The organism is Corynebacterium sp. HMSC14H10 (assembly GCF_001807105.1).
GTDB classification, from domain to species: Bacteria; Actinomycetota; Actinomycetes; order Mycobacteriales; family Mycobacteriaceae; genus Corynebacterium; species Corynebacterium jeikeium_D.
Genome location: NZ_KV787410.1, coordinates 153,190 through 196,540, shown reverse-complemented (window position 1 = coordinate 196,540; position 43,351 = coordinate 153,190). Strand labels below are relative to the sequence as shown.

Genomic DNA, 43,351 nt, shown 5'->3' with positions numbered 1-43,351 from the left:
ATCAGACACACTTTTTGTCACTTAACCCGCACTGCCCCGTTCACTCAATCGGTAGTGGCGGGGTTTTCTTATGCCCAAAAACAGATTCACCCAGGAGTTAACGCAGGATTCAGCAGGCAATACGTGGCTCTTTTTTGGCTCATTTTTGGTGCAAAATACCCGTGAAAGTACGTGAAAGTGCGTGAAAAAGAGTGAAAGATAATGAATACGCGGGCAACCAAAAACCCGCCCCCACCAGGCTAAAAGTCAGGTGAAGGCGGGTTTTAAAATCGTGCCCCCGGTGAGACTCGAACTCACAAAAACAAGCCCCCAAAAACACGCTGACCAGTATAGGGGCTAAGCGGCACCCCGTTTTTGGCTCACTTTTGGCTCACCTAAATTTAAGTGCGCAATCTCCATCGCATCCGCCACCGCATCCAAATCACCATCGAACAAATCAGCGTAAGTATCCAACGTCATCGCTGCCGACGCATGCCCCAACTGACGCTGCACAACCTTCACCGACGCCCCCGACGACACCAACAAACCCGCCGCCACATGCCGCATCCCATGCACCGTCACCACCGGAAAACTCGAATCCTCCGCCCGCACACGCTTCAACGCCCCATGAAAAAACGAACCATGCCCCGGCAACCTCAACGCATCACCATCCGCCCCAGGCCACACAAACTCCTCCGAACCGCGCCCCGACACAATCGGCTCCAGCAAATTACACACGAACCGCGGAATAGCCACACTCCGACTCTCATGACTCTTCAACGAACCAATCTCAACCCGCCCACCAACAGTCACCGCAGCACGCTCCAAATACGCACGCCGACCACTCAAATTCAAATCCCCAACCTGCAACCCAGCCAACTCCGACCATCGAACACCCGTCGTCGCCAAAAACCACACAATCGCCGGCTGACTCGACTCCTCCGCCAAAGTCCGCACCTGCTCCATCGTCAAATACACCTTCACCGGCTTAGGCTTCCTCGGCAACCGCACCCCCTTCGCCGGATTCACCGCCACACACCCATCATCAACCGCCAAATCAAACACCTGAGACAACGCATTATGAGCGCGCCGGGCTGATGTGGCGCCGAGGGGGAAGGTGGAGATCCATTCTTGGATTTCGGAGCGTCGGACGCTGCCGACGGTGCGGGCTCCCCAGGTGGGTTTGACGTGGTTTTTCCAGACGCTTTTGATGGAGCGTAACCCGGAAGGCTTCAGGTGGGTTTGCATGGCGAGCCAACGTTCGCCGAGGGTATCGATACGGGTGTCTTCTTTAGCGGGGTCTACCCAGGAGCCTTTTCGGCGTGCGGTGTTTTGGTCCTCAAACCACGCTTGGGCGGCGATTTTAGTGGGGAATCCACGTTTGCGGGTACGTCGGCCATCGGGGCGGGTCCATTGGACTTCCCAACGGCGGCCTTTTTTGGTGGTGTAGGGGGAGATGGTGGCCATGGGTGCTCCATCTTAGGAAGTCGTGGTTGATCTGCCTGATCGTATTTCTTTAATTTTCTGTTTGAACTCGGGCGAAGCAGCATCTAGGACTCGCTGTTGCAGTTGGCGGTTGCGTTCCTTCTTGCGCTGTTGCTTTGCCTCGTACGAGTTTCGTTTCTGCCAAAATGGGGTAGCGCTGCGTAGCTTGTCGGGGAAGCATTTATAGGCGTGATTATCAGAGTTTGTCCATATAATTGAATTGTTGGTGAATCGAAGGTTTTTCCACACGGTGTTGGCGAGGTCGACTGACCAGCTAAAATCTGACGGGCTAGCGAAGTGGTAGTGGGTTAGGCGTGATAGGAGTGCGCATGTCCAGTCCGCGAGTTGCACTGTGCCGTACATTTTGCTGTCGGCTTGGATTGGAACTTCAATGACGCTGTTGGTGTCGGGGATGGATCGAGAGTAAATGGCTTTGCCGAGCGTAGCGACTGCTCGTTCTCTGTTGTGAGCATCGGTGCCGTCCATGATTACGAGTAACTGTTCGTTTCTGCTCGTAGCGTATGAGCCGAGGCGCTGGATGGTCTGGAATAGGCAGTGATTCTCGCGTTCTTGAGACGATTCGTGGGTCTCACTTACGGGGCCGAGAGGCTTTTCCTGCCCGTAAAAGAATAGGTGCCCGCCTTGCTTCTGCATTTGGTAGTAAATGCGGTTCAGGGCAGGAGTGATTTCGGTCCCGTATAGTTCAATGTTTTTAGTGGTGAGCAGGCTTGCGCCTTTCTTTTCCCATCGCCGTGGGTGGACGCCTGCTTTTTCAATCTCCCAAGATAGGAGGTTTTCTTTAGTGAACTCAAAGAAGCCACCTAACTGCCGGACATTGGCTGCGGGGAGGATGTAGCCGGCATAGCCGAAGATGGGATGTTCACCATACTTTGGGTGGTTTGGCTTGATGAATGGGCCTTGATGACCGAATTCGTCGATATATGCGATGAGCATTTTTCCGCCTTTATGTACTCAACGGCCAGCGCTTAGAGCACTGGCCGTCGGAATTAGCGCGTAACACGTGTTTCAGTGCCGCCACTACTACGGAAAGTACAGAGTTTCTGAATGTTCCGCAAGTAGGGCGAATGTAGGGTGTGTCTACTTGGTATCGAAAAGCTGGATTACATCAGCTTTTTCCTTCTGTGGCACCTTCCGTCTCCTGGGATTTTTCTGGTCGTCCTAGTGCGTCTTTGGGTATCTCGGCTGTGCGTTCGACTGCGATTCTGACGGGTTCGTTAGTTCTCCAGCCACGTGAACTGGCGCATGGATAAACTCCCGATGTTTCAAATCGAAGTATATTATCCACCAGCAGGTTATAGTTTTCCCAAGTATGAAACATCTACTGCCGAGATGCCTTATTGCTTCATGAATCTCACAGCTCGTCGATGTCGATGCCGTTGTCTTCAGCGAGCTGTGGTGTGAACTTATCGCCAAGCTATTTATCTGTTTCTTGCAGGCGCTTGAGATTGCGTCGAAGGGACGATTGGAGTCCCTTGTAGTTCTCTGCCTGTGTTACGAGCGGGGCGATGTAGGCGTTAACTGCTGTCGCGTAGCGGCGAACTGTGGTGATATTCGGCCGCTTTGCTCCGAAGATTGCTTTCTCGAATCGTGTAACAGCAGACCTGTCGACGCCCATCGATTCGGCTACCTGCGCTTGTGACAGGCCTCGCTGCTTGCGAATAGCGATGAGTTGCTCGATGAGATCTACTTCCGCATCGGCTAGGTCGATGCCCAGCTGATCTTCTGGGGTAATCAAATCGTCCAAAAACATGCTATTCCCCCGTGTCTTCGCCTGCTCTTGGCTAGCAGCAGGCAGGTAGACATGTGGTGTATCGGCAAAGTAGTCACCCATACCTACGTTCCTCTCTGTTCATCGACACGTTGTTCAGCCCAGTCTTCGTCGCTGCTATCAACTCCGTGCCATGGGCTGTTAGGAGTAGTCGATTTTGGGGGCGGCGTAAACGCCAGTTGATGCCTCCATCGTCAAGGTTCCAGAGATTCGTTGTATTACGCCTTCGCACGATAGCGTCGTTCCATCTCTGAACCACTTCAGCAAATCATCGAGGTACACGTCTGATACGGTTCCGATTTTCACATCAACATGTGCATCTCGGCCGTTGCGCTTCGTTTTGAGCGTAATCGTGCTTCTGCCATCATCGTCTCGTGCTAGCGCTCTAATGGTTCCCTCGATGAATTCGGAAGAAGGGCATTCAGTAACGAAACATTCGGATGCTCTTGAAAGGAGTTCGTGTGCTTCACGTGGAACTACGATTCTTTCAGGGAGATTTTTAGCAGGTTCTACTTCTGCGTGTGAAGGCGCCCATTCGAAGGTTGTTTCTGAATCGCCAGACTGAGTTCCATGGACTAGCTCTTCAATACCGGAGAGGAGTTCCTTTGAAACTCCAACATCGATGAGCTCGCGCACTTCACTTGGAGTGGGTACTTTCTCAGGTTGGATGATGAGCTTGTCGACTAAGGCAATCGATTTTGCAACCGTTCGGGTGATGGAACGCTCGGGAGAAGGGACTGGGATTCCTTCTTCAGGTGCCATTGGTTCTGTGACAGGTACGTACACGGGGAGAATGTAGGAGCCGCGTTCGGTGTAACCAGCTCTTATGCTTTCAAACCTCCGGCGGCTTTCCTTGTCGAGGTTGCTGCCGATGTTGGCTCGCCTTTTCCGTGAGGTGAAAGCTGCAGACTGGAAGATTTTCCGTGTGCCTGACAGAAGTGTGCTAACTACTGACAGCGGTGCGCCGAACGTAATCTCGGGGTCTAATTCAATGTATTGGGAACGTATACGAGTGATATCGACGTTCCAGTGCTGAATCTGGGCATCAATGGTGCGGTAATCGGAGCCTAGTGCCGATGCGATGCGTTTGACTACGCCTTCATACGCAACGAGATCATCGCTGAGCTGAAAAGGAATCCCGACACGGATTGGTTCTTCAAGATTGCCATTAGGTGCCCAAAGCTCTCCCACGGAACCTTGTGACGCTGCTGTCCAACCGTGCTGCGTGAGCAGCGAATGGATGGTCGTGACGAGTGGGTCGTTATCCACCGTATCCTCCTTTCAATTCCTTGATTGCCCATTGCCTCAGAGTGTCCGCGTGAATCCGATTCGTGTTTGGAATCAGAAGACTTTTGGTTCCGTCTGCGAGATTTGAGACGTTATACCAGTAGGCTTTCCCTTTTAGAACTGTCTGTTGTGCCTGATGCTCTACCCAGCTGTCAACTGGATCGAGCACTAGAACAATCAGATAGACAGGGAGTGCGGACCGATTCCACTTCTCAACCCACTCTTGTTTTATGTGAAATCTTAGCCCTTTATCGGTCGGCTGGATTGCAGAAGTTGCTTTCAATTGCACGCGCAGAGGAGCCTCGAGGAGGTTGATAGCTCCATCGACTCCGTAAATATCCTCGTCGATTGAGGTCTCTTCACAAGGGAAGCCTGCATCGGCGCAAATCGCTCGGAAAAAGCTCGCGCTCAAGCGACTCTTTCTGAGATTGCTGTCTAGGAGAGTGAAATCTACCCCAGCCATTATGCACCCCTGATGCTGGGATTTGCCCCGCCTATCCCATACCCGGAATCAGCGTCAGGTGACGCCGCCGAATCACCCGCCTCGCCTGCGGCATCCGCATCTGGTGACTGTCCTGTATCGTCTCGTTGATTCGATAGCGCCCCGCTGCTGAAAAACATGTCGAGAATCTCGGCAGCATCCACCCGCCGGCCGACACATTCCCGCTCGATATGCTCCACGACCGAAGTGGGCAGCTCCTGCAGTGTGCCAAAGCGCTCTTCAATCATCGTGCTAGGCATTGGCCCGCCAGCCCTGTCGGGAAACGGAGCATGTCCCGGCTCTGCATACAGGCTTCGAATCATCACCCAGCGCCCATCACCACAGAATTCCCACACACGCGAACCGTCACCGAGCGTCACCGCCAAACGCAGAGCAGAAGACGCCACATCCTCCATCTCGTCCCACAGTCCAAACGCAAACCGCACCAGCCGACCACGCCGCCCGCTATCCAAAGCATCAACCGCACGTGGCAACTCATCAACCGCCTGATCTAAAACAACCCGCTGTGCATACACCGGCAACGAATCCAAATGACGAATCGACTCACGCAACTCACCTAAATCATCACCACTACCCGCGCCGGGCTGGGGTAGTGGTTGCTTAACGACGGGTGGCGTCTCAGGTGGCTGTTGTAACTCCGTTGGCTCGCCGCCATTGTGGATTGCGTCGAGGCTACCGGGCGCCCATTGCAGAGCGCGTTCGATCCCGGCCGCAGTCAAGGCTTTGACTTTGGTTGCTTCCGAGCGCTCAAGCTTGCCGACTGTTCGAACCGTTACCCCGGCGAGCTCTGCCACGTCTGACTGCGTCAGGTTGAGTGCCAGACGTCGCTGTTTCATTGCATTGCCGAGGAGTTTCATACCCCCATTGTGGCAGGAACTTTGAGGAATCAAAACCTGGAATATGGCGACTGTTTCCCCTGGGTGGCAGGAAAATCAAACTGGTAATTCCAGTAGTGTTGTTCCGATTTGAAGTGCATATTCATCAAGATTCCCCTCCGATTCCTGGTTTGTTCATTGTTAAATTCCTACAGATTCCTGTACGGTAAGAATCGAGGATAGGAACCAAGAGGAATTAGGAGGTGAGCAAATTGGGAAATGCAAATGCACCAGTAGCACAGCGGGACTGGGTACAGGTTGGCGCTGCTTTAGCGAGCTTCCGTGAACTCCGAGGATTGCGCCAGGCGGATTTTTCGAGGGAACTAGGCGTGTCAACACCGTACTTGCGCAACATCGAAGCGGGGCGGAAGAAGCTCACAAACGTGCTTCTAGCGCGTGCCGCGGAAATCCTCGCAGTCCCACAAATCGCAATTATGCGACCCCGGCCAGACCAAACCGTCTACCCGGACATCGACTACAAGGACCCATCCCACCGCCGCCGCATCACCTACAGCACCGAATACCAAGCCGCTTAACCAGCAAGGCAGCAAGACCAACCGCGCCGGGCAAAAAGAAAACCCGCCATCTTCAACTGGCAAGAAAAAGAAGGCGGGGAGACCACACGCTAAAGGAGGTCAGTATGAGCGACCGAGTCAAGCAACTTATTCGGCTTCTCAAACGGAGAATAGCCTTCAGGCCACTTCGCATTCACTGGAGTAGACGAGCTCACAAGAACGGTCGTTGTCCCGCTCTCGTGAGTTCCAAACTCCATGAACTCAAAACCTGCATCAGACAACAGCGCCGCGTTAATCAACGCGACCTGGTACTCGATAAATGCGCAAGGGGCGGTGTATGTGACAGGCCCAACAGTCAGAGTCGCCATGTTGTCGTCGTTGAAACTGCCGATAGCCTCCGCGAAATCTTCGTCAGAGATTTGCGAAAAAGACATCCTAATCACCTCCCATCCGGGGAAGCGTCCCCTAAGCGGAAATCATATCCAACTGGATAAACGCCGGGCACTGGGGAAGGTGCCGGGCAACAACCGTCAACAAGCGAAAGGAGGAGCTAATCATGGCCTGGAAAAGGGAAGATGATGCCGTCAAAGGGATTGACCCTACGAGCGTTGAGACGGATGTGTTTTGCCACATCAGGCTCAAGCACAAGTTCGTCATTGACATCGAACACGATGCAGCCGTCAGTTTCATCCATGACATGAAGAAGCTGCTCGACAAGGACTTCATCAGCCGGGATCTCGGCCCCACCGAAATGCGGCTTCGCGAACATTACGTGCGAATCCTTGGTGATGTGCTCACCGCTCTTAGTGACGACTCCGGGGACGAAGTTAGCCACATCGATTTCGAGATAACTCCCGTCATCAATGTCCGGTGCGCATATGGAGACCAGCATTCCCTCGTGAAGCCCATCGTTCAGTGCCTTGAAGACGCTGCCAAGAATCGAGTCTTTGACAGACAAACGGAACGGGACAAACGGGGAGAAGGACAAGAAACCCATGACAGCTCCTAACTAGTGCCTATCTAGAAAGTTTAAACGCCGGGCACTGGGGAAGGTGCCGGGCAACAACCGTCGACAAGCGAAAGGAGGAAATAGAGATGTGCGAGAACACACAGGAATGTCCCACCGCGCGAATGCTGCGAGTACCACAGTCGACGCGATGGGACAGCGATCTAGTCGACAGGATGTTCGCCGACCTGCCGTTCAAGCCGTGCGATACGTCGCTCCAATCCAGCAATCGTGTGGACGACTTGTCGAACAAGGGAGGCGAGTGCCAGTACGGATGCAGATTTAATCCTGGCTGGATTGGTGTTTCCGGAGAAGCGAATCGACGAAGGGAGTTGGCTCGAATTCGGAAGCAACACGGAATCTCGCAGATTTGCGCTCAGTGCGGCGACGAATTGGTGCCGGAGTCCACTGCACGAAGACGACTGCATTGCAAACGTCCTCGAAGCGCAATGATGTTTCGAATTCCAGAGAGTCTCCTGGACGCAGCAAAGGAGAAGTTGCGATTTTTTGCTCGCGGTACTCGGCATCTCGGTGAATCCACACGCTCACGCGGTGAGCATTGCCGTCGCCGAAGTTTCCGCAAGACCCGTAAATAATGAGCCGTTTCTCGTCTCTCGATGGATTGGAGAGTTCCCCGGTAAATGACCAGTCAACCAAGGGGCGATTCCACCAAGACCAAAGAGCAGCACCGCCTACGGAAGCGAAAGAGATGCCGGCTGCTACCCATGACGAGACTGTTCCGAAATCCATACATCAACACTAGTTGAGCTCTCAGAAACCACTGGGCAGGGGAGCTATCCGGAAACAACATCTACAAGCGAAAGGAGGAAGCAAACATGGCAAATTCGGAAAATGAAACCCCTGATGTTGCAGCACCAGGGGAGTCATCAAAAACTATCGCCGCGGCAACAAAGTGGGCTGCAGTCGCAAAAAATGCCGCTGATGCAGCACATAATTCTGCAGAACGCGCCCACGGCCACAGCAGGAAAGCAATCGATGTAGCTAGGGCTCTTCACCGAAAGTTTTCATAAAAACAGCTCTCGCCTCGTCGCGACTAGCTACCGCAGCTTCATATGCACTCACCGCATCCAGATATGAGCGTTCTGCGGATTCACAGGATCTCACGGTAGCGGCATACGCCTTTCTGACGGCTGGCAATTCAGCTTCAGGCGCTTGTGTGAGTAGCTCCTCGATATGAGCTTTCGCGCCTTGCGCTTGGTCCGCAGAGTGACGTGTAGCAAGTACTGAGCGCTTGCATAGGTCAGTGTTTTCGCAGCATTCACGGTATGAGCGCCGCGCTTGCTCTTTAAGAGCTTCGAAATCGTCCATTATTCACCTCCTTATCACAAAGAAGGAATATACCGACATGACTACGCAAACAGATGCCCAAATGAAGAGCCCAATCAGCGGAGTGAGGATTTACCGCTACGACACCCGCGATGATCTCCGAGTAGCGATGCACCTACCTCATGGAGCGAACGTAATCGATATCTCTATCGAGGAGGCGCAACGCGTCGCCGAAGACCTAACGCAACTCGTGCCCTAGCTGGCTGGCTGACTAACGAATCAATCCGCCCAGCACTGGGGAAGGCGCTGGGCAGGGCAACCGTCGGCAAGAGAAAGGAGGAAGCAGCGATGAAGTACATGGATTTAGCCAACGCTAGAGGCCAACTGCGTCAACGAATGTTGACCAGACTCCATGACAGTGGCCTAAGCCAGTACCTAGTCATCAACAATGAAGAGTTGCTCGAACAACTCGATGGTCTTACTGAGATACATTTCTGCGTTGGCCATTCGGTCATCGAGGCTCCAAACGCCATAGCTGAAGGGAATGCGCTGGACCCAGTCGGCTACATCGAATTGGAGACGCCAAGTGATATCTACTCCGTCATTCGAGTTGAGTTCGACGCCGCGGCGGAGCGCGATCCACGCGGCTTCCAACTCCTCATCACCCCGGATGAAAGCCTCGAACTGATTGCATACACCACAGCGCGAGGCGTCGATGGCCGGGCTGTTGGAATTGACCTGCAGCTCGATAATGCGCCACACGAGGCAATGCCCACGTCGATGGCGGTCAATTCGAGCGAGATCATGAATCCACCACAGCGCACTTCCGCTGAATCCTCCGGTGGCGTGATAGGGCTGCGTGCGTTCAATGGCTCGGCGAATCCTATCGGAAACCCCATAGGTATTGCACGAAGCGAAAGCGTCAGCAGATCTGCACAACGGGTAGGAAATCCGGCCGGCATTTGGCGGAGGGTCCAACTTGGTTTCTCGGACAACGATTTCGTACATCAGCCCATCGAGAGCGGCACGAAGTTGGTACAGCCACTCTCCGAAGATGAGGGACAGCTCGGTTGGCACAGGTGCGGTCGCATGGAGGCGAAAGGAACGGATATCGCCGTCGCCTACAACCCGGCGCTCAATCGGATTCGCCTTCAGATGTTCGGCACCAAGACTCCACAGCTCGTGGCGGTGCGAAGCCGCTCGCTCTACTCGAGCTACGAGGCGCCGGAATTCGTTTTCACTCATGGACAAATCGTAACGGCTGACACTAATCCAACTGTGTCAATAAAACCAGGGCAGTAAAGGGGAGCACACGTGGAATTAAAAGCAGCAATCGGGAGCACGAGAATCGACGCCACCGAAAGCGAAATCACAATCACCAATACGGACAACGACACGTCAGTGTCGATTCCTTACCGGGCAGTCGGCACTGTTGCCGAAGTGTTGGTGCTCGCAGATAGGTGTCGCACTCCGCTTACACATCCATATACAGCCAGACGAGTCCGTTGGTCGGACTACAGCAAATTGGCGAAATAAGAACAGCCCGAATGGTTACTCAGAGGTTCGATTCCTCTGCCGGGCACTGGCGCGTAGGCGATATGAGAATCGGTCGTCGCAAGCCAGCCACAATGCCGTGGGCCTTTCGCACGGCGGTTTGGCTGCGCGCCTCACAAACCAAATAAAAGGGCCCGCCCCCGCTAGCACCAGGGACAGGCCGAAAGTGTTGAAAGGAACACTGCCATGAAGCATACCGCAAGGAACGAGGTCACCATGCCAACGCAAGACCAAGTGATGTGGACACCCAAGGAAGTCGCCAAGCATTTCCGAGTACACGTGAACTATATCTACGCGCTCTTAAACGCAGGTCGTTTGCAGTACGTGGGTCCTCGCCGTCGACCAGGATCACGACGCCCGTACCTCATCCATGTCACCGAGGTTCATCGCATTGAGCGCGAGGGGCTTCCAGAAGCACCAAGGGGAGCAGCATAAATGAGTAATCCAAACGTTAAGTTCAGCCGCTCAATGTGGCGTGACGCCTACGATTTGCTGGACCACGTCAACACCAGGAACAAATTGCAATGGGCAATGTCGCTGATTCTTGCCGCATCCTCTTTTGTAATGGTCATCATTACCGGCTACGACAATTTCAATTTTGTGCCAATCATTTGGACAATCACAACAATTTTCTGGTTGTGCACGGCGGTCTTTATTTCAAAGTCTGTCAAAAACATTGAGCGTGTTCTTCAGATGAAAAAGAACAACAGTGGTGTCTCTGCGACCCGGTATTGGCCGGAGGCATGACATGAAACAGCTTCGTAGGGTTCGCTCACCGAAGAATCGGTGGGTGCTCGTAGTAGTTCCCGTGCCCCGAGGCGGTAGGAAGCCGGCCACGATCGATTTCGAGGTGTCGTTCGGTGATGTGATGTCAGAGATGCCTCGTAGTCTGAGGTTTCCGGCAACGCTGCCTCGGCGGTTAGGTCGGCATGGGGATGGGCAGCAGTTCATCACCAGAGGGGCCTTGGAGAACCTGGTCACTTTCAATAAGGATGACAAGCGCGTTATGCGCCAGCTTGAGGAGTTCATCGAGCACATCGCAAGTGAGGTGCAAGGTGAACCAGAAAGATAAGCCACGGTGCGCCCGCCGAATCTCAGACGGTCGCTGGCAGGTAGCAATGGCAGGGATTCCGCCGGCCGTGATCTGCAATTCGCTGCAAGACGCTTTGAAGACCGCGGTGGGCATTGAGGAAGTTCCGCCCGGCGATTATGAGGTGTGCCGGCTTGATGCTCGGGGACATGTTCTCGAGCTCATCGAACTGGGAATGTCAGTAGAACATATCGCTGAGTCAGCTCAGGTGGGCTGTCACGCAGTGGAAGCAATCATCTCCGGTACTTCATCCGTCGCTATGGCTGATGTTAATGCGATGGCGCAGGTTGAGTTTGAGCTCTCCGATGCGGAAGCTACCGCGCTAGATCTCCTGCACTTCACGTCATTAGGGGCCACCCTTCGGGAAGCGATTGCATGGTGCCGGAAAAGGGATGGCCTGTCGGCGCAGAAAGCGTGGGCTGCAGTTCCCGTCGTCAAGCAGCGTATGGAGGGGCTGAAATCAGCATGATGCGCCGACGATGGCTGATTTTCCAGATGAAGGTCGAAGCCCACGTGTTGCGGATAGTCCACCGCGGCGAAAAACACTAAGCAGCCGATAGCAGTCAAACATAAGGAGGAAAAATGCCACGCCAAAAGGTTTGTAGGTATTGCGGTTTCCCTATCCGGTGGGCGTGCACACCATTGGGGCATCGGCTTGCCCTTGATGCATCGTCTGACCCAGATGGGACCGTGCAGATCGTACATGGTGCTGCCGTGTTCCTCAGCGCGGAAGAAGCTCTGCGGAAACGGTCTCAGGGGTATTTGCTGTTCCAGCGGCATGTATGCGCCGGTGCTCATGGCAAACGGCGAGCGGGCATGCCTGAGCGGGAGAAACAACGCATGCAACAGCGGCGTGCTGCGCGTGAACGCAAGCGGCTCAATGAGATGACGAAAAACTATAAAGCGGCAGCTAGATGACATCAGATGAATCAGCTGCGCAGCGTTGGTGGGAGCAGCAACAAACGCGACGCCAAATTCAGATCTACCGATTCCTTGGCCCTCGCAAGCGCCCCACCCGCACTGAGATTCCAGGGCAATTAACCATTGATGGACAGGAGATTCCAAGAAATGACGACAGCAGCAGATGATGTAGACGTCGTTGATGCGACGCCGAAAGCACAGCAGCGTCGGCACTTCCGGTTCGTGGCGCCAGCCGTAGAGTTCTCGAACGCGTTGAAGGCAGTCCACCCAATCGCAGTGCCGGGCGATACCGCGGCGCAGTTCGATTCGATTCGCATTGATGTTCGCGAGGATTCGACGGTCACTGTCTCTGCGGCCAACCCGATGATGATGGGCGCCGCGGAAGTGCCCGGTGTCGACGTGATCGCCTCCGGTTCGGTGGATGTCGCGCCTCGAGTCGCGAAGGAGTTAGCCGAAGTTGCGATTCAGAAGGTAACGAACGCTGGGCCGGTTGAGGTCGAGGTTGCCGCTTCGGCGGACTTCATTGAGATAGCGCTTGTTTACGGTTTGCCATTTGAACCGCATAAGACGCGTCGCCCGGTGCAGTCGCCGAGGCAGCCGCTTGAAGGAGTCGCGAAGCATGTCTCCGAGGTGCTGCAGGAAGTGCACGCGAAGGAGCGGAGTTCCGCCATGGTCTCGCAGTCCGGCGTCCTTACTCGTGCGACACCGGCGCAGGAAGTCGCGTTGCAGAAGGCAGCGCGGGCTATTGGGGCTGTGGTGACTCGCTTCCCTTCGACGGCCGAAGCGAAGTTTGTGGCCACGGCTCCGCAGCTCGCGGTCGTGTGGGTCTGTAATCCGGACGGGTCGAATCCTGCGGACGGTGACGAGGAGAAGTTGGACGGCGTCGACGAGCAGCAGAACACCGGGTCGCCTGTTGCGCGACGTGTTGTTGTCGCGCGGCCGTTGGGAGGACTGTCGTAGTCATGACGCTCCAGGTGAAGAAGACGGGAAGTAGCTTTTTGCCGTGGGTTGTTGAGGACGATACCGGTGGCATCGCGTGGTGTGGCTCGTGGGAAGACGCTGTTAGGACTGCGAACGAGTACGCCCGCGAGGTGGAGGTCCAGCTCGTGCGGCCGGACAAGCTGTTCATTGAGCATTGCTACTCATGGAATGTTGGGCGTTACGGCCGTGATATCGCACAGTTCGGCGATGTTGAAGCATCTCGGAGTATGTCCGCCTGTGGTAGCCCCCAGGTTCGCCTGGGGGACATTGAGTTCGCCTCAGTCGACGAGGCTCGTCGGACGGCAGCGCAGTTGCTGTCTGCATGTCAGTGGGCGCAACGGCCGGCAGTAACGGGGAAGGTTTCTTGATGGGTGACAGCGGCGTAAGCAATAACAAGGCCGTCAGGCAGTTCTGTGTGGTGGCGTCAACAGATGGCGGATACACATGGAATTCATTGCGCGTCGCTGGGGTGACATGGATGAGCGCAGAACAGGCACAAGATGTGCACCAGGCGTGCAGTCTGCGGGCCCGCACATATGGCTTGCCTGTGCGGTACCGGGTGCTGTCCCGCACTGTTTCTGCGAACACCATGTGGCCTTATCCGTCTGATGAAGGTGATGACCAAGCCGGTTATCACGAGGAAAGCGAGGATTAGCCGTGGCGCTACCAGTGCCTTGTTGTAGAGATCCGTAAGCAGTTGTGTTGGTTCATTTTGTTACCGCGCCGGTTTTTGATTTGGAGTTCGAAGAATGATTGTTACCGCTTCCCATATTTCTGCTGGGCAGCCCCGGTCCGGGAGTGATGCACCATGGCATGGGTAAGGGTCAGCGATACTTTCAACGAGGCCCCGGAGTGGATGCGAGCCTACGAGCTGGCAGCCGAACGTGGCGATGACCGTCTGGTCAGTGAACTCAAAGGCGCGGCGTCAGCGTTGTTTACGCATTCTGCGCAGCAGTGGACGGATTACAAAATCACCTATGGTGCAGCCGTCCGGCATATCGGCATTAGCCGGGTGGAGCCTGTACTTCAGGATCTGATCACTATCGGGATTATCACCGAGGTGGAGTCTGAAGGTGAGCGGCAATTCATGCTCGTTGAGCGTGAATCGTTTGTTCATGTCATCCGCTCCGATGCGAAGTCGAAGGCAACGAAACGCCGCAACGATCAAAACCGTGCTGGGTTGCAGGTGCCGGTCATGCTCCGTGATGGAGACCAGTGCCGGTACTGCGGTGATGAAGTGGTCTGGGGCGATAAGAAGTCCGATCGTGGCCGTGAGTACGACCACCGTGACATCGATGCGCCGACGACCCCAGACAATTATGTGACGGCATGCCGTGGCTGTAATCAGCTGCGGCATGAATTAGGCGAACGCGCCGAGGAGGAACTTCCGCTCCTCGACCCACCAGAGTCTCCAATGTATGGCCCGGAGCTGCGCAAGAAGCTCTCCCGCTGGGAGGGATTCGTTGCGCGCTGGTGCAAGAAGGAGGGACTCCCGAATCCGCTTATCGCGGACGAGGTTGAGGCCCAGGACAACCCGGCAGCCAGTCGGGAAGTGACCCCTTCTCAGGAAGAAAAAACGGTACGCGCTACGTCCCCGGCCGCGGGCCCAAGCCAGGAGCCCGGCAAGCCGCAGTTCCCCAATACTGATTCCCATGGCCAGGTTGAGTCTGAGGGTAGAGCCGCCAAAGGGAGTTCTCGGCAGCCAGCCGAGACTATTCAAGTCAATGTTGTCCAGTCGCTTCCGGCACTCCCCGCACACCATGCGGGCGGTGCGCCGCAGGGCCGTAAGGCATCGCACGTGCGCGATGCCGGTCCCGCCAAAGGAGCGGAGCCTTTCGCACGTCGCCGTCGCCGACGCCGCCGCAACTAGTTTTCGAGTACACGCCCCGCGATAGGAGGGGCGAAAAACAAACGAGCATGCGGTGCGTCCAAGAGAGCCTACGCGCTTTTGACGACGCGGCCTTTGTCGTACCCAAAAACTTTCCCGTCGACGAAAAAACCGTTCGACAAGGGGAGTAGTTGTCGGGCTGGCACCGGGTCGGGACGGGTCGGGTCGGGACGGGTCGGGTCGGGTCGGGAGGGCTTTTAAATATCCCTCCCCTCTCTTTCTTTCCACCCCCCTTACCTTTGTTGGTTCTCTAGTTCTTTTTGTTGTGGCTTGTTGATTGGAGCCTTATGCCACCGTTGTCGCCGGACCAGGTTGAGCAGCTTGGTCGTGCATTGTCCGCGATTGAATCTATGGCCCCCGCCCTCGCTGAGATGATGGTCCCCTCTCCGCCTGCCTCCGGGGTCAATGGGGGACGGCCCCCGAGTACCCGGGAGTCCCGCCCGCCACTACCGGTGTATCTGCTGGATGTGGAGCACGCGGCGGAGTTGTGCCTGTGGGACTGGGCGCAGGCGCTGGCCTACGAGGTGCAGTGCCGGCCGCCAACCAGCCGGCGCCTTGAGTACGTGGCTCGTTGGCTTCATGATCGTGTGCATGATGTCGCGGAGCGCTCGTGGGCTGATGGCGTGCTCGTTGAGGTTGAGCATCATCGGCGGGTGATAGGCGATAGGGTGAGTCCACCTGAGCCGGTGGCGCGGCGGGAGGTTCCGCAGCAGGGTTCTGCGCGTCAGGTTGCCGATGCTCTTGCGGTGCTTGGTGTGCGTGTCAGTCATACGTCGTTGAGGAAGTGGGCGAAGCAAGGCGAGATTCCAACGACGCTGAACGCTGAAGGCGTGGAACTCTTCGACATCGCAGACTGCATGCGCGCAGTCGCAGCACATCAGTGTGGCGACGACACGCGGTCGACAGGGTAGAACTTCGTGACCTGCGGTTTACAGTCCGTGTGCTAAGCTACGCTTGACTGAAGCGCATGCTCTTAAACCGTTGAATTGAAATGATGGTTTGAGAGCTTTTGCTTTATGTCAGCACATTCGCAATTGCCTTACACGAGTTCCGCTAATGGCAGCGATGGGTCACGGCAGGAAACCACAGAGTCCCACCTGGACAGCAACACCCCTCCAGTAATTCCTAGAGGTCAGTCGGTAGCCCCCAGCTGGCACTTGCTTCCAGGAGGTGTCAGGTATGTCAGGGTGGAAGTCGAACTCCCGGGGTCCCAGATCCCGGGGCGTACCGAAAGCGTTAGCTGAGCAGGTCATGGTGCGCGATCACTTCGAATGTCAAGCGCGGCTGCGTGGCTGCGCACTTATTGCCAACGAAGTGGATCATGTGGTGCCGGTCTTCGAAGGTGGCAATGATGAGTTAGAAAACCTCCGGGCTATCTGCTCGTCGTGCCACAGGAAAAAGACCGCAGGGGAAGCCACCCGCGCCCGGCAGCGACGCCGCCAGCCCGTATGGGTAAAGCCTCACCCAGGTCTACTGTGAGGGGTGGGGGAGGGCCCTCGTTTCTAGGGTCTGGCCAGGGCGGAGGGCATTGCCTTTAAATTTGTGTACGGGTTCCATCATTTGCGCTGGTCAGATAGGAAAACGGGCTAGATTGAACGCTGGCGCGCTTTGCTGACCTGCGGGTTTAAAACTGGCGCAGCGCTAACTTCGATGCCTTATTTCGTGGCCTGTGCGACCGTCTTTAATTGGCGAACATAAGGCCAGGTCACAGCAGTGAAACGTAACGTTTTCTGATAAAATCGAAGTATGAACAAAGGTTGCGAAGTCTGTGGTGCAACGCTTCCGTTGCAGGCACCCGGCCGCATTCGGACGTACTGCTCGAATGCGTGTCGACAAAAGGCGTACCGTGCCCGCCAGCGCAACCGCTACCCGAAGGAAATGACCAACGCACGACGCTGGGTTGCCGCCGACGGCAAGCGCCCCATGCAGACCAACGGCAAGCCAGCATCGTCAACCAAGCCAGAAACATGGACGCAGTTCCGCGACGTCAAAAAGAAGCCGCACGGTTTCATGCTCGGCGGCGGATTCGCATGCATCGACCTGGACAACTGCTTCAGCAACGGGCAACTCCAACAATGGGCACGTCGGATTGTCGACGCTGCGCCGGGCGCATTCATTGAGCGCTCAGTCTCCGGCAAAGGACTCCACATCTTCGGGCTCCTACCGGAAAGCAAAGGTCGCAATTACGGACGAGTAGAGGTCTACTCCGCCGAACGGTTCATACGCACTACCGCCACCGTGTGGTCCGCAGGCGAACTGGTTGCATTAACGAAGACAGTCGCGGACATCGAGGACATGAATCAGACAGGAAAGCTTCCTAGACAAACAACAGGGAGGAGGTAGGCCATGCCGGGCCCAGTACCCAAACGGTCAGACCAGCGCCGACGCCGCAATAAACCGCAAGGCCCAGCAACGCTGAAAGTGGCCGGTGCAGAAACGGTGAAGCCACCAGCGGAAGACCGCAGCTGGCACATCAGCGCCAAACGCTGGTACAGGAGCCTGAAGCATTCCGGCCAATCGGTGTTCTTCGAACCATCCGACTGGGCAGCAGCGCACCTATGCGCCACAATTCTGTCCGACGAGATGCAAAGACCAGAGCCAGTGCGCGCCGCAATCATTGCTCAGATCAACTCCATGATGGACTCCCTTCTAACAACAGAGGGAGCGCGCCGCCGACTGCGCATCGAACTGCAACGCGCCGATGCGACCAAGAACATCGACGACAACACCCAAGCAGCAATCCTGCTGATGGAAAAATACAAAAACGACCTAACCGGATAAAGAAAAGGCGGTGATACCTACATGGTCGCCGCCGCCGACAGGATTATAACCCTCCCAGAAGGAATCCCCACCCGCACCCTCGGATGGAACGCCCTCGCATGGGCAGCCAAATACCTACGCCACCCCAACGGCATCCGCGCCGGGCAACGATGGCAATTCACCCGCGAGCAAGCCCGCTTCATCCTCTGGTTCTACGCGGTCGATGATGAAGGCCGGTTCGTCTACTACCACGCAGCCCGTCGGCTGGCCAAGGGCTCAGGTAAGTCACCATTCGCAGCCGTCATGGCGCTGATTGAGTTGCTTGCGCCAGTCCGGCTGGACCATTTCGACGACAACGTTCTCGGCGGCTGTGTCGGCAAGCAGCAGCCCATGCCGCTTGTGCAGATCGCGGCGGTTTCCCAGGACCAGACCGAGAACACTATGCGTATGGTTCGAGCCATGGTCGCAAAGCGCGCCGCACCCCAGCTCAACCGCGACTACCAAATCGATGCGGGAAAAACACAAATCAATGTCGAACCCGCAGGAAAACTGGAAGTCATCACGTCGTCGGCAGCGTCCGCTGAAGGCGCAGAAGCGACGTTCATCATCGGCGACGAGCTCGAACACTGGACCAACTCCAACGGCGGCAATGAGCTACACCGCACGCTGCTGGATAACCTCGCCAAGTCCGGCTCCCGCATGTTGGAGACCCTCAACGCCTGGAAACCAGGCACCGGCTCAGCCGGAGAAGAAACATTCGAAGCCTGGACGCTACAAGAAGACGGACGCACCAAATCCGACCGCAAAATCCTCTACGACGCACGCCAAGCCCCACCAGACACCGACCTCGCTGATGAAGCCAGCCTGCGCGCCGGGCTGGCTTTTGTGTATGAGGATTGCCCGTGGGCTGACCTGGACGCGATTGTGGCGCGTATTTGGCACCCGAAAGCGCGGCCTGATGATTCGAAGCGGAAGTATTTGAACTGGCCGACTGCATCGCTGGACTCGTGGTGTGATCCGCAGGACTGGGCGCAGATGTCCAGGCCTGACCGTGAACTCGTCGATGGTGAGCAGGTTGTGCTGTTCTTCGATGGTTCCTTGTCGAATGACCACACCGCGCTGATTGGCTGCTGCATGGACGATGGACATGTTTTCACCGCTGGCGTGTGGGCGCCGCCGCCGGACGGCGTCGTTGACGTTGAGGCGGTGGAGGCGGGTGTGCAGCGGGCGTTTGACCGCTTCGAGGTGCTGGCGTTTTTCGCTGATGTCCGTGAGTGGGAGAGCTTTGTCAAGGTGGATTGGCCGGAGCGCTACGGCGACCAGCTGCGCCTGTGGGCAACACCTGGGGCGCGCAACCCCGAGCCGATTGCCTGGGATATGCGCAGCAAGGACTTTCCGTTCACGCAGGCGTGTGAGCTTGCCGCAGCCGAGATTGTGCAGCATGCGTTTACCCATGACGGAAACCCGCTGTTGAGTGAGCATGTGCGCAACGCTCAGCGGCACCTCGGGCGTTATGGCGAGACGGTGCGGAAGGAGTCTCGGGCATCGCAGAAGAAGATTGACGCGGCAGTCTGCATGATTGGCGCTCGCATGGTCTACCGCATGGTCAAATCCGACCCATCACTTAAGGCAGAGCCGGTCGATGACACGGCATTTTTCTACTAGGAGGGCACGTTATGAATGAGTCTCAGGCACGTGACGCAATCCGTGCTCTTTTGCAGGACCACTCGGTGCAACGACACCATTTCGATGAAATTAACCGTGCGGTACAGCCGTGGTCAGACACAGAGGCGGCGCGCCGTATGGATGTGACGCAGGGGAAGAACTACCACCGGCACTTGCAGATCGCGAAGATGTCTCAGACCCCGTTTCTAGGGCTTGTGCTGGACACCTATGGGCAGTCACTCAAGGTAGAGAACTATTTCTCCGAAGGCTCGGTGCAAGCCAGGTCGTGGCACCACTGGCAGACCAACCGAATGGATGCGCGCCAAACCGGTCTGCACCGCGCGGCGCTGCAATACGGCACCGCGTATGCGTCGGTGCTGCCGTCAACGCTCAACGGGGCGCGTATCGGCGTGCATTCACCCCGCCGGCTGGTTGCCCGCTACGGGGAGGACATGACGTGGCCGGATACCGGGGCGGCAACGCAGACGGAATTCCCGATAATCGCCATGGTCATCGACAACGGCCACCTGTGCCTCTACGACGAAGAGCGTGTTTACTTCTTCGGAGTCGAAAATGCCCCGGATGAGCCGTTGGCGTGGCAGCAGCGCTATTACATGTCGCCGGAGAACTTGCCGTTTATCGAATATCGGGAGCACAACGTTGGTGTGACGCCCATTGTCCGGTATCAGGACCGCATGATGGCTGCCGGCGAAGAAACCAACGGCATCATTGAGCACCTGCTCGCGTTGTCGGCCAGGATTGACCGCACTAACTATGAGCAGGGTGTCGCGCAGTATTGGGCGGCGTTTAAGCAGCGTTATGTCACCGGTTGGGCTCCGAAGTCGGAGTATGAGGCGATGCGGCAGGCCATCAGTGACACGTGGACGTTTGCGAACAAGGATGTGAAGGTCGGCCAGTTCGATGAGACGGACCTGACGCAGTACATCAAGGCGCGTGAATCGAGTGTGCGCGACTTCGCTGCAGTTGCCCAGGTTCCCGCACAGTCACTTGGTGCGAATGCGATTTCCAATATTTCTGCTGACGGTCTGGCGGCGTTGGAGACGTCTAAGGATCGTAAGGCTTCTGAGATTCAAACCTCGCTGGGTGAGTCGCATGAGCAGATGCTGCGCCTGTGTGCGCATATTGCTGGCGATGAAGAAGAAGCCGGTGACTTCGCCTCTGAGGTCAAGTGGGCGGAAACATCGGCTCGCTCGTTCGCCCAGACGGTTGATGGGCTCGGCAAACTCGCCACCATGCTTGGTGTACCACCAGACGAGCTGTGGTCGGATATCCCTGGTTGGACGCATGAGCGCGTCAAGCGGGCTAGGGAAGCACAAGCAGGCCGCGGAAGCGGATTGTTCGACGTTGACCAGCCGGACGGTGGTCAGGAACCGCAAACCGAACCATAACGGCATCACAACAATCGACATGCGAGGAGGTGAAGGCACATGCCAACGCAGGACGCGAAACTCCGTGATATCCAACGCCGACTAGAACGCGACGTTGCAGCGAAGATTGATGAGTTCGGTGTGCCCATGGATACCGACGCGGTTTATGACATCGCCGTCGAATTGCACCCCATCGTCGTAAAGTATCGGCAGGAGGCTTACCGTGCCTACGTCGAGCAAATGGGGCGCGACATGGCGCAGCTCGGTTTAGAAGTAGCCCCGGCACGAATCCAAGGCTACGGCCCCCACGCCACCTACGACGCATTGGCTAGAGCAGCAGGATTCGGCGAGAAACCATCAAACATCATCCTCGAGCTCGTTGACGATGAGACCAAGGAACTCATCAAGAAATCCGTACCGGCCTTTGCATTCCCCAATCACCCGCGAGTCATCGAGCAAATGAGCGCACGCCTGACCCGCACCCTCATGCGCCACACACTCAACGCCGGCCGAAAAGCAGTCGAAGACACCGCACGGCTCGGAAGAGTCCGCAACGCAACAACCAAACGCCCAATCGGACGCCGAATCGGCTACGCCCGAGTACTCACAGGACAAGAATCCTGCGCCTTCTGCGCCATGCTCGCCTCACGCGGCCCCGTCTACTCCGAAGACACCGCCACGCGCCGGGCTGATGGGCGTCGGTATCACGATGGGTGTGACTGTCGTGCGGTTCTTGTTATTGAGGGGCAGCCGTGGGAAGGGGAGCAGGAGTTTCATCGGTTGCAAGCAGCCTGGCGGGAGGCAACATGGGAGGACGGGCGGCCTGTCGATAATCAGTGGAATCGGTGGCAAAAGGCGGTGCACTCAGGGAAAGTCAAGTTGAGGGCAACCAGTGAAACGCAAAGACAGGGAAAGTTAAGTCTTAACGGAGTTAAGCCTGCTGCTCATGAGACGAAAACATACAATTTTTTGGTATCTCAGGGCCATGTTGTTGAGCTAATTCCGCGAAGTAATACTAGTAAAACTGCAGACTGCATAATCGACGGCATCAAGGTAGAGATAAAAGCTCCACAAGGAAGTGGTAAAGAAACCATCTATCAATTGGTGAGAAACGGCAGTAAACAAAGTGCGACTCTAATTATTGACCTCCATCGGTCTAGCATTCCAGTCGACGAAGCAATTCTCCAGGTAGATAGAGCGATGGCACGGTATACTCGAGTTAAGCAGGTAACTATTATCACTCGTGATCGGAAGGTGGTGAAGAAAACTCGTGGCTGACAGTACTTCTTTTGAATCTGATGCAGGAATTAGAGACGTAATTAATCTCTTCAAGCAAGTCGGAGAGTGCACCGCTCTTTCTGTTGATGAAGATGATGACTTGACATTTCGGTTTGGAACTCCAGGCGGGGCCTACGTCACTGCTTTCTGGGATTTGAAGCCGGATATCGACGAGTATGAAACCGTGGTCGATGTGTATGAGCAGTCAGACAAAGGGGCAGCTTCACGACTTTTTAAATATGTGGCTACAGCTTTTGATGATAAAGCCGTATTACGAGCACCTGATTCGGCAGAAGTTATTGCGAGAGCCAGTGGCGGCCATATCGTATGGGAAAACAATACAAGTAATGGTCTGAATTAAACACTTATGTATTTGAAAATACCGCTAATACGGTGAACTTTAAGTACTGCTAAATAGCCATGGAGTAGCCACATTTGCGGGAGTGCGAGTCCCCGCCATGGCACTACCCCGCACCACAAGAAGTGGTGGCGGGGTTTTCTTATGCCCGAAAACAGATTTACCCAGGAGGTAACTCATGTCGGAGGAAAACACCGCCACCGAAGCCAGCGCCGAGCAGGTGGCGCACACCGGAACCCAGGAGGAACCGGACAATACTGATGCGCAGCCCGTGCCCGAGCACTTCCGAAAGGAACTCGAGGAAGCACGACGCGAAGCAGCACGCTACCGCACCGAACGCAACGAACTGCGAGCAGACGCGGAGAGCTGGCGCACACAGCAGGAAGCAGAAAAGACGGAACTGCAAAAGGCCACCGAGCGCCTAGCCAGCCAAGAAGACGCATTCAAGGCTCTGGAGGCCGAAAACACGCGCCTTCGGCTGGCAGCCCGTTACGGCATCGCTGAGGAAAACCACGACCTTCTAGGCTCAGGCAGCCCAGAAGAAATCGAAGACCGTGCCAAGCGGCTCGCAGCGATGCAGAAGGAACAGACCCGGCCACCGTCAAACACCCCGGTGGAGCAGCTCGGTGCCGCAGTCCGCTCGGAGCCGGAAACTCCACCAAACGCATTCCCTGCAGGATGGCCAGTCTAAACCCGACTGGCCATTTTTCATTTCAACCTGATTGGAGAACGCAATGGCTTCCACGCCGATGCATTTCACCCCAGCAACCAACATCACCGGCAAGGCCCAGGGCGACATTGCCCAGGGCACCTTCGTCATCATCGCCGCCGACATGGAAGGGCGTAACCCCGTCGTCAAGGCAGCTACCGCCGACGCTGATGCGTTCGGTGTCGCAGCACACGACGCCAAGGACGGTGAGCACTTCACCATCTACCGCCTCGGTATCTACGAGCTGGTCGCCTCCGGCGCTATCGCCGTAGGAGACAAGATCTCCACCGCTGCCGGTGGCAAGGCGAAGAAGGCAACCGACGGCCCCGTCGCTGGCATCGCTGTAACCAAGGCCGCTAACGGCACCGTAACGGTCGCCCTGAACTAAGGAGGAAACACAATGGCACGTGACCCAATGTTCCCGCTTTCCGGTCCCAACGTTGAAAACGGGGCTATCACCATCGACATGATGCTCAACGAGCCGACCCGCATCGACAACTATGCGGCGCAGCTAGTTGAGCGAGACCTCCTGTCGAAGGTCATCTTCGGCAACGTCACCACCACCGGCGGTGCGCTGCTGTTTGACCAGCTGGTCAAGAACACGCCGACCGCAACGGACAAGCCGGGCATTGTCGCGCCGGGCTCTGAGTTCCCGGTGCTGCACACCCCTGATGGTGAGCCGGTTGTCGCTCGTGTCCAGAAGACCGGTGGCAAGTTCGGTGTCACCGATGAGGCACGTATCCGCAATGATGCGATGCTGCTGCAGCGCAAGATTTCCCAGGTCTCCAACACCATGGTGAAGGATCTGGACGAGCGCGGCATTTCGGCTCTGACAGAGGCAATCGACAAGATTGACGGCACCCTGAGCGTGGCGTCCGGTGGCTGGGATAAGGCCGCCGAGGTCGCAGCAACCGCGAAGACCGCGAAGACCGGCGAGGGCGAAGTCATCAGCAACCTGCTGGACGCGCAGCTTGCTATCGAGCAGACTGACCTTGGCTACAGTGCTGACACTCTGGTGCTCAACCCGGTTGACGCTAAGAACCTGAAGCTGCTTCTCGGTGTCGGCAACTACCAGGAGATGCTGGGCACCTTCGGCCTGACTCTGCACTCCACCAACGCCATGAAGAAGGGCGAGGGTCTGGTGCTGCAGGCTGGCATGGTCGGCGTCATGGGTGTCGAGTCCCCGATCTCGACCGAGACGTGGCGTGACGCCTCGACTCAGACGACCTGGTCCCAGACCTGGGCGACCGTCGCGTTCGGCGTCACCGACCCGCTGGCCATGGTGAAGCTCAACGGCCTGTCTGCGGGGTAGCGTATGTTTGCCACCTCTAGGGACGTTCGCCTGCGGTGGCAGACCGCCCCCGCCACGGTCACAGATGACGCCATCGAGGCTGTTCTAGACGACGCGGACGCATGGCTGCGGGCAAGCTACCCGCAAATCCCGGCTACCCCGGACGAGAATCTTCGGAAGGTTCTCGCGCTGGTGTCGGTGTCTATGGCGAAGCGAGCGCTGGCCGCAACTGACCGAGGCGGCATCACGCAGCAGCAAGCCACTGCGGGGTCATTCTCGCAGTCCACGTCGTGGCGAAATCCGGACGGAGACTTGTTCCTTTCCGGCCAGGAACGGCAGATGCTGGAATCCGCGTTGCAGGATTTCAGCGCTGACCGGGCAGTGAGTATGGAGGCAACCGGATGGTAGCGGACGTATTTCCCTGCACGATTCCTGTGACGGTGCACCGCCACGAAGACGGGGCAACAGACCCGTATGGCAACCCTCTTCATCGCTACACCAAGGACAAGGTCATGGTGTTTGCGGTGCAAAAAGGCGGCACACCGGCAGTCACCGCGTCGCACCCTGAGGCCGCGGAGTTTGATGCGGTGGTCTACGCCCCCGTGGAAGCTGGCATCACCGACCGTGACCGCATCGAGGTCGATGGAATGGTCTACGAGCTGGCCGCCCCGCCGGGGAATTGGGAATCCAACCCGTGGTTTTCGCCGGGCCTGGTCGAGTGCCGCTGTAAGCGAATGGAGGGCTAGATGAAAATCAAGTACAACATCAAGGCATTTGAGGAGATTCGTCGTCTGCCCGCAGTGGCGGCGGAGGTTGACTCACGTGCCGCGCGTATCGCTGACGCCTGCGGCGACGGGTACGAATCCAGCCCCTATGAGGGCAAGTCTCGTCACCGCGCATCGGTCATCACGACTAACTACAAGGCTGCTCGCGATAACGCGAAGAACAACACGTTATTGAGGAACATCAATGCGGGAAGCTGACCCACAAGCCCAAAAAGCGTTTATCGACCTGCTGCACCGAATCTGCGGCGGTATTCGAGTGAGCACTCGGTACCCGCGGCAGCCGAAGTTCCCGCATGTCGTGGTCACGCGGGTTGGAGGGGCGACACCGAACCGTATCACCGATGCGGCAACGATGTCGGTCCAGGTCTATGCAGAAACGGAATACGAAGCCGAGCAGGTCGCCGGGCTGATTCGCCAGGCACTCCGCGATGAGTCTTGGAGGGGCATGCGCCTTTCCGGGCACAGGTTGCGCGGGTGGCGGGAATACGCTGCGCCACAGCGGTTCCTCGACCCTGATCGGGAAAACCTGGTGCGGTTTCAGTATTCCGGCCAGCTCCTCATATCGCTGCTGACTAACCAGTAACCAACGATTCGTTTACTTAAGCCCTGCGCGTCGCGTGGGGCTTTTCTCATGCCCCAAGGAGGCAAAAATGGCAAACGTCAACAACATCACGTCAACCAACCCCGGCAAGAACGGTGTGCTGTTCCGCGCACCGCTGAACACCGCCCTGCCGGAAGACACCATGTCCGAGCTTGACCCGGCATTCGCTGATCTCGGCATCGTCGGCGAGGACGGCCTGACCCAGGCCATCACCCGTGATACCGAGGACAAGAAGTCTTACGGCGGCGACATCGCCTACACCCTGCAGACAGACTACGGCCAGGAGCTCACCGCCACGCTCTACGAGTCCGCCAACATTGACGTACTCAAGACTGTCTTCGGCGATGACAACGTCCAGGAGACGAGCGAGGGCTTCAAGGTTCTGCACAACAAGAAGAAGCTGCCGCGCTCTGTCTTTGTTGCTGAGCACCTGACCGACCAGGGCACCAAGCGCCAGGTCATCCCGATTGGCCAGGTCGTCAACCTGGGTGACATTCAGAACACTCACCAGGACATCGTGATGTACGAGGTCACCACCAAGTGCTTCCCAGATGCCGACGGCAACGTGATGTACGAGTACTACTCGATCAGCACCGCCGACGGTGAGGTAGCACAGTTCGGTATCACCACCGCTGTGATTTCCCCGGCAACCCAGGGCAAGTCGTACACCGCCACCCTGCAGGCATCCGGCGGTGACGGTAACTACAAGTTCACCGCAGTCGGCGCTCTGCCGGCAGGCCTGACTCTCGCTGAGAACGGCAAGCTCTCGGGAACCCCGACCGGCTCCGGTGAGGAGTCCTTCACTGTCCGTGTCGCCGACGGTGCTGGCGCCACCGCGCAGCGCACCCTCACCCTCAAGATCAACCCGACGGAGTCCTAACCGTCGCTCTCACCCCAGGCCACTGTGTGTCGTCAGCTTTTCATGAGGGGTTCAGCTGACGACGGCCTGGGGTGACCCCACCAACCCCTCATGTAACCCCTCCAAATTTTTCCTAACTCTTATTAAGGAGACCCCTCATGGCTTTCGAATTCGTACCAGCATGGGACGCCCGTACTCAATTCACGTGTGAAATCCCGACCAAGGACGGCAAGTCGAAGACGTTCTCTGTGCCGCGCATGGAGTTCATCGACGATGAGACCTACGCGACGTTCGCTAAGTGGTTTAAGGACAACCCGGACGACAAGCTTCTGGAAGACGGCCGCCGACCAGTCAGCGAAGCGTTCGACTTCTTCATCACCGAGCTGGGTATCGACGACGCCAAGTGGTTCGTTGACAACCTCGTTTTCGGTGAAAAGGTCCAGCTGTGGAATGAGTGGAATCGACTCACTGATGTCCCGCTGGGGGAATCCTAGTCCTGGCCGGGCTTCTACACCGACCAGGGTTTAAAACCGCGCTGACGTACGACCTCATTGAGAAAGGGCGCTCTATTCACCAGCTCGGAAGCCCAGCATTGTCGTGGGCTGAGCTGAAAGCGTTTCTCGCATGGGCGCCGGAAGGCAGCGCGGTAAGGCGTCTTGATGACCCGCTAGCGGAGTACAAGGCGCCGAAAAACCAGCTGTTGATGAACACCATCGACACGCTGGCATGGGCGAACTGGCAACGAGCGCGTAGGAAGACTGCGCCGAAGCCACGCCCAGTTATCGACCAGCTGAAAGAAGCTGTCGAGCGGCAACGACGCGCCAGGAATGGCCCAAAGAATGCTGCCGAACTGCAAAATACCCGCGCCGAACTCGCACGCCGGAGGAAACTCCAGCGGCAAAACAAGCCCTAGGAGGACGCCATGGCCGTCGAAATCGCAGCTGCCTATATCTCCATCATCCCGGAGACCAGCAAAATCGCCCCGGGTATCAACAAGGCGATGGGTGGGGCAGAAAAGTCCGCGTCGAAGTCGGGCGAATCGATGGGCCAGAAGCTGTCCTCCGGCATGGGCAGTGTCCTGAAGAAGTCCGCTGTCGGTGTCGGTGTGGCAGCCGGTGCGGCGCTTGGTGCCGGGCTTACCAAGGGCGTTGGCCGGTTGAACGGTATCGAGCAGGCGGAAGCCAAGCTCCGCGGCCTCGGCCATTCTGCGTCGTCTGTGGGGTCCATCATGGACAACGCGCTGGCGTCGGTGAAGGGCACCAGCTTTGGGCTGGAAGAAGCCGCCACCGCTGCCGCAGGCGCTGTCGCAGCCGGTATTAAGCCTGGCCAGGAACTTGAGCGCACCCTGAAAGTCGTTGGCGACACCGCCACTATTGCGGGCGCGTCGATGGGTGAGATGGGTCAGATTTTCAACTCCGTTGCAGCCCGCGGCAAGCTGCAGGGCGACGACATGATGCAGTTGCTTTCCCGCGGCGTTCCTGTCCTGCAGCTCCTCGGGGAAGAACTTGGTAAGACCTCTGCAGAGATCAGTGACATGGTCTCTAAGGGGCAGATTGATTTTGCGACGTTCCAGAACGCTATGGAGCGTGGCATGGGCGGCGCGGCACTTGAGGCCGGTAACACGGTGCAGGGCGCTATGCGGAACATGGGCGCTGCGGCCGGCAGGCTCGGCGCCACTATCTCAGGACCATTTTTCAACCAGGCCGCCGGCGGTTTCAAGGGTGTCACTGACGCGCTTGATGCGATGAACGCGCGTGCTAAGCCGGTCATGGAAACGTTCGATGCCTATCTGACGTCGAATGTGGTGCCCGGGTTGCAGAATCTCGCCAGTTCGGCGGTGGATGCGTTTCAGGCGTTTATGCATTCTGCGACTGTTGCTCGTACGACTGAGGTGTTCCGTCAGTTGTGGGAGGCGGGCAAGGGCCTTGCGCCGTCGTTGGTGAGCATTGGTACGTCTGCCGCGCAGGCTGCCGGGGCGCTCGGCGTTGGTACCTGGAACTTGTTCTTGACTGCGCTGCAGACTACTGCTGTCGCGGCTAAGGCGTTGACCCCGCCGCTAGAGGCGGTTTCGTCGTTCATGGAGTCGCACCCAGCGGCCGTGACTGCAGCGGTGGCAGCCTGGGCAGGCTTCAAGACACTACCGGGTGTGGTCGGCAAGGTCACCGATGCGGTGACGAAGCAGAAGACCGCTATGTCTGAGTCCCGCTCGTCGATGCAGCAAGGCGTTAAGGATATCCAGGCCTACTACCGTGCTAGTGGGCAGGAAATCACCAAGTTTGAGGCGCAGCTGCAGTACCTGGGCACGTCGTCGAATGTAGCGATTCAGAGTATGGCGCGCGGCTATGAGCGTGGCTCGGTGTCGCTGCTGAAGATGGCTAAGGCGCATAAAACCGCTGCTGTTGAGGCGCGGATTAACGCTATGTGGTCTAAGGACGCTTTCACCACTATCGACTACATGGCGCAATCGGTAGGCCACACGGCCGCGGCTAGCCTGCAGCGGTTCGGCTCTGTCGCCGGTGGCATCGCTGGCGCTGGACTTCAGACCATGAAGGCCGGAGCCAAGGGCATCATCAATTTGTTCGGTGGCCCGTGGGGCGCCGCGTTGGCTGCCGGCACAGCAGTCGTGACCACACTTATCGCGGAGACCCAGAAGTACAACCGCTTCCAAGACGAGGCCGCCCGCTCCGCCACTCTCGCATCCAGCGCGTTCCGCGACATGTTCAGCGCCATGGCCTCCGGCGGCGACGTTGTCGCTGCAATGGGCAGCAGCGTGCAGGATGTGCAGTCGCACCTGGAGCAGCTGGCCAGCAACGGCCCAGGCTGGATGTCCCGTGTCGGCATCGCCGTCAATGAAGCGGGGCACAACATCGGCAAGGCCATGGGAACGATTTCCCAAGAGACAAAGTTCGCTGACGAGCAGTGGCGCGATTCCTCTGATTCGGCTGGCCGCGCAGCGGAAGCCATTAAGCGACTTGGCCTGACCAATGAGGAGCTTGCCCAGCAGCTGACGGGCTCGTCTGCCCAGTTTGAGGCCTTCAAACAGAAGCTGATTGAGTCTGGTGAGGGCGGCGCTGACGCTGCCGCGCAGATGCAGAAACTGCGTGACGAGTACAACCGCGCGCAGGGGTCACTCGATCGTGTGGGGCCGGCTGCTGCGAATGCTGCCGCGACGATTGAGGAACTTGCTGGCAAGACGGGTGACGCAGGCGACCGCGCTAACAAGCTGAATCGTGCGTTCATGGAACTTGCTGGCGTGGAACTGTCGGCCGCTGACGCGTCGGCGGAACTGACGAAGGTTGTGGACCAGGTCTCCGGCAAGATGGAAACGTTTGCTGGTGCCACCATGAAGGCAAACGGTCTTCTGGATACGACGACAACAGCGGGCGCTGCGGCTCACAATGAGCTGGAAACCCTTGGTAACACCATGCGAGATAGCGTTGCTGCTGGCAATGACATTAAGGATGTGTGGGCGCAGTCCTCCGGTGTGCTGGATAGCTTGCAGCAATCGCTGGGCATGACTGACACCGAATTCCAGAAGCTTCTCAAGGCCTACGGCATGACGCCGGAGCAGATTCAAACGATTGTGGATGTTCAGGCTGACGAGGCGAAGACGCAGCTTGCATCGGTAGCTAAGAGCTTCGCGGGACTCGACGGGAAGTCTCTCGAGACAAGATTGATTGTCAAGGACGAGGGTGCGCGCAAGAAGCTTGAGGACTTTGGCATGAAGGTCAAGGTCGTCGACGAGCAGACCGGCGAGGTCACCATCACCGCCAAGGACGAGCAGGCAGTTGCTCGCTACGACTGGTGGGTCAACCACGGAATGCCGGACATGGACGGCAAAACCGCCCAGATGGACGCGTTCCTCAACACCGACCAGGTCAAGGTGTCCTCGGCTGAGGCTCGGTCGATTCTCAACCAGCTGGACGTGTCGACCACGAATCCGACGGCGCATCTCATCATGGATGAGTTCCGCCGCGACGGCGAAATTGCCCGTGGTGACTTGGAGTGGCTGTCGACAATGTCGGCTAACCCCAAGGTTGACCTCGACACGATTCTGCTGGACACCAAGACCGGCACGGTTAATACGACCATCGACAACCTGAATGGGAAGACTGCTCGGCCGAAGGCAGACCTTGACGCCAGTGCGCTGTTTGCAACCGATGATTTCGCTAAGGCGCAGCTCTACACTCTGGATCTACAGCGTCCGATGCCATGGGCCAGCATGAATATCGACGGCCTGAACGCTCAACATATTGATGCGTTGAACAAGGTAGGTCTGCTCGATGGCCAGCGCCCGACCCCGGCAGCAAACCTCAACATTGCGGACCTCACCGCTGAACAGCAGATTGCGCTTGCCCAGATTTTCGACCTGGACTCCCAACGCCCAACGCCGCTGGCTGACCTGACTAAAGACCAGCTGGACGTGAAGGTTGAGGATGCGAAGCGCAGGCTGCAGGAAGTCCACGATAAGAAAACCGAGCCGAAGGTCAGCGCAGAGACGCGCGCGGCAATCGAGAAACTCGGTGGTGTCAAGGACCTCCTTGGAAAGCTGGTCAGCAAGACCATCTTCATTGACGTGTTCCGCCGCGACCACAAGTCCGGCAACCGTCATGGTGGTCGCTTCGCTCGAGGTGGGCGCTACCCACGCTTCGCTCACGGCGGCACCTACCGCGATGCACTGTCCACCAAGGACCAGCCACATGACGGGTACCGACTACCCACCGCCGGGCCAGGCACCAACGAAGTCGATGGGTTCCTGGCCTACGACTCATACGGCATGCCCGCGGCGCGTCTTGACGCTGGCGAGTGGATCATCAACCGCCGCAGTTCCGCGAAATACGACAAGGAACTGCAGCAAATCAACAACGGGACGTTCCCGAAGTTGCCGGGCTACGCCGACGGCGGAGTTTTCGACGACATCATCAACGCCGAAACACCACCAACCGCGCAAGAATACCGCGCGTTGGTCGACGGCAAGATGGTTCGTGGCGTGCAGGCCGAGCGGCCACTCGACGGCGCGCCGTACGAGAACTTCCCGAATCGTCGTGGCGCGTGGGGCGACTGCTCCTACACACAGGGAATCCTGGCAGCATTCGGCCTTGGCATGGACCCGTGGCCACGCAAATTCTCCACGAGCACGCAGCTCGCGTGGCTGCAGCAGCACGGTGCGAACATCGGTATCGGGCCTGCGGGTAGTTTCCGTATGGGCTGGTACGACAACGGCGGCGGACAATTTGGCCACACCTCCGGCACTCTGCCGGACGGCACCAATGTTGAGATGGGCGGTGGGCCGGGTGGCGGCAAGGTTGGCCCCGCAGCAGCCGGGTTCAATCATCCGCAGTACACGCACCATGCATGGATTCCAGCTGGAAGCGGCGCAACAGCCGCATCTAGCGCAGCGGAAGTGCCGGACGAAACGAACACGGACGATGAGCTGACGCCATCAGCAACAGCGTCATCGTTTGAGTCCGACCCTGACGTCGCACCACTGTCTCCGGCTGCATCTGCGTCCGCAGACTCTCTGCAGGCCACCCCGCCCGGTGGCGACTCACTGTCCGGCTACGCGGGCAGTGTCGTGGCGGCATTCGTTTCCGGCCATATCGGTGATGCCTTGCAGATCGCTGGGTTCCCTGACCAGTTACCGCCGATTTTCAAGCTCGGCAGTGTCTGGTTCCAGGCAGTCAATGGTGGGGCTGAAAAGCTCCTCAACTACCAGAAAAACGACGACGCCGTTGTCGAAGCCGGGAAAACAGCCGAAGCATTGCCGGAGGGCAAGCAGGCCGCGCCGGGCACTGACGGGTCGGTGGTCGATGAGGGCAGCCTCGAGGAGGCGGTCGATTCTGCGGTCGAATCTCCGGATGTGCAAGGGGAGGAGGCAGAACAGCCCGAAGAGAAACTTTCGGGTGTTGATGCGGTTAAGGCCGCAGTCAAGAAGTCCCTGAAGGCGTTTGGTTGGGATTCCGGTGAGCAGTTCGACTCGATTGATTTCATTGTCGAGCATGAGTCGAATTGGGATCCGAATGCGGTGAACCCGTCATCGGGTGCGTTTGGTCTTTTCCAGCTGAACCCAGCATCGGGCACGCTGCAGCAGTATCTGCCGGATAGGTCACCTGACCCGGAGAAGCAGGGTGAGGCGGGTGCTCGGTATATCCAGGACCGGTACGGCACTCCGGTGGCTGCGGCTGAGTTTTGGCGCGCGAATAATTGGTATGACTCTGGTGGCCGCGCCTCCGGTGTTGGTCACATGTTGAAGAACACCATCAAACCAGAGCGCGTCTTGAGCCCTGAGCAGACGAAGGCGTTTGAGGACCTGGTGTACAACCAGATTCCTGCGATGCAGGACACCCAGCCGCAGGGTGAGCCGCAGCAGCCAGCGGAGCAGCCTCAGGACGCGGCGACGGTGACTGGCCAGGAGCCTGCGAAGACGCAACCTGAGCAGGCGTCTGGCTCGCTAGAGAACGCGGTCAACGAGGCGCTGCCGATGTTGATGGCTCAAAACAGTTGGGCTGACGCGGCGAAGCTGGTGACATCCTCGGCGGTCAGTTTCGCCGGGAACATGGCGACGTCTGCGGCCTCAGGGCTGACAGACTCCGCGTTCTCCGCAGGCATGTCAGCGCTCGGTATGGCGGGCACGCCGACCATCGGCGCGATGGTGGGCTCTGCCACCGCACCAGTAACCGGCGCGCTTGGCCCAGCAGGCGGCGCGGCAGCTGGCATGGCCGCAGCACCGCTGGGAGCAATGCTGGGGCAAGTCATGCCTATGACCCCCGGTGATGTCGTCGGAGCAGCTGGCGGGGCAATGACCGACCTGGCCGCGTGGTACTCCGGCGAAGTCGCCTGGGGCGTGACGAACGCTTTCGAAGAGTACTCGAAGGACATTTTCGGAAGCGTGCTTCTGCCGTTCCAGGACATGAAGCAGATCGTGGAAAACCCGGTCGGGTACATGGCGCAGCAAACCGGCCTGGATGTGCCATTGGCTATCGCCCAGGAGCATCTGGGGCCAGCAGTGTCTGCAGTCAGTCCTGATGGTGCCGCCGTGGTCAACAACTTCATTGCCAATGACACCGACGGCATCTTCGCGAAGTACCGCGTGGAGCAGGCCAAAGCATCGGCCGGAAAGATTGGAGTGCATTAATGGATGACATTCGAGAGTTCGGCCTGACCGTGATGGGCTGTGACGGCAGTATGTGGCCTATCCATGGCCCGGAGTCATGGGGAAGGAATGTTCGCCTGATGGAGGGCGACATGGGTGAGTTTTATGAGCCGCCGATTAAGACGGTGCATAAAGCCAGGGTTGGCCAGCCAGGCAGCAGCTATGTGGGTTCGAAAACCATGGAGCGCCATGTGGTGCTGAATGTGGACTTTTTCGGCGAGGATTGGGCGCATGACAAGTCACGGTTCATGCGCGCTTTCGCCCCGGATAAGGACACGAAGCTGGCTGTCACAACCCCCATGTCCGGCAAGCGGCTCCTGACAGTCCGCCTGGAAGAGGGCCCGAAGTATTTGGATAATCGTGACCCTTTTTCGCTGGCGGCTGCGTCGTACCAACTGGTCGTTATCGCCCATGACCCGTTTTGGTACGAGCCGGTGCCGTTTCGGCACAAGTTCGTATTCAACGGCTCCAACTGGGCTGGCGACGGCATCACCGTCAACAACTATGGCGATGTCGAGTCGTGGCCGCAGTGGGTGCTGACCTCCCCGGCGAAGTTTGGACTTCCAGACCAGCCTATCGGTGAGAACTTCGACACTGACCGCATGATCTTCATGCCCTGGCAACCGGTCGGCCGCACCATGCTGGTCGACACTAACCCAGGTGCGGAGATGGTTGTGGCCAACGACAACACCCAGGCGTGGGCGGATTTGAACGGCCAGTTCTTCAAGTACCCAATCCCGCCAGGAACCCCGGACACCAGACTGCCGGTCTATGTTGACCCGTTCCCGCTGCTCGATATTCCGCTGCCGTACCAGTGGCGCATGTGGATTGCCCAAAAGCTCCGCGAGCTAGTGAAGGCAATCGGCCTGGATAAATTCTTGGCAATCACGCCGGAGGAAATCGGGAAGAAGATTTCCGAATGGATGAAGGGAAACATCCCCGACTGGGTGCCGATTCTTTCTGACGATCTCATTGCAGATTTCACCGGCGACATGATTGCCTACGGAATCCGCCAGACGTACGGTTCCTTCGCCAACATCGCCGGTGCGACTGCGGAAATCAGAATCCCAAGGAGGTGGCAATCACCATGGCTGTGACCGTACAAGGCGCATCGGATGAGCAACTCGACGATATTTACGAGCAGGCTATCGCCGCGCGGGAAGAACGGCGTCGTCGCCGTGACGAACCGCCGCTTATCCGGATTTGGGAAAACAAAACGGTCGGCATGGTGCTTCGCGGTGTGGTGGCCGCCGAGTACGCGGGCTTTTTCGAGATCGAGGTCAATGAGACAGCCCCGGCGCAGATCGCTCTCCCGTTTGACCATCATCTGGCGAAGTTCTGCTGGGAGCGCCGCAAACGTGAAAAACAAAACGTGGTGCTAACCATCGACGCCGCGGGGGAGCGATGGGGCGGGCTAATGAGCAACTGCACCCTCACGCAAGACGAAGACCTCGCCCGAACCGTCACCGTCGACTTTGTCCACGATTATGAGATGTTTAAGCACCTTCCGTGCTGGGCGAATCCGCTTTCCCCACCAGCGCTGCAGATTCCTAATGCGTGGTCGCTTTTTGCAAACGCAATCTGGGGGCTAAAGGTCACGCTTTTCGCCAATCTTCTTCGGCTCAACGGGTCGCTCTGGCAGCTCCCGGATGACCCTCTCGACCCGGAGTCCTGGTTGGCGACATTGGACTATAAACGCTGGCAGATGGTGGTTAAGCCCTCACTGCTCACCACGGACACTAGCCCGCTGCGGTACATCCACTCTGAGTTCGAAAACTTCCACGACGTGGCTAAACCAATCTTGGAAGACTGCGGGCTGATGGTAACGTGCCGCCGGTGGCTGATAGGTGACCCGCAGCCGTGGCCGGGCGCTGGGTTGAAACGCAACGGCCAAATCGTCGTCGACATCGTTGACAAGTCCGGCTGGTACGGGCAAACCTCCACTTTCGGCAAAATTGGTTCCGGCCTTGTTCGCACTGGCCTGGAAATCGCCGATAACCTCGTCGACGAAACCCGCATCATCCTGGATAAACCACGCCGAGCCCCGCAATACAGCGTCTCCGGGTTCCTGGGCGTCGCCCCAGAACAACCCTGGGTCGTCTACCGCACTAACGGCAAGACCAGCACCGTCAACAGCGTGTCAGCAAGCTACAAACCCGCTTCCGTCGCGCAGGTCACGGTCGGCGGTAAATCCGCCCCAGGTGTCAACGAGCTCATTAGCGCGAACATCAAGCTGATATTCAACATCATGGGCTCATTCATCCTCCAACCAGCACTCGGCTCCGTCGTCGAATCAATCATCCGCCCCTGGTTCGAAGACCGGCTCTTGGCATGGATGAGTATCAAATCCCCGCTCCGGTCGAAGAAGCTCGGGTGGGCGCACTTTCCAGAAAACGTCATCCACCACTCCGGGCAGGCCTACACACTCTCAGCACTGCTGGCGATGAGAAAAGAGTTCCGCGACACCAACGAACAATGGGCATTCGAAGTCAACATCGGCGACGGCGCACCATATCTCATCGGCGCGCCGGGCTTTGGTCATTGGACGATTGGTGACCGTATTGGCTGTGAGGAGCCGGGAGCAGATGACGGGTACGTGCAGGTACTGCAGTGCCGCAAGCTTCGTCTTGAGTGGGATGCGGATACTCCGAAGGAGTGGACGGCAACGTTGGGTGTTCCACCGTTGCGTGACCCGGTCGAGTGGGCGGTTGACCAAATTAATACTGTGACGTCGAGTTTTAAGAAACATGGGTGGCTGTAAATGAGTTTGCCAACACTGGAAACAACCTATGACAAGGATGACCCGACACAGTTCATGCTGTGGGCGTGGGTGAAGCTCACTACTGGTAAGGGAGATTTCGGGGTTCCGGAGGAAACGGCCGCTGAGCTGTCGCAGATTTTTTGGCGCCGCGGGTTTCGCCATCATCCGGAGCTGCAGATGGAGTTTTATAAGCCTCCGTTTGATGGGGCTGGTTGGTGGCAGGGCCAGGCCGGTTTGTGGTTGCCGGCCGATGAGCCTGGCGTGCCACCGGAGGACGTGGTGTCGAAGTCGGCGGGTGACATCGACGTGATTATGGCGGCGTTGACACCCGAGCAGAAAACAGCGCTCCGCAAGAAACTGCATGAGGAGGGACAATGACGACGCCAGAACCGAAAGACTATGGAGTCCCAGCCGGTGCTATGCGCCCCGGTGACCTGGGGAAGCTGCAGAACATCAATGGCGACTCCATCAATTGGGGGCAGCTGACTGGTATCACTGCAGCGGCAGAGGAAGCCCGCAATGGGTTTCTGCAGGGGTTGCGATCTATGGTGATGAAACCTTTGCTTGATATTTTCAGCGGTAAGAAGCCACAAGGGTGGGAGGATGTCTCGGCTGCTTTCCAGGATGGGCAGTTGAAGCTGACAAGTCGGGTAGACCTGCTCGATGGATTGCGTGGATATTGCTCTGCGTATCAGTCGCTCAATATTACGTCTCGGGGGTCGAGTGGTAGTGAGCGGGTGCGGCGCCTGCCGTTTGATAAGCAGATTGGTCCGCATAAGGGGGCTCATATTGACCGCGTTCGGCAGGGAATTGTGTTGGATGAGCCAGGTGCATGGCTGGTGTTTGTTCAGGCTAAGTGTGACCAGACTGGTTGGCTTCCGGGTCCTGGTGAAACGGACGGTTCTTCTGTCACGCTGCGTGTTTACGCGCCGGATGGGCGGGAGTTTTCGAAGCACACCACTGCTTCTGTTTCAGGAAAGTTTGAAGACTCGCTGGTCATTATTCGGACGGTTGTGGTTCCTGAGCCGGGTTATTGGATTGATGTGAGGTGTTGGTCTTCTCGTTGGCGTTGGTGGCTCGGTGGTACGGAGTTTTCGGCGTTGACGGTTGTAAAGCAGGATTCGCGTCTGGATAACTCTGGTGAAGTGACTGTTCCGAATGAGGATGCGGTGATTCCTGAACCTACTAATCCGGATATGGAGGTATCCCCATGACGATCTTGATCGGAGACATTAAGGATGTTGGTTTGAAGCCGACGGATGGCACTATCACGGTTTTCTCGACCGTGACGCGGCGTGCGACTGGCACGTCGGGGATTGTGACCAGGGAGCGGCGGGATTACCCGCTGGTGGCTGGCCGGTTTAGGACGGGTGAGCTTGACCCGGGCAGGACAACTGTTGAGCTTGTGGCGCCGGGTGTTTTTGAGCCGTGGACGTTTGACCTGCCGGAGTCGGGCACTGTGTCGCTGGCGGACATGATTGAGAACTCGGAGGAGTATCAGCCGTCGAATGCGGTGGTGAATGCTGCGAAGGCTGCGGCTGCTCAGGCGGAGTTGTCTGCTCAGCGTGCGTCGGGGTTTGAGTCTGGTGCTGAGCGCGCTAGGGATGAGGCTGTGCAGGCGCAAGCGTCGGTGCAGCGCGTTGTGGATGGTTCTCTGGCGCTGGTGCGCGGCGAGTTCACGGACTTGACGGAGCGGGCGGAGTCGGCGGCTGTGCGTGCCGAGCAGGCGCGTGACACTGCTGCATCTTCGGCTGAGGGTGCTGCTGGTTCTGCCACCTCCGCGAAGGAGGACGCTGACCGGGCGGAAGCGGCAGCGGGTAAGGCCGCGACTACCGCTGCTGACCAGGCTCGCGCGGAGCTTGCGGGGTTTGCTCAGGCTGCGGCCCTGTCGGAGCAGAATGCTGCGGGGTCGGCGTCTGCTGCGCAGGGGTTCGCGGAGCGTGCTGGTGTGTCTCAGTCTGCGGTGGCTACGGTTGCTGGCCGTGTTGAGGCTGATCGTGTGCGTGCGGAGTCGGCGGCGCAGGCGGCGGGGTCGGCTCGTGATGCTGCTGCTGGTTCGGCGGAGTCGGCGCGGAATGCGGCGGACGCTGCTGGTGGTGCGCGTCTTGGGGCTGAGGAAGCTAGGGACGCGGCGTTGCAGGCTGCGGAGTCGGCGCAGGTCGGCGCGCCGGAGGACGGCTGGCCGCGTGAAGCACTGTCGCAGCCGGTGCGGGAGTCGTTGACGCGGGCTGATAACGCGCTCACGACGGTTCCGCGCGCTACTTCGCAGGTTGCGGGTGGCGTGCAGCTTGCCGGTGACCTGTCGGGTACGTGGGACGCACCGACGGTGCCGGGGTTGGCTGACAAGCTGGACAAACAGCCGGTATCGGAGTCTGTGACCGCTGGTTCTCTGGTGCAGCGCACGGAGGGCGGGCAGGTGAAGACGGCGACTCCACAGGCTGACGATGACGCGACCACGAAGGCGTATGTGGACGGGATTCTCCCGAAATATGAGTTTGACTACAATCCGACTCCGTTGACGATGGCGTTGCGTACTGGAACGGGCACGATGCGTGTTGGTGATGCGGTGGGGCCGAAGGACGCGGTGACGAAGGCGCAGTTGGATGCGCTTGCGGCGCGTGTGGCGGCGTTGGAGTCCACAGCGGTCACATCCACTACCTACCGCACTATCGCCCGTGGTACTGGTTCGCGTTCGGACACTATCTACATCCAGGAGTAGCCCATGCCTGTTCTAAACCGTGTGAAGGGCGTGTACCGTGGCCGGGCGCTAGTGCAGTTCGTGCGTGTCGCTGGCCGAGTCATCTGGCAAGCCAAAAAGATCGTGGGCTGGAACAAAATCGCCGGGCCATACGAGGCCTCAGTTATTTACTCTGACACAAACAAGATTGTCTTTTATAAGACGGAAAAAGATGAATTCAATGCCCTAAAAGATATTAAAGACTTATATCTAAGAGGGGCTAACGGAAGGCACTATTTGGTGACATACGTTCGGTATAGCACTGCAGGATCTCAAATCATCATATCTTCAAGACTGACTAGCGATATAGCCAAAAAAGGCGACCAGTTGAGTTTCTACCAGCCGGTGTGGGGGTAAAAAGAATGGTTGTACTCAACAAAGCCAAGGGTATCCGTGTCGGGGGGGGGCTAGTGAAAACGGTGACCGTCGGCACCAAAAAAATATGGCCAAGCAGAACCATCACCGGATACAGAGTCGTAGCCGAATTCACGTCACGAGCCCGCTACACCAACCAAGTCGCCACGCAAAACGGCGAACAAACGCGACTCAAGCCATACATCGGAGTAGAGGACTTGATGATTCGCGCTAAGGGTGGCTCACAAATGCTTCCCGTGACGGAAATCAAAACCGATGTTTACGGGACGATTTATACGGACGGCAATCCGATTAACATCGGCATTTCATACAAAACGGTGTGTGAGCTTCTAGCCCCTATCTACTCCACCTAGCCCCCACAGGGGGCTTTTTTCATACCCAAACAAGGGAGGACAAAGAGATGACAATATTCGGCGTTGATGTCTCAGAACACCAAAACGGCATGAGCCTCACACAGGCCAAGAGTGAAGGCATCAGCTTCGCAATCCTACGACTGTGCGACGGCACCTACCGCGACAAAGTTTTCCACTCGCACCTCAAAGACGCAGAACGCGCCGGGCTTCTGATTGCGACCTACTGGTACCTGCGCGCACCGTCCGAGGGAACGACAATTGCCCAGCAGGTTGATGTCATCGATCAGCAGATGGGTGGGCGCCGTGACCTGCCGGTGTGGATTGACGTAGAGAGCGTCGCAGGAAATCGGAAGCTGCTCACAAAAAATGATGTGTGGGCAGCCAAACGCGAGCTAGAAAAACGCGGATGCATTGTCGCCGGCATTTACAGCGGCGCGTGGTACTGGGAGAACATGCCCGGTGGCGAACCGTCAATGTCCGGACTCGGAGCTCTGTGGGTATCCAACTACGGCCGCAACCGAACACTGCCATACCGCGCCGCATACGACAGTGATGGCGGCGACAACCACAGAGGGTGGGACTACCCACTCGGCAACAAGAAGCCAGACATTCTGCAGTACGGCTCAAACGGTCTTGTCGCTGGCTTCAAGGTTGATGTCAATGCGTATAGGGGAACCATCGACCAACTCAAACTCGTTTTCACAGGCGCACGTGCGACACAGCCTGCGCCTCAGCCGGGACGAGAAAGGAAACCCATGGAAAAGATGCTCGACTACCGGCGTGACCAGATCTGGCAAGACACCGGCTACAACTGTGGCCCTGCGTCGGCTCAAACCATCATCAGAGCCGCCACCGGTGTTCTTCTGCCGGAGGCGACCCTGGCACGTGAGATGGGCACAACGACGCGGGGCACCGACTGGATTGGCCAGATTAAGCCTGTGCTCGACAGGCACGCGCCTGCGGGAAAGTGGGCTTTGGCGGAAATGCCGAATGACCCGCCAACCGGGGCGCAGCGAGACCAGCTGTGGCAGCGAGTCACCGCCAGCATTGACGCAGGGTTCGGCGTGCTGGCCAACATTGTGGCCCCACCGTCGAACTACCCGCGCGCCAGCTACAAGAGCCGTCAGAACCTCGCGTACTCCGGAGGCACGGTCTACCACTACCTGTGCGTGATGGGCTATGCCGTCGATGACGCGGGGCAGCGGCATGTATGGCTCGCCGATAGCGGCTTTCAGCCCTACGGGTCGTGGGTCACGTTCGAGCAGCTCGCAACAATGATCCCACCCAAGGGCTATCTGTATTCCACTGCGGTGAAGAAAAAGGAGGCACCTATGACCGCACCGCTTACGCTCAACACTCCGTGCAAGAGCCATGTTCCTGGCTCGAAGCACATCGCACCACTTGCTGACTACATCATGTATGCGGACGCGGGAGTGTTCGCACTGCGGCAGCAGGTAGGAGAGCTACAGAAGCAAAACGCGGAAGTACTCAAGCAACTCGATGAGCTCAGGCAGCTTGTCGCTAACAATAAGTAAGCACCCCGCCGGGGTGCTTTTTTCATGCCTGCGTCAATACCGGCGCGGGCATTTTTCATACCTCAAAGAAGGAGAAACAATCATGGAAACCATTCGTAATTTCATTCCAGCGTCTGCTCGTGCCAGCTGGTACGCGGTAGCGTCAGCGCTCGTCGCAGCGCTCGTATCCTGGGGCGTCCTGGACGACACCGCAGCACCAGCCATCACCGGTGTCATCATCGCAACCGTCACCCTCATCTTCGCTCTGCTGCACTCTGACACACCATGGCGTCAGGCCGTCTACGGTCTCGCCGCAGCGCTCGGTGTCCTCGGCGTCTACCTCGGCTGGGGCAGCGAAGTGCAGATGGATGCTCTGCTGGCGGTTATTGCCCCGGTTCTCGGCCTGGGAACCGCCGCTGCGACCACCAATGCCGGCGAGTATGTCGGTGAGCACCGGTTGGGCGAGTAGGGGTTGGCGCGGTGACGGAAAAACTGTTCAACCCGCGCCTCATCGCTACGGTCTGGGCAATCTATGCTGCAGCCACCAGCGCCGGATACTACGGGCATTCGGTGACCGCACTCACACCAGTCGAGGCAGCGCTGCCCGCCGGTAGCCCGGCGTTGGCATGGGCGGCCGCATCGCTGCTTCTGGCTATTGGTGCGGCCACTCCGCCGAAAGGGAAGTGGGCGGCACTCGGAAGGGCCAGCCGAACCGCGGGCATTGCAATCTGCGGGGCGTTGCTGACAATGTGGGCGAGCTCGTATGCGATTGACGCGATTCACGATGGGTCACGAATGTGGGTGAGCGCGAAGAATTATCTGCTGTTGGCTATTACTGCGGCTGCGTCTGCCACAGTGATGGGACGAAACCGCTCCCGTGGGGAGGTTGCGCATGGAGATCAACTGGGGAAACTTAATTAACTCCATTCCGGGAGCCATAGTCGGCATTATCGTGGCGTGGATTGGTTGGAAGGGCCGTAAAGAAGAGTCGTCGGTGGCTTTCAATGGGACGCTGCTGCAGAGCCAGGACAATCGGATTAAGAAGCTTGAGGACCGGCTCGATAGCGTCGAGAGTCGGCTGCGAGACACGGAGGCGATGCTTCGTGTGGAGGAGGACCGGACGCATTTGCTTCGCCGTGGTCTCACGGATGCGATTGATTGGCTACGCGAGTTTATTGATTGGGCGCGTTGTGGTGCGGAGGGTGCCGCACCGCAGCCGGACTTGGCGAGACTAACCGGGATCGTGGGAGATTCGCAGGCGCTACCGACAGCCCGGAATCCACCGACCGAGACATAAATCAAGAATCTTTGCCCCGCTGGTTTGAGTTGTTCGGGATTTCCGAACAGCTCGCTGGCGGGGCGTTTTTTCATGCCTTGAGTCAGGCAAGCGGGAATCGTAAACAGGTTCGAGCTGCCCATGATTGCAAAACCGCAGGATTCAGCAGGCAAAACGTGGCTCATTTTTGGCTCACTTTTGGCTCAAAATACCCGTGAAAGTGCGTGAAAAGGAGTGAAAGATAGTGAATACTCAGACAAGCAAAAACCCGCCCCCACCAGGCTAAAAGCCAGGTGAAAGCGGGTTTTAAAATCGTGCCCCCGGTGAGA

At 57.7% G+C, this 43,351-nt stretch carries 49 protein-coding genes; 39 read left to right on the top strand and 10 right to left on the bottom strand.

The window, feature by feature from the left end; genetic code table 11:
- Window positions 1-336: 336 nt before the first annotated feature.
- From HMPREF3135_RS02260 to HMPREF3135_RS02235, 6 genes are all read right to left on the bottom strand, one after another.
- On the bottom strand, window positions 337-1,446 hold the full coding sequence (locus HMPREF3135_RS02260; RefSeq protein ID WP_070437765.1) for a tyrosine-type recombinase/integrase: 1,110 nt from the start codon (window positions 1,444-1,446) through the stop codon (window positions 337-339).
- A gap of 12 nt (window positions 1,447-1,458) precedes the next feature.
- Window positions 1,459-2,418, bottom strand: coding sequence for a DUF3800 domain-containing protein (locus HMPREF3135_RS02255; RefSeq protein WP_070437762.1), 960 nt, complete (start codon window positions 2,416-2,418; stop codon window positions 1,459-1,461).
- A gap of 481 nt (window positions 2,419-2,899) precedes the next feature.
- The gene (locus tag HMPREF3135_RS02250) at window positions 2,900-3,316 is read right to left on the bottom strand and encodes a helix-turn-helix domain-containing protein (RefSeq protein WP_070437759.1); all 417 of its coding nucleotides are present in this window, start codon (window positions 3,314-3,316) and stop codon (window positions 2,900-2,902) included.
- A 78-nt stretch (window positions 3,317-3,394) separates the two neighbouring features.
- Window positions 3,395-4,522: a hypothetical protein gene (locus HMPREF3135_RS02245; protein WP_070437756.1), complete on the bottom strand. Its 1,128-nt coding sequence runs from the start codon at window positions 4,520-4,522 to the stop codon at window positions 3,395-3,397.
- Window positions 4,515-5,003 (bottom strand): DUF4365 domain-containing protein, encoded by a 489-nt coding sequence (locus tag HMPREF3135_RS02240; RefSeq protein ID WP_070437753.1) that lies wholly within the window; start codon window positions 5,001-5,003, stop codon window positions 4,515-4,517. Before HMPREF3135_RS02240 ends, HMPREF3135_RS02245 begins: the two co-directional genes overlap by 8 nt.
- A complete protein-coding gene (locus HMPREF3135_RS02235; protein WP_070437750.1) occupies window positions 5,003-5,878 on the bottom strand; it encodes a helix-turn-helix domain-containing protein in 876 nt (291 codons plus the stop codon). Before HMPREF3135_RS02235 ends, HMPREF3135_RS02240 begins: the two co-directional genes overlap by 1 nt.
- A gap of 242 nt (window positions 5,879-6,120) precedes the next feature.
- Here HMPREF3135_RS02235 and HMPREF3135_RS02230 point away from each other — a divergent pair, with 242 nt between their 5' ends.
- Complete coding sequence (locus tag HMPREF3135_RS02230; RefSeq protein ID WP_070437747.1) at window positions 6,121-6,453, top strand: helix-turn-helix domain-containing protein; 333 nt, start codon at window positions 6,121-6,123, stop codon at window positions 6,451-6,453.
- Between the two features lie 89 nt (window positions 6,454-6,542).
- Here the strand turns inward: HMPREF3135_RS02230 and HMPREF3135_RS02225 are convergent, their stop codons facing one another.
- The 3 genes from HMPREF3135_RS02225 to HMPREF3135_RS11290 all read right to left on the bottom strand — a co-directional run bounded on the left by HMPREF3135_RS02225 (window position 6,543) and on the right by HMPREF3135_RS11290 (window position 8,188).
- On the bottom strand, window positions 6,543-6,866 hold the full coding sequence (locus HMPREF3135_RS02225; RefSeq protein WP_070437744.1) for a hypothetical protein: 324 nt from the start codon (window positions 6,864-6,866) through the stop codon (window positions 6,543-6,545).
- A 116-nt stretch (window positions 6,867-6,982) separates the two neighbouring features.
- Window positions 6,983-7,429, bottom strand: a complete 447-nt coding sequence (locus HMPREF3135_RS02220) for a hypothetical protein (RefSeq protein ID WP_070437743.1) — start codon at window positions 7,427-7,429, stop codon at window positions 6,983-6,985.
- A gap of 291 nt (window positions 7,430-7,720) precedes the next feature.
- Window positions 7,721-8,188 (bottom strand): hypothetical protein, encoded by a 468-nt coding sequence (locus HMPREF3135_RS11290; protein WP_141739563.1) that lies wholly within the window; start codon window positions 8,186-8,188, stop codon window positions 7,721-7,723.
- Between the two features lie 86 nt (window positions 8,189-8,274).
- Between HMPREF3135_RS11290 and HMPREF3135_RS11285 the strand changes: the two genes are divergently transcribed.
- Together HMPREF3135_RS11285 and HMPREF3135_RS02205 are read left to right on the top strand one after the other, a co-directional pair.
- Entirely contained in the window at window positions 8,275-8,469 is a 195-nt protein-coding gene (locus HMPREF3135_RS11285) for a hypothetical protein (RefSeq protein WP_141739562.1), read from the top strand.
- Between the two features lie 335 nt (window positions 8,470-8,804).
- Window positions 8,805-8,984 (top strand): hypothetical protein, encoded by a 180-nt coding sequence (locus tag HMPREF3135_RS02205; RefSeq protein ID WP_070437736.1) that lies wholly within the window; start codon window positions 8,805-8,807, stop codon window positions 8,982-8,984.
- 176 nt (window positions 8,985-9,160) lie between these two features.
- Here HMPREF3135_RS02205 and HMPREF3135_RS02200 read toward each other — a convergent pair whose 3' ends face one another.
- Window positions 9,161-9,970, bottom strand: coding sequence for a hypothetical protein (locus HMPREF3135_RS02200; RefSeq protein WP_070437734.1), 810 nt, complete (start codon window positions 9,968-9,970; stop codon window positions 9,161-9,163).
- 495 nt (window positions 9,971-10,465) lie between these two features.
- On the opposite strand from HMPREF3135_RS02200, the gene HMPREF3135_RS11280 reads away from it, so the two are divergent.
- The 36 genes from HMPREF3135_RS11280 to HMPREF3135_RS02025 all read left to right on the top strand — a co-directional run bounded on the left by HMPREF3135_RS11280 (window position 10,466) and on the right by HMPREF3135_RS02025 (window position 43,043).
- Entirely contained in the window at window positions 10,466-10,714 is a 249-nt protein-coding gene (locus tag HMPREF3135_RS11280; RefSeq protein WP_141698017.1) for a helix-turn-helix domain-containing protein, read from the top strand.
- Window positions 10,715-11,026 carry a hypothetical protein gene (locus HMPREF3135_RS02195; protein ID WP_141739561.1) on the top strand — a complete coding sequence of 104 codons (312 nt, stop codon included), beginning with the start codon at window positions 10,715-10,717 and terminating at the stop codon, window positions 11,024-11,026.
- A 308-nt stretch (window positions 11,027-11,334) separates the two neighbouring features.
- Window positions 11,335-11,838 (top strand): hypothetical protein, encoded by a 504-nt coding sequence (locus HMPREF3135_RS02185; protein WP_141739560.1) that lies wholly within the window; start codon window positions 11,335-11,337, stop codon window positions 11,836-11,838.
- A 599-nt stretch (window positions 11,839-12,437) separates the two neighbouring features.
- Complete coding sequence (locus tag HMPREF3135_RS02180; protein ID WP_048731124.1) at window positions 12,438-13,250, top strand: hypothetical protein; 813 nt, start codon at window positions 12,438-12,440, stop codon at window positions 13,248-13,250.
- 2 nt (window positions 13,251-13,252) lie between these two features.
- A complete protein-coding gene (locus HMPREF3135_RS02175; protein WP_070437725.1) occupies window positions 13,253-13,639 on the top strand; it encodes a hypothetical protein in 387 nt (128 codons plus the stop codon).
- A gap of 440 nt (window positions 13,640-14,079) precedes the next feature.
- Entirely contained in the window at window positions 14,080-15,141 is a 1,062-nt protein-coding gene (locus tag HMPREF3135_RS02165; protein WP_070437722.1) for an HNH endonuclease, read from the top strand.
- Between the two features lie 305 nt (window positions 15,142-15,446).
- Window positions 15,447-16,070: a hypothetical protein gene (locus HMPREF3135_RS02160; RefSeq protein WP_070437719.1), complete on the top strand. Its 624-nt coding sequence runs from the start codon at window positions 15,447-15,449 to the stop codon at window positions 16,068-16,070.
- Between the two features lie 268 nt (window positions 16,071-16,338).
- Window positions 16,339-16,638, top strand: a complete 300-nt coding sequence (locus tag HMPREF3135_RS11645; protein ID WP_083280592.1) for an HNH endonuclease — start codon at window positions 16,339-16,341, stop codon at window positions 16,636-16,638.
- A 267-nt stretch (window positions 16,639-16,905) separates the two neighbouring features.
- Window positions 16,906-17,502 (top strand): hypothetical protein, encoded by a 597-nt coding sequence (locus HMPREF3135_RS02155; protein ID WP_210384696.1) that lies wholly within the window; start codon window positions 16,906-16,908, stop codon window positions 17,500-17,502.
- 3 nt (window positions 17,503-17,505) lie between these two features.
- On the top strand, window positions 17,506-17,940 hold the full coding sequence (locus HMPREF3135_RS02150) for a phage terminase small subunit (RefSeq protein WP_070437713.1): 435 nt from the start codon (window positions 17,506-17,508) through the stop codon (window positions 17,938-17,940).
- A 21-nt stretch (window positions 17,941-17,961) separates the two neighbouring features.
- Window positions 17,962-19,584, top strand: a complete 1,623-nt coding sequence (locus tag HMPREF3135_RS02145) for a terminase large subunit (RefSeq protein ID WP_070437710.1) — start codon at window positions 17,962-17,964, stop codon at window positions 19,582-19,584.
- 11 nt (window positions 19,585-19,595) lie between these two features.
- The gene (locus HMPREF3135_RS02140) at window positions 19,596-20,993 is read left to right on the top strand and encodes a phage portal protein (protein ID WP_070437707.1); all 1,398 of its coding nucleotides are present in this window, start codon (window positions 19,596-19,598) and stop codon (window positions 20,991-20,993) included.
- 39 nt (window positions 20,994-21,032) lie between these two features.
- Complete coding sequence (locus HMPREF3135_RS02135; RefSeq protein ID WP_070437704.1) at window positions 21,033-22,250, top strand: VG15 protein; 1,218 nt, start codon at window positions 21,033-21,035, stop codon at window positions 22,248-22,250.
- A complete protein-coding gene (locus HMPREF3135_RS11275; RefSeq protein WP_141739559.1) occupies window positions 22,243-22,611 on the top strand; it encodes a hypothetical protein in 369 nt (122 codons plus the stop codon). The genes HMPREF3135_RS02135 and HMPREF3135_RS11275 overlap by 8 nt, the downstream gene beginning before the upstream one ends.
- Window positions 22,612-22,786: 175 nt before the next feature.
- A complete protein-coding gene (locus HMPREF3135_RS02130; RefSeq protein ID WP_053412719.1) occupies window positions 22,787-23,299 on the top strand; it encodes a hypothetical protein in 513 nt (170 codons plus the stop codon).
- 43 nt (window positions 23,300-23,342) lie between these two features.
- Window positions 23,343-23,705 (top strand): DUF2190 family protein, encoded by a 363-nt coding sequence (locus HMPREF3135_RS02125; protein ID WP_070437701.1) that lies wholly within the window; start codon window positions 23,343-23,345, stop codon window positions 23,703-23,705.
- Between the two features lie 12 nt (window positions 23,706-23,717).
- Complete coding sequence (locus HMPREF3135_RS02120; RefSeq protein ID WP_070437698.1) at window positions 23,718-24,629, top strand: major capsid protein; 912 nt, start codon at window positions 23,718-23,720, stop codon at window positions 24,627-24,629.
- Window positions 24,630-24,632: 3 nt separating this feature from the next.
- Window positions 24,633-25,016 carry a Gp19/Gp15/Gp42 family protein gene (locus HMPREF3135_RS02115; protein ID WP_070437695.1) on the top strand — a complete coding sequence of 128 codons (384 nt, stop codon included), beginning with the start codon at window positions 24,633-24,635 and terminating at the stop codon, window positions 25,014-25,016.
- The gene (locus HMPREF3135_RS02110) at window positions 25,010-25,354 is read left to right on the top strand and encodes a hypothetical protein (protein WP_070437692.1); all 345 of its coding nucleotides are present in this window, start codon (window positions 25,010-25,012) and stop codon (window positions 25,352-25,354) included. Before HMPREF3135_RS02115 ends, HMPREF3135_RS02110 begins: the two co-directional genes overlap by 7 nt.
- Entirely contained in the window at window positions 25,355-25,591 is a 237-nt protein-coding gene (locus HMPREF3135_RS02105; RefSeq protein ID WP_053412714.1) for a hypothetical protein, read from the top strand.
- The gene (locus tag HMPREF3135_RS02100; RefSeq protein ID WP_053412713.1) at window positions 25,578-25,976 is read left to right on the top strand and encodes a tail completion protein gp17; all 399 of its coding nucleotides are present in this window, start codon (window positions 25,578-25,580) and stop codon (window positions 25,974-25,976) included. Before HMPREF3135_RS02105 ends, HMPREF3135_RS02100 begins: the two co-directional genes overlap by 14 nt.
- 67 nt (window positions 25,977-26,043) lie before the next feature.
- Complete coding sequence (locus HMPREF3135_RS02095) at window positions 26,044-26,874, top strand: Ig domain-containing protein (RefSeq protein ID WP_069359761.1); 831 nt, start codon at window positions 26,044-26,046, stop codon at window positions 26,872-26,874.
- Between the two features lie 137 nt (window positions 26,875-27,011).
- Entirely contained in the window at window positions 27,012-27,347 is a 336-nt protein-coding gene (locus tag HMPREF3135_RS02090; RefSeq protein WP_070437689.1) for a hypothetical protein, read from the top strand.
- A 98-nt stretch (window positions 27,348-27,445) separates the two neighbouring features.
- Entirely contained in the window at window positions 27,446-27,766 is a 321-nt protein-coding gene (locus tag HMPREF3135_RS02085) for a hypothetical protein (protein ID WP_053412710.1), read from the top strand.
- 9 nt (window positions 27,767-27,775) lie between these two features.
- Window positions 27,776-33,988 (top strand): aggregation-promoting factor C-terminal-like domain-containing protein, encoded by a 6,213-nt coding sequence (locus HMPREF3135_RS02080; protein WP_070437686.1) that lies wholly within the window; start codon window positions 27,776-27,778, stop codon window positions 33,986-33,988.
- The gene (locus HMPREF3135_RS02075) at window positions 33,988-35,103 is read left to right on the top strand and encodes a phage tail family protein (protein ID WP_070437683.1); all 1,116 of its coding nucleotides are present in this window, start codon (window positions 33,988-33,990) and stop codon (window positions 35,101-35,103) included. The genes HMPREF3135_RS02080 and HMPREF3135_RS02075 overlap by 1 nt, the downstream gene beginning before the upstream one ends.
- A complete protein-coding gene (locus tag HMPREF3135_RS02070; protein ID WP_070437680.1) occupies window positions 35,094-36,767 on the top strand; it encodes a Gp37-like protein in 1,674 nt (557 codons plus the stop codon). Before HMPREF3135_RS02075 ends, HMPREF3135_RS02070 begins: the two co-directional genes overlap by 10 nt.
- Entirely contained in the window at window positions 36,768-37,145 is a 378-nt protein-coding gene (locus HMPREF3135_RS02065) for a phage gene 29 protein family protein (RefSeq protein WP_070437677.1), read from the top strand. It begins immediately after the preceding gene.
- The gene (locus tag HMPREF3135_RS02060) at window positions 37,142-37,981 is read left to right on the top strand and encodes a hypothetical protein (RefSeq protein ID WP_070437674.1); all 840 of its coding nucleotides are present in this window, start codon (window positions 37,142-37,144) and stop codon (window positions 37,979-37,981) included. The genes HMPREF3135_RS02065 and HMPREF3135_RS02060 overlap by 4 nt, the downstream gene beginning before the upstream one ends.
- Window positions 37,978-39,486 (top strand): hypothetical protein, encoded by a 1,509-nt coding sequence (locus HMPREF3135_RS02055; RefSeq protein WP_070437671.1) that lies wholly within the window; start codon window positions 37,978-37,980, stop codon window positions 39,484-39,486. Before HMPREF3135_RS02060 ends, HMPREF3135_RS02055 begins: the two co-directional genes overlap by 4 nt.
- 3 nt (window positions 39,487-39,489) lie before the next feature.
- Complete coding sequence (locus HMPREF3135_RS02050; RefSeq protein WP_070437668.1) at window positions 39,490-39,861, top strand: hypothetical protein; 372 nt, start codon at window positions 39,490-39,492, stop codon at window positions 39,859-39,861.
- Between the two features lie 5 nt (window positions 39,862-39,866).
- A complete protein-coding gene (locus tag HMPREF3135_RS02045) occupies window positions 39,867-40,232 on the top strand; it encodes a hypothetical protein (RefSeq protein ID WP_070437665.1) in 366 nt (121 codons plus the stop codon).
- A 47-nt stretch (window positions 40,233-40,279) separates the two neighbouring features.
- A complete protein-coding gene (locus HMPREF3135_RS11520) occupies window positions 40,280-41,767 on the top strand; it encodes a GH25 family lysozyme (RefSeq protein WP_083280590.1) in 1,488 nt (495 codons plus the stop codon).
- 82 nt (window positions 41,768-41,849) lie between these two features.
- Complete coding sequence (locus HMPREF3135_RS02035; RefSeq protein ID WP_070437662.1) at window positions 41,850-42,215, top strand: phage holin; 366 nt, start codon at window positions 41,850-41,852, stop codon at window positions 42,213-42,215.
- A gap of 11 nt (window positions 42,216-42,226) precedes the next feature.
- The gene (locus HMPREF3135_RS02030; RefSeq protein ID WP_070437659.1) at window positions 42,227-42,667 is read left to right on the top strand and encodes a hypothetical protein; all 441 of its coding nucleotides are present in this window, start codon (window positions 42,227-42,229) and stop codon (window positions 42,665-42,667) included.
- The gene (locus HMPREF3135_RS02025) at window positions 42,639-43,043 is read left to right on the top strand and encodes a hypothetical protein (protein ID WP_070437656.1); all 405 of its coding nucleotides are present in this window, start codon (window positions 42,639-42,641) and stop codon (window positions 43,041-43,043) included. The genes HMPREF3135_RS02030 and HMPREF3135_RS02025 overlap by 29 nt, the downstream gene beginning before the upstream one ends.
- Window positions 43,044-43,351: the final 308 nt, after the last annotated feature.

Bases quoted from the DNA above. Each gene is read 5' to 3' on its own strand.
- HMPREF3135_RS02260 (WP_070437765.1), bottom strand. From the start codon at position 1,446: ATGGCCACCATCTCCCCCTACACCACCAAAAAAGGCCGCCGTTGGGAA.
- HMPREF3135_RS02255 (WP_070437762.1), bottom strand. From the start codon at position 2,418: ATGCTCATCGCATATATCGACGAATTCGGTCATCAAGGCCCATTCATC.
- HMPREF3135_RS02250 (WP_070437759.1), bottom strand. From the start codon at position 3,316: ATGGGTGACTACTTTGCCGATACACCACATGTCTACCTGCCTGCTGCT.
- HMPREF3135_RS02240 (WP_070437753.1), bottom strand. From the start codon at position 5,003: ATGGCTGGGGTAGATTTCACTCTCCTAGACAGCAATCTCAGAAAGAGT.
- HMPREF3135_RS02235 (WP_070437750.1), bottom strand. From the start codon at position 5,878: ATGAAACAGCGACGTCTGGCACTCAACCTGACGCAGTCAGACGTGGCA.
- HMPREF3135_RS02225 (WP_070437744.1), bottom strand. From the start codon at position 6,866: ATGTCTTTTTCGCAAATCTCTGACGAAGATTTCGCGGAGGCTATCGGC.
- HMPREF3135_RS02220 (WP_070437743.1), bottom strand. From the start codon at position 7,429: ATGGGTTTCTTGTCCTTCTCCCCGTTTGTCCCGTTCCGTTTGTCTGTC.
- HMPREF3135_RS11290 (WP_141739563.1), bottom strand. From the start codon at position 8,188: ATGGATTTCGGAACAGTCTCGTCATGGGTAGCAGCCGGCATCTCTTTC.
- HMPREF3135_RS11285 (WP_141739562.1), top strand. From the start codon at position 8,275: ATGGCAAATTCGGAAAATGAAACCCCTGATGTTGCAGCACCAGGGGAG.
- HMPREF3135_RS02205 (WP_070437736.1), top strand. From the start codon at position 8,805: ATGACTACGCAAACAGATGCCCAAATGAAGAGCCCAATCAGCGGAGTG.
- HMPREF3135_RS02200 (WP_070437734.1), bottom strand. From the start codon at position 9,970: ATGAGTGAAAACGAATTCCGGCGCCTCGTAGCTCGAGTAGAGCGAGCG.
- HMPREF3135_RS11280 (WP_141698017.1), top strand. From the start codon at position 10,466: ATGAAGCATACCGCAAGGAACGAGGTCACCATGCCAACGCAAGACCAA.
- HMPREF3135_RS02195 (WP_141739561.1), top strand. From the start codon at position 10,715: ATGAGTAATCCAAACGTTAAGTTCAGCCGCTCAATGTGGCGTGACGCC.
- HMPREF3135_RS02180 (WP_048731124.1), top strand. From the start codon at position 12,438: ATGACGACAGCAGCAGATGATGTAGACGTCGTTGATGCGACGCCGAAA.
- HMPREF3135_RS02175 (WP_070437725.1), top strand. From the start codon at position 13,253: ATGACGCTCCAGGTGAAGAAGACGGGAAGTAGCTTTTTGCCGTGGGTT.
- HMPREF3135_RS02165 (WP_070437722.1), top strand. From the start codon at position 14,080: ATGGCATGGGTAAGGGTCAGCGATACTTTCAACGAGGCCCCGGAGTGG.
- HMPREF3135_RS02160 (WP_070437719.1), top strand. From the start codon at position 15,447: ATGCCACCGTTGTCGCCGGACCAGGTTGAGCAGCTTGGTCGTGCATTG.
- HMPREF3135_RS11645 (WP_083280592.1), top strand. From the start codon at position 16,339: ATGTCAGGGTGGAAGTCGAACTCCCGGGGTCCCAGATCCCGGGGCGTA.
- HMPREF3135_RS02155 (WP_210384696.1), top strand. From the start codon at position 16,906: ATGAACAAAGGTTGCGAAGTCTGTGGTGCAACGCTTCCGTTGCAGGCA.
- HMPREF3135_RS02150 (WP_070437713.1), top strand. From the start codon at position 17,506: ATGCCGGGCCCAGTACCCAAACGGTCAGACCAGCGCCGACGCCGCAAT.
- HMPREF3135_RS02145 (WP_070437710.1), top strand. From the start codon at position 17,962: ATGGTCGCCGCCGCCGACAGGATTATAACCCTCCCAGAAGGAATCCCC.
- HMPREF3135_RS02140 (WP_070437707.1), top strand. From the start codon at position 19,596: ATGAATGAGTCTCAGGCACGTGACGCAATCCGTGCTCTTTTGCAGGAC.
- HMPREF3135_RS02135 (WP_070437704.1), top strand. From the start codon at position 21,033: ATGCCAACGCAGGACGCGAAACTCCGTGATATCCAACGCCGACTAGAA.
- HMPREF3135_RS02130 (WP_053412719.1), top strand. From the start codon at position 22,787: ATGTCGGAGGAAAACACCGCCACCGAAGCCAGCGCCGAGCAGGTGGCG.
- HMPREF3135_RS02125 (WP_070437701.1), top strand. From the start codon at position 23,343: ATGGCTTCCACGCCGATGCATTTCACCCCAGCAACCAACATCACCGGC.
- HMPREF3135_RS02120 (WP_070437698.1), top strand. From the start codon at position 23,718: ATGGCACGTGACCCAATGTTCCCGCTTTCCGGTCCCAACGTTGAAAAC.
- HMPREF3135_RS02115 (WP_070437695.1), top strand. From the start codon at position 24,633: ATGTTTGCCACCTCTAGGGACGTTCGCCTGCGGTGGCAGACCGCCCCC.
- HMPREF3135_RS02110 (WP_070437692.1), top strand. From the start codon at position 25,010: ATGGTAGCGGACGTATTTCCCTGCACGATTCCTGTGACGGTGCACCGC.
- HMPREF3135_RS02105 (WP_053412714.1), top strand. From the start codon at position 25,355: ATGAAAATCAAGTACAACATCAAGGCATTTGAGGAGATTCGTCGTCTG.
- HMPREF3135_RS02100 (WP_053412713.1), top strand. From the start codon at position 25,578: ATGCGGGAAGCTGACCCACAAGCCCAAAAAGCGTTTATCGACCTGCTG.
- HMPREF3135_RS02095 (WP_069359761.1), top strand. From the start codon at position 26,044: ATGGCAAACGTCAACAACATCACGTCAACCAACCCCGGCAAGAACGGT.
- HMPREF3135_RS02090 (WP_070437689.1), top strand. From the start codon at position 27,012: ATGGCTTTCGAATTCGTACCAGCATGGGACGCCCGTACTCAATTCACG.
- HMPREF3135_RS02080 (WP_070437686.1), top strand. From the start codon at position 27,776: ATGGCCGTCGAAATCGCAGCTGCCTATATCTCCATCATCCCGGAGACC.
- HMPREF3135_RS02075 (WP_070437683.1), top strand. From the start codon at position 33,988: ATGGATGACATTCGAGAGTTCGGCCTGACCGTGATGGGCTGTGACGGC.
- HMPREF3135_RS02070 (WP_070437680.1), top strand. From the start codon at position 35,094: ATGGCTGTGACCGTACAAGGCGCATCGGATGAGCAACTCGACGATATT.
- HMPREF3135_RS02065 (WP_070437677.1), top strand. From the start codon at position 36,768: ATGAGTTTGCCAACACTGGAAACAACCTATGACAAGGATGACCCGACA.
- HMPREF3135_RS02060 (WP_070437674.1), top strand. From the start codon at position 37,142: ATGACGACGCCAGAACCGAAAGACTATGGAGTCCCAGCCGGTGCTATG.
- HMPREF3135_RS02055 (WP_070437671.1), top strand. From the start codon at position 37,978: ATGACGATCTTGATCGGAGACATTAAGGATGTTGGTTTGAAGCCGACG.
- HMPREF3135_RS02050 (WP_070437668.1), top strand. From the start codon at position 39,490: ATGCCTGTTCTAAACCGTGTGAAGGGCGTGTACCGTGGCCGGGCGCTA.
- HMPREF3135_RS02045 (WP_070437665.1), top strand. From the start codon at position 39,867: ATGGTTGTACTCAACAAAGCCAAGGGTATCCGTGTCGGGGGGGGGCTA.
- HMPREF3135_RS11520 (WP_083280590.1), top strand. From the start codon at position 40,280: ATGACAATATTCGGCGTTGATGTCTCAGAACACCAAAACGGCATGAGC.
- HMPREF3135_RS02035 (WP_070437662.1), top strand. From the start codon at position 41,850: ATGGAAACCATTCGTAATTTCATTCCAGCGTCTGCTCGTGCCAGCTGG.
- HMPREF3135_RS02025 (WP_070437656.1), top strand. From the start codon at position 42,639: ATGGAGATCAACTGGGGAAACTTAATTAACTCCATTCCGGGAGCCATA.